The sequence below is a fragment of the Streptomyces sp. NPDC034111 genome, from assembly GCF_055575375.1.
The window spans coordinates 1-57,156 of record NZ_JBVIST010000019.1 but is presented as its reverse complement, the minus strand read 5'-3'; the positions used below and the strand labels follow the sequence as shown (position 1 = coordinate 57,156).

The window sequence follows — 57,156 nt, the reverse complement described above, 5'->3', positions numbered from 1 at the left end:
CAGGCTCACCGGAACACCCCTCCCGCAGCGGGCGGTCCGCTGCTAACTTCGCTACCTAACAAACGCTTGGTGGAAAGGTAGCTGATCTGCTCATGGGTGTCTCCACCTCCGGGCCGGACCACGGCATCGCGGTCGTCACCATGGACTTCCCACCGGTCAACGCCCTTCCCGTACAGGGCTGGTACGCCCTGGCCGATGCGGTACGCACGGCCGGCCGGGACCCCCGCGTCCGCTGTGTGCTGCTCACCGCCGAGGGGCGCGGCTTCAATGCGGGGGTCGACATCAAGGAGGTGCAGCGGGATACCGCCGCCGGCGGGTACGGTGCGCTGATCGGCGCCAACCGCGGCTGCGCCGAGGCGTTTTCGGCGGTGTACGAGTGTGCGGTGCCGGTGGTCGCGGCGGTGCACGGCTTCTGTCTCGGCGGCGGGATCGGGCTGGTGGGGAACGCCGATGCGATCGTGGCGAGCGACGATGCCACCTTCGGCGTCCCGGAGCTGGACCGGGGAGCGCTGGGCGCCGCCACCCACCTCGCCCGGCTGGTCCCCCAGCATCTGATGCGCGCCCTGTACTACACCTCGCGCACCGCCACCGCGGCCGAGCTGCATGCGCACGGATCGGTCTGGCGCGTAGTTCAGCCTACGCAACTTGCCGCCGCTGCACGGGAATTGGCGCAGGAGATCGCGCGGAAGGACGGCGGACTGATCCGGCTGGCCAAGGCCGCGCTCAACGGTATCGACCCGGTCGACGTGCACCGCAGCTACCGCTTCGAGCAGGGCTTCACCTTCGAGGCGAATCTGAGCGGCGCGGCCGACCGGGTACGCGACACCTTCGGCAAGGAGGCCCGGGCATGACCGACAAGACCATGACACCCGAGGACGTCGTCGCCCGCCTCCGCAGCGGCATGACCCTGGGCATCGGCGGCTGGGGGTCACGGCGCAAACCGATGGCTCTGGTGCGTGCGCTGCTGCGGTCCGACGTCACGGATCTGACGGTGATCTCGTACGGCGGCCCGGACGTGGGGCTGCTGGCCGCCGCCGGCCGGATCCGCAAGCTGGTCGCGGCGTTCGCCACGCTCGACTCGATCCCGCTCGAACCGCACTTCCGCGCGGCCCGCCAGCGCGGCGCGTTCACACTGACCGAGGTCGACGAGGCGATGTTCATGTGGGGGCTGCACGCCGCCGCCAACCGGCTGCCGTTCCTTCCCGTACGGGCCGGCCTCGGCTCGGACGTGATGCGGGTCAACCCGGACCTGCGGACCGTCACCTCACCGTACGAGGACGGCGAGAGCCTCGTCGCGATGCCCGCCCTGCGCATGGATGCCGCGCTGGTCCACGTCAACCGCGCCGACCGGCTGGGCAACGGCCAGTACCTGGGCCCCGACCCGTACTTCGACGATCTGTTCTGCGCGGCCGCGGACACGGCGTATGTCTCCTGCGAACGGCTGGTGGCCGGCTTCGCGGACGCCGTACCGCAGCGGCTGCTGATCAGCCGGCATACGGTCACCGGAGTCGTGGCGACGCCGAACGGGGCGCACTTCACCTCGTGCGTCCCCGACTACGGCCGCGATGAGCCGTTCCAGAAGCTGTATGCGACCACCCCGTGGGACGGGTTCGCGGAGCGCTTCCTGTCGGGAGCGGACGAGCAGTCCTACCAGTCGGCGGTCCACGCCTGGCACGAGGAGCAGAAGTGACGACAACCGTACGCCCGGCGACCCGCGCCGAGTACTGCGTGCTCGCCTGTGCCGAGGCCTGGCGCGACAACGGCGAGGTGCTGGCCAGCCCGATGGGGGTGGTTCCGTCCGTCGGCGCCCGGCTCGCCAGGCGCACCTTCTCGCCCGGTCTGCTGCTCACCGACGGCGAGGCGCTGCTCATCGGCCCCGACGGGGAGACCGAGGGCTGGCTGCCGTACCGCCGGCATCTGGCCCTGGTCACCGGCGGCAGGCGGCACGTCATGATGGGCGCCGGCCAGCTCGACCGCTTCGGCAACCAGAACATCTCCTGCATCGGGGACTGGCGGCAGCCCGCCCGCCAGCTCCTCGGCGTCCGCGGTGCGCCCGTGAACACCCTGAACAATCCGGTGAGTTACTGGATCCCCCGGCATGCGAAGCGGGTCTTCGTCGAGAAGGTCGACATGATCAGCGGTGTCGGGTACGACAGCGCGGCCGCTGCCGGGCCGTCCGCGACCCGCTACCACCGCATTCCGCGTGTCGTCTCCAACCTCGGGGTCTTCGACTTCGAGACCCCCGACCGCACCATGCGGCTGGTGTCCGTACACCCCGGTGTGACCGTCGAACAGGTCCAGGACGCCACCGGTTTCGCCCTCGTGGTGCCCGACGAGGTGCCTCGCACCCGGGAGCCCTCGGCCACCGAACTACGGCTGATCCGCGAGGTCATCGACCCGGAGGGGCTGCGCGACCGTGAGGTGCCGGCGGAATGACCGGCGCCCGGATCGAGACGGCGCTGACCGACCTCGTCGGGGTACGGCATCCGCTCGTACAGACCGGCATGGGGTGGGTGGCCGGTCCGCGGCTGGTCTCGGCCGCCGCCAACGCGGGCGCCCTGGGCATCCTCGCTTCCGCCACCATGACCGTCGAGCAGCTGCGGGCGGCGGTCCGCGAGGTCGCCTCCCGTACGGAGGCGCCCTTCGGGGTCAATCTGCGGGCGGATGCGGGCGATGCGGCGGAGCGGGTACGTGTCCTCATCGACGAGGGGGTGCGGGTCGCCTCGTTCGCGCTGGCTCCCTCGCATGAGCTGATCGCCCGGCTCAAGGACGCCGGGGTGATCGTCATCCCCTCCGTCGGCGCCCGCCGCCACGCCGAGAAGGTCGCGGCCTGGGGTGCGGACGCGGTCGTCGTCCAGGGCGGGGAGGGCGGCGGACACACCGGGAGCGTGGCCACGACCGTGCTGCTCCCTCAGGTCGTGGACGCGGTCGGGATCCCGGTGATCGCCGCGGGCGGCTTCTTCGACGGGCGGGGCCTGGTCGCGGCGCTCTCCTACGGCGCGGCGGGCATCGCCATGGGCACCCGCTTTCTGCTGACGTCGGACAGCACCGTGCCGCGGGCCGTCCAGGCCCGCTATCTCCAGGCGGGCGTCCAGGACATCACCGTCACCACGAAGGTGGACGGGCTGCCGCACCGGATGCTGCGCAGCGAGCTGGTCGAGGCGCTGGAGCGGTCCGGGCGCACCGTCGGGCTGCTCAAGGCGGTACGCCGAGCCGCCGCGTTCCGGAAGCTGTCCGGGCTGAGCTGGGCACGGATGGTCCGCGACGGCCTGGCGATGAAACGGGGCAAGGAGCTGTCCTGGAGCCAGGTGCTGCTCGCGGCCAACACCCCGATGCTGCTGCGGGCGTCGATGGTCGAGGGCCGCACCGACCTCGGGGTGATGGCCTCGGGCCAGGTGGCGGGTCTGCTGGAGGATCTGCCGTCCTGCGCGGAGCTCGTCGACCGCATCATGGCCGAGGCGCACGCCACTCTCGCCGGCCTGCCGCGCTGAGCGGGAGCCGTCCCTGACGGTGCGTCAGAGCCGTTCGATGATCGTGACGTTGGCCTGTCCGCCGCCCTCGCACATGGTCTGGAGCCCGAACCGGCCGCCGGTGCGCTCCAGTTCGTGCAGCAGGGTCGTCATCAGCCGGGCGCCGGTCGCACCGAGCGGGTGGCCGAGGGCGATGGCACCGCCGTTGACATTGACCCGTTCCGGGTCGGCACCGGTCTCCTTCAGCCAGGCCAGTACGACCGGGGCGAACGCCTCGTTGATCTCCACCAGGTCGATGTCGTCGAGCGTCAGACCGGTCTTCTTCAGTGCGTACGCCGTCGCGGGGATCGGCGCGGAGAGCATCCGGATCGGGTCCTCACCGCGTACTGACAGATGGTGGATACGGGCCCGCGGGGTCAGACCGTGCTCGGCCACCGCCCGCTCGGAGGCGAGCAGCAGGGCGGCGGCGCCGTCGGAGACCTGGGAGGAGACCGCCGCGGTCAGCCGGCCGCCCTCGACGACCGGCGCCAGTGTGGCCATCTTCTCCAGGGAGGTGTCGCGGCGCGGACCCTCGTCGGCGGTGACCTCCCCGTAAGGGACGGTCTCGCGGTCGAAGCGGCCCTCGTCGAGGGCGCGGACGGCCCGCTGGTGGGAACGGAGCGCGAACTCCTCCATGGCGCGGCGCGAGAGGTGCCATCTGGTGGCGATCAGTTCGGCACCGTGGAACTGGTTGACCGGGGCGTCGCCGTAGCGGGCCCGCCAGCCCGCGGAGCCGGCGAACGGCCCTTCGGTCAGGCCCAGCGGTGCGGCGGCCTGACGGCTGGCGAAGGCGATCGGGACCTGGGACATGTTCTGTACGCCGCCGGCCACCACCAGGTCCTGGGTGCCGGACAGCACACCCTGGGCGGCGAAGTGGATCGCCTGCTGGGAGGAGCCGCACTGGCGGTCGACGGTGACGCCGGGGACCTCTTCGGGCAGTCCGGCGGCCAGCCAGCACGTACGGGCGATGTCTCCGGCCTGCGGCCCCACCGTGTCCAGACATCCGAAGACCACGTCCTCCACGGCGGCCGGGTCGGCGCCGGTGCGTTCCATGAGCGCGGTCAGCACATGGGCGCCCAGGTCGGCGGCGTGGACGGCGGACAGACCGCCGCCCTTCTTGCCGACCGGGGTGCGGACCGCGCCGACGATGAAGGCCTCGGACATGGTGTCTCCTTGGTCAGATTCTGCGGACGTGCCGGCCGGATCCGCAAGGCGCTGCCGTCTCAGCGCGCGCTCAGGGGACCCCTAGGCGTGCTGGGAGCTGACGGACACGGTTTCGCCCGTCATGTACGAGGCGTAGTCGCCGGCCAGGAAGACGATGACATTGGCGACCTCCCAGGGCTCGGCGTACCGGCCGAAGGCCTCCCGCTCGGTGAGTTCGGCCAGCAGTTCGGGGGTGGTGACCTTCACCAGGTGCGGATGCATGGCGAGGCTGGGCGCGACCGCGTTGATCCGTACGCCGTACTCGGCGGCCTCCGGCGCGGCGCAGCGGGTCAGCGCCATCACCCCGGCCTTGGCGGCGGCGTAGTGGGCCTGGCCGCGCTGGGCGCGCCAGCCGACGACGGAGGCGTTGTTGACGATCACGCCGCCGTGGCCGGTGTGCCGCATCCGGCGCAGCGCGGCGCGGGTGCAGCGGAAGGTGCCGTTGAGCGTCACGTCCAGGACTTTGTGCCACTGCTCGTCGGTCATCTCGACGAGGTCGGCGGTGCCGCCCAGCCCGGCGTTGTTGACGAGGATGTCGAGCCGGCCGTGGCGCTCCTCGGCCAGCTCCAGCAGCGCACCGACCTGTGCTTCGTCGGTGACGTCGCAGGGCAGGGCGGCGACCCGGTCGGCGCCGAACTCCGCCGCCAGCGCCGCACCGCTCTCCTTGAGCCGGCGGGCATGGGCGTCGCCGATGACGATCCGGGCGCCTTCCTCCAGGAACCGGCGGGCGGTGGCACCGCCGATGCCGGTACCGGCGGCCGCGGTGATGACGGCGGTGCGGCCGGCGAGCAGTTGGTGGCCGGGCACATAGGCGGGCGGTGTCATGCGCGGGCCTCCTTCGGCGGGTGCTCGGTGCGGGGCTCCGGGCGGGGGCCGGGGCCTCGACGCTGCGGTGGCCGTACGTTAACCTACCAAACAATTGTTAGGGAAGGAGGGGCGGATGCCCGCCACGCCCGATGACGAGCCGGTGCGCTACGAACGCCACGGCCCGCTCGCCACCGTCACCATGAACCGCCCGGACTACCGCAACGCCCAGAATTCCGCGATGACTTACGCCCTCGACCGCGCCTTCTACCGCGCCGCGGACGACAACGAGGTCAAGGTCGTCGTACTGGCCGGGGCGGGCCGGCACTTCTCCGCGGGCCATGACATCGGCACCCCCGGGCGCGATGCCCACCTCCCCTTCGACCGTACGGCCGGGCTGTGGTGGGACCACTCGGACAAGGCGGGCGCGGAGAGCCGGTTCGCCCGCGAGTCGGAGGTCTATCTGGGCATGTGCCGTCGTTGGCGCGAGCTGCCCAAGCCGGTGGTCGCCGCGGTCCAAGGGGCTTGTGTGGCGGGCGGGTTGATGCTCGCCTGGGTCTGCGATCTGATCGTCGCCTCCGATGACGCCTTCTTCGCCGACCCCGTCGTACGGATGGGTATCCCCGGCGTCGAGTACTTCGCCCACCCGTGGGTGATGCCGCCGCGCATCGCCAAGGAGTTCCTCTACACCGGCGACCGGATGACCGCACAGCGGGCGTATCAGGTGGGCATGGTCAACCGGGTCGTACCGAGGTGTGAACTCGCTGACCGCACACGGGAGTTGGCGCTGCGGGTGGCGGAGATGCCCCGGCTCGGGCTGGCACTGACCAAGCGCGCCGTCAACCAGGCCGAGGACCTCCAGGGCCTGCACAGCGGTCTGGACTCGGTGTTCGGCCTGCACCACCTCGCCCATGCGCACAACGCCGAAACCGCCGCGGACCCGCTCGGCGGGGTGGACATCCGCGCGATGCGGCAGCACGCCGCACCACGCCCCCACTCCCCCGGAACGGCAGGGTCCTGATGGATCTCGCCTTCTCCGCCGCGGACGACGCCTTCCGGTCCGAGGTGCGGTCCTGGCTCGCCGCCCAGGTACCCGCCGCCCCGCTGCCGTCACTGGAGACCGCCGAGGGCTTCGCCGCCCACCGGGAGTGGGAGGGCAGGCTCTTCGCGGACCGCTGGTCGGTGGTCTCCTGGCCCGAGGAGTACGGCGGCCGGGGCGCCTCGCTGCTGCAATGGCTGATCTTCGAGGAGGAGTACTACGCCGCGGGCGCCCCCGGCCGGGTCGGCCAGAACGGCATCAGCCTGCTCGCCCCCACGCTCTTCGAGCACGGCACCGCGGAGCAACGCGCCCGCATCCTGGGGCCCATGGCGAGCGGCGAGGTCATCTGGGCCCAGGCCTGGTCGGAGCCGGAGGCGGGCTCGGACCTGGCGTCGCTGCGCTCGACGGCCGTACGGACCGGGGGCGGCTGGCTGCTGAACGGACAGAAGACCTGGTCGTCCCGGGCCACCTTCGCCGACCGCGCCTTCGGCCTGTTCCGCAGCGACCCGGCCACCGCCCGGCCGCACCAGGGGCTGACGTATCTGATGTTCCCGCTGGACGCGCCGGGTGTGACGGTACGCCCCCTCGGCCGGCTCGACGGCAAGCCGGCGTTCGCCGAGATCTTCCTCGACGGGGTGTTCGTGCCCGACGCGGACGTCATCGGCGAGCCGGGCCAGGGCTGGCAGGTGGCGATGAGCACCGCGGGCAATGAGCGCGGTCTGACGCTGCGCAGCCCGGGCCGCTTCACGGCGGCCGCCGAGCGGCTGGCCGCGCTGTGGCGCACGGCCCCCGACAGCGCCGGTCCGGCGCTCGGCGAGCGGGTGGCCGACGCCCTCATCGGTGCCCGCGCCTACCAGCTGTTCGGCTACGCCCAGGCGTCCCGGCTGGCGGAAGGGGAATCCCTCGGCGCCGGGCCGAGCCTGAACAAGGTCTTCTGGTCCGAGCTGGACCTCGCCCTGCACGAGACCGCGCTGGATCTGCTGGGCCCGTACGGCGCGCTCGCCGAGGACGCCGACGAGGCCCCCGCGCACGGGAGTTGGGCGGACGGCTACACCTTCTCGCTGGCCGGGCCGGTCTACGCCGGAACCAACGAGATCCAGCGCGACATCATCGCCGAGCGGCTGCTGGGCCTGCCGAAGGGACGCCGGTGATGCGCTTCCTCCTGACCGGTGAGCAGCGCGCATTCGCCCGTACCCTCGACGGGATGCTGGCGGCCGGCGACACCCCGGCGGCGGTGCGGGCCTGGGCCTCGGGCGAGCACACACCGGGCCGGGCGCTGTGGGCGCGGCTGGCGGAGGCGGGGGTCTTCGGGCTCGCGGTCCCGCAACGGTACGGCGGGCTGGGGCCACTGCCCGTCGACCTGGCCGTGGCCTTCGGCGAGTTGGGGCGTCACGCGGTGCCGGGTCCGGTGGTGGAGACGGTGGCGTCGGCGGCGTTCCTGGCCCGGCTCGGCGAGGACACCGCGGCCGGGGAGTGGCTGCCGCGGATCGCGGCCGGTGGTGCCGTGCTGAGCCTGTGCGCCGGGGTGCCGTACGCGCTGGACGCGGACGCTGCCGACACCGTCCTGGTCGTCCAAGGCGACACGGTGTGCCGCACGGACACCCATGGCCCCGTACAGCCCTCCCTCGATCCGGCCCGGCGGCTGGCCCGCCCGCTCGGCGGCACCCTCCTGGCCCGGGGCCCGGCGGTGACGGAGGCCGCCGCGCACGCCGTCGAGGTCGCCCGGCTCGCCACCGCGGCACAGTCGCTCGGCCTCGGCCGCGCCCTGCTGGCGGCGACCGTCACCCACGTCCGTCGGCGCACCCAGTTCAAGGTGGCCATCGGGTCCTTCCAGGCGGTCAAACACCGGCTGGCGGATGCCCTCATCGGGCTGGAGTTCGCGCAGCCGCTGGTGCATGCGGCAGCGCTGGCCGTGGCGGCGGGCGCCCCCTCGGCGGGCCGGGAGGTGGCGGCGGCGAAGACCGCGGCGGGCGAGGCGGCCTATGCCGCGGCCCGGACGGCGCTCCAGCTGCACGGCGCCCTCGGCTACACGGCGGAGCCCGACCTCTCCCTCTGGATCCGCAAGGCCAGACCGCTGCGCGACGCCTGGGGGACACCGGCCGACTGCCGGGCCCGGGTGCTGGCCGGCTGACCGTCTCATCTCGCTGGCTGACCGCCCCATCTCTCTATATGGAGCGCCCCGCACCGCCCCTGCCAGCCTTTGTATCCTCGGCAGGCGCCCCCGGGCACCGTGGCAGACAGCCCCTGCGAGAGGAATCACCATGACCACCGAGCTGAGCGCCGACACCCTGGCCGGGCTTCTCGACCGGGCTCGGCACGACTACGAGGAGCTGGCGGCACAGGGACTCAAGCTCGACCTCACCCGGGGCAAGCCCGCGCCCGAACAGCTCGACCTCTCCGCGGACCTGCTGAACCTGCCGGGCGGCCGGCCCACCACCACCGCCGACGGCACGGACGTACGCAACTACGGTGGGCTGCAAGGGCTGTTGGAGCTCCGGGAGATATTCGCCGAGGTGCTCCAGGTACCGGCCGGGCAGCTCCTCGCGGCCGGCAACTCCAGCCTGGAGCTGATGCACGACTGCCTGGTCCACGCGCTGCTGAGCGTGCTGCCCGGCGCCGGGTCCCGCTGGGCCGACCAGGACCGGATCGCGTTCCTGTGCCCGGTGCCCGGCTACGACAGGCACTTCGCGCTCTGTGAGCGGTTCGGCATCGAGATGATCCCCGTCCCGATGGGCGCGTCGGGTCCGGACATGGACGTCGTGGAGCGCCTGGTCGCCGAGGACCCGGCCGTCAAGGGCATCTGGTGCGTCCCGAAGTACAGCAACCCGACCGGCGTCAGCTACAGCGACGAGACGGTGGCGCGCCTGGCCCGTATGGAGACCGCCGCCCCGGACTTCCGGATCTTCTGGGACAACGCCTACGCCGCCCACCATCTCACCGAGGAGCCCGTCGAGATCGCCGATCTGCTGTCCGCGTGCGCCGAGAGCGGCAACCCGGACCGGGCGTTCGTCTTCGGCTCCACGTCGAAGATCACCTTCGCGGGTGCGGGCGTCGCCTTCTTCGGCTCCTCGCCCGCCAATGTGAGCTGGCTGACCGCCAACAACGCCAAGCGCTCCATAGGCCCCGACAAGGTCAACCAGCTGCGCCACGTCCTCTTCCTGCGGGACGCGGACGGCGTACGGGCCCACATGGAGCGCCAACGAGCCCTGCTCCAGCCGAAGTTCGCGGCCGTCCAGCGGATCCTGGAGACCGAGCTCGGCGGCACCGGACTCGCCACATGGACCAGCCCCAAGGGCGGATACTTCATCACCCTGGAGGTCCCGGAGGGCTGCGCCAAGGACGTGGTGCGCCGTGCGGCCGAGGCGGGCATCGTGCTGACCCCGGCCGGCGCGACCCACCCGTACGGCGACGACCCGCGCGACGCGACGATCCGCATCGCGCCCAGCTACCCGAGCCCGGCCGAGGTGGAGCAGGCGATGCTCGGCCTGACCGTGTGCGTGCGCCTGGCGGGCTACGAGAAGCTGCTCGCGGCCTGATCCGGTCGCGACGGGGGCGGCCGGGCGGCGTCAGGGCCGCCTGCGCTCGCTCTCGTCCAGGTCGGCCAGCATGGCGTCGGCCAGATCCCGTTCGGAGGCGTAGAACCGCTCCGACCATTTCCGGACGAGTGCGGGGTAGGTCCAGGCCTCTTCGGCCCGGGCGCCCTCGGCTTCCGTCTCGGCGCGCTGCCGCATGGACTCCGCATACGCGCGGTGGCGGCCGAGGACTTCCCGCATCCGGTCGTCCTCCAGCAGGTGCCCGAGCCACAGCCGCAGCATCACGCCGTGCTTGAGCACCGGGGGCTCCACCGGTGCCTCGCGCGCCCAGTGGCGGACCGCCGCCAGGCCCTCGTCGGTGATGACGTAGACGCGCTTGTCGCGGTGGCCGGTGTCCTGGGCGATCAGCCGCGAACGCATACAACCGGCCTTCTCCAGCCGCTTGAGCTCGCCGTAGATCTGGCTGAAGGACGGGCTCCAGTAGAAGAAGCACAGCGACCGGTCCGCCCACTTCTTCAGGTCGTAGCCGGACAGCTCCTCACCGAAGGAGAGCAGCCCCAGGACCGCCCAGCCGGTCGCCGGCAGCGCCGGTCGCTCCGCATCGCCGGCGTGCGCCGCACCGGCCGTCGTCTCCGTCACGGTCGGCAGTCTACGGTCCGCCTCCCGGCCCGCCGGACCTCGCCAACTCCCCTTCGCTGTGTGCCGTTTGCCGGCGGCAGGGAGAGCGGGGGCCTTGGAAAGGGGGCGTGGACGGGGGACGTGGGCAGGTAACCGGGCCGGCGGGCGAAACGGTCCGACGGGGGCGCTGCGCCCGCTGTGCGCGGGCGCCGGCCGGCCCGGTGCGCGGTGCGGACCGGGGGCCGCTGGCCAATAGTGGAGGGGTGAGGCCACAGCAGGAAGCTCCCCCGCGGTACGGGCGGGGGCATCCGCCCGGCGGGCCAGGTGACGCGGTTCTGCACAGACTGCGCTCTCTGCTGGAGCCCGGCAGGCAGGCGCTGCGCGCGCACCGCACGGTGGTCGGCAATGCGCTCCGCGTGACCACCGCCTCCTGCATCGCCTTCTATGTGTGCCGCTACGGGCTCAACCTGACCGTGATGTCCGTCTACGCCACATTCACCGTGGTCTCGCTCGGCGCACTCGCCAGGATCCCGGGGTCGGGGCGCCAGCGCGCCGCCACCACCCTCACCGCGATCCCCGCGGGCCTGGTGCTGCTCACGCTGGGCACCCTGCTCGCCGTACAGACCTGGACGGCCGTCGTCGGGATGCTCGTCATCGGCTTCGCGGTCGCCTACGCGGCCACCACAGGACCGAGGATCGCCGGCGCGGCCCCCGGGATGCAGCTGCTCTACATCCTCCCGTGCTTCCCGCCGTACGCCCCGGAGACCCTCTCCCAGCGGCTCCTCGGGTTTCTGCTGGGGGCCGTACTGCTCGCGCTGGCCCAGCGCTTCCTGATGCCCGAACCGGAGACCCCCTCGTTCCGCCGGCTGCTGGCCGAGGCCTCCGATGCGGCCGCCGCCCTGGCGGACCACCGCGGCGGGCCCGTCCCGGCGGCGGTGCTGACGCGGGCGCGTACGGCCGCCGATGCGCTGCACCCCGCCCATGTACCCCCCGCCGATCTGCCCACCTCCCCCACCCTCGCCCACAAGGCCATGGCACATGCCGCGGAATCGGTGCGCGCGCTGCTGTGCCGGCTCGACTCCCTGCACACCGCGGCCGGGCCGCGGCGTGCCTACCTGCCCGAGACGGCCGCCCTGCTCCGGTGCATCGGCGCCGCCGCCCGCGGGACGGCCGGGGCGCTGCGGCGCGGCAAGCGGCTGCGGCCCGGCGAGGGCCCCTCCCCCGTGCCCCTTCAGGAGGAGCTGGGCCCCGTCCGTACCCACCGGGCCCTGGACACCCTGGAGCGGCTGAGCGCCGACGACCGGCTGGTCTATCTGCGCCGCCGGTCCCTGGTCGTCCAGGCCGCCGACGCCGCCGTCCTCCTGGTGCTGGCCACCCGGCTGCTGCTCGGCGACCGCAGCGTCGACCGCAACCCCGCAGGGCACGCCTTCAGCTACGCACGGGCGCACGCCCCCGAGCTGTGGTGGCGGCGGCTGACCTGCCACCTGACGCCGCGCTCGGTGATCTTCCAGAACGCCTGCCGGTTCGCGCTCGGCCTGGCCGCGGCCCGGGCCGTCGCCGGGCTCCTCGACCTTCAGCACGGCTTCTGGGTGCTGCTGGCGACGCTGACGCTGACCCGTACGACGAGCCTGGAGACCCGCTCGGCGGTCCGGCAGGCCCTCGTCGGCACGCTGATCGGTGCGGTGCTGGCCGGCGGGATGCTGGCGCTGGTGCACGACCGCGAGACGGTGTACGCGGTGCTGCTGCCGCTGGTGATGCTGGTGGCGTTCACCGCGGGGCCGCTGCGCGGACTGGCCTGGGCGCAGGGCGGATTCACCCTGGTCGTGGCGGTGCTGTTCGCCCAGGTATCGCCCACCACCTGGCAGCTCGCCCCGGTCCGGCTGGAGGACGTGCTGGCCGGCAGCCTGATCGGTCTGTTCTGCGGGCTGGTGGCCTGGCCGCGGGGTGCGGGGCCCGAGGTGCGCCGGAACATGGCGGCGCTGTGTACGGCCATCGCCGACGCGATCGGGCGGACCACCGCCCGGCTCGTCGAGCGCACCGGGACGGCCGGCGCCGCCGCGGCCGACAGCGCCGCCGACATCCTCGCGATCAACCGGGCGCTGATGCTCGCGCAGGAGTGCCTGGCGCAGTACCAGAGCGAGCCGAGGGAGCGGACCGAGCGGCAACCGGACTGGCCCGCCGTGCTGGCCGCCGGGGCGGACGCCCGGCGCGGCGAACGGCAGCTGCCCGGCCGCCCGGGCCGGATCGCCCCGAACGAGGTCGGCACCTGGCTACGGCAGGCGGCGGGCACCACGGCGGCCGACTACCGGGCGCTGGCCGAACGCCTCTGCGCGGACCGCGGCCCGCTGCACGAACTCCCCCGTCCCCTCGACATCCGCGGCCTGCTCGCCGTCGCCCCGCCCGTCCCGCAGGACGGCCCGGACCGGGAGGCTCGTGCGGTCTCCGCCGCGCTGCTCGTCGACTCGGTCATCTGGCTCGATGCGCTGAGCTCCGATCTGGCCCTCATCCAGCGGGAGTTGTGACGACGGGGCCACGCGCCGGGGCACCCGGGATCAGCCGTCCCGCTCCGGCTCGACGAGGACCCGGACCGTGTCGAGGCGGGTGTCGGTGGCGTCGGGGAGGTTCATCCCCGCCTCGATGCCGGAGCGCAGATACCTCAGCACGGGTTCGGTGAGCCGTTCACCGGGCAGCACGGCCGGGATGCCGGGCGGATAGGGGGTGATCATCTCGGCGGCGATCCGGCCGGCCGCCCGCGCGACCGGGACGTTCTCGGTGCGGCCGAAGAACGCGTCACGCGGCAGGACGCACTGCTGCATCCGCAGCTCTTCCGGTGCGGGCACCGCGACCGTGGGCGCCGGCCGCAGCTCCGGTGCCGCGCGGACCAGGTCCTTCAGCGCGCTCAGCAGGGCACCCGTGGTCTCCGCGTCATCGGCGTGGGTGAGCTGGGCACTGATCCTGCGGTGATCGGCCAGGTGCACATCGGTACGGCGGTGCGCACGCAGCCAGTCGGCCGCACGGTAGCCCGTCGTACCGAGGGCGCTGACGTCGATGACGACGGGGAGCGGATCGAAGTCGTCGCCCAGGCCCGGCCCGCAGAAGTCCGCCCGGTCGTTGACGTGCAGCCCGTCGATCGCCTCGATCGCCGACCGCACCTCGCCCGCCAGGGCCAGCGCCCGGTCCATCAGTTCCCGGCCGTGCAGCGCCATCTGGCGTCGCCAGCCGTCGAGACCCGCGTAGATCAGCACGGACGGGCTGGTGGTGCCCAGCAGGTCCGCGCGGATCTTGAGGTCCGCGGGGGCGATCAGATCGCCCTGAAGATGGAAGACCGACCCCTGTTCCAGGCCGCTGCCCATCTTGTGGATGCTGGTCACGCAGACATCGGCCCCGGCGTCCATGGCCCAGGTGGGCAGGTCGGGGTGGAAGGGCAGATGGGCGCCCCATGCCTCGTCGACGATCAGCGGCCGGGAGCGGCGGTGGCAGACCTCGGCGACGGCGCGGAGGTCGGCGCAGCTCCCATAGGGGGTGGGGCTGGTGACCAGCGCTCCTTTGGCGTCGGGGTGCGCGGCAAAGGCCCGTTCGAAGGCCTCCGCCGACGGCGCGTGCGCCAGATGCCGGTCCGGGTCCCACTGCGGCTCGACCCAGACCGGGCGGATCCCGGAGAGGATCAGTCCGGAGACCACGGACTTGTGCGCGTCCCGTCCGATCAGCAGTTCCTCGTGCGGCCCGGCGACGGTGAGCATCGCGGCCTTCACCGAGAGGGAACTGCCGCAGGTGGTGAAGAAGGTGTGGTCGGCGTGCACGGCGTCGGCCATCAGGCGCTCGGCGCGCTCCAGCACCTCGCCCCCGGTCCGCCGGTCGTCCAGCCCGCCGGAGGCCAGTACGTCGCCGTGGAAGACGGCATCGCCGAGCACCTCCCGGGCCTGCGGATCGGCGCCCCGGGCCTGTTTGTGCCCGGGCGGACTGAACGGCACCCGGCCTGTCGCGTGGTAGTCGGCGAGTGCCTGGAGTACGGGTGCCTGGGTGTGATCCATGGACATCGAGTTCCCTTCCGCCCGGCCGCCAGTCGTCATTCCAGGACCCGGGCCACCGCCCGCAGGTCGGAGACCAGACCGGCGTAGGACTCGGCGCGGTCGTCGGAGCGCAGCACGGCCGACGGGTGGATGGTGGCCACCACCAGCCCGTGGTTGCTCTCGACCGGTGTGCCCCGCTCCTTGGTCACCCGGAACGAGGAGCCGAGGAGCGACTTGGCGGCGGTGGCGCCCAGCACCACGATCACCTCCGGGCCGACCAGGTTCAGTTCGGCGTGCAGCCAGGGCCGGCAGGCGGTCATCTCGCGCAGGCTCGGCGCCTTGTGGATGCGGCGCTTGCCGCGGGCCGCCACGGTGAACTTGAAGTGCTTGACGGCATTGGTGAAGTACGCCTCCTGCTCGTCGAGCCCGGCCTCGCCCATCGCCTTGCGCAACAGCCGTCCGGCCGGCCCCACGAAGGGCTCTCCCTGGCGGTCCTCCTGGTCGCCGGGCTGCTCCCCGACGAACATGGTCCGCGCCGAGGAGCTGCCCGTCCCGAAGACCGTCTGGGTCGCTTCGCGGAAGAGCGGGCAGCCGTGGCAGTCCGCCGCTGCCCGCCGGTACGCCGGCAGCCCGCCCCGCGCGGGCAGGTACGGGGTGGCGTCGTACTGCTGCCCGGCGTCCTCGGGATCACTCCCGGCCGTCCCGGTGTGCGTGCTCGGCATGTGCGGTGGCCTCCGTCGTGAACACAGCCGCCCCTGGCTGTCCACCGCAACCGGTTCCCCGAGGCCGGCCCGGTTAACGCCGCGCGGGGGCGTATTGCGCCGGACGCGCGGTGTCCATGCTGGCCCGTCCGGGTGCGGATGGCTGTGCGGGAGCTGATCCTGAAGCAGTGGAGTGGCGTGTGACGCCTCGTCTCTCGGGCATCCGCCAGGCAGGAGTACAAGGGCACCACAAGGCACCCGACAAGGCAGCATGTCGCGGTACCGCCGTGACAGCGGAACGGACACACATGAGCAATGGATTCATGGGTCCGGAGGGTTACGGCCCGGACCCGTTCGGTGAATTCCTCGCGCGCTTCTTCGGTGGGGCCACGAAGTCCGGCAGTGGCGAAACGGGGCCGTCGGCGGCCCGCCAGGCGGACATCGCGCGCCTGATGAGCGGTCCCGCCCGGGACCTGGTGACCTCCGCTGCCGCCTACGCCGCCGAGCACGGCAGTCCCGAGCTCGGCACCGAGCACCTGCTGCGGGCGGCGCTCGCCGCCGAGCCGACCCGCACCCTGCTCAGGCAGTCGGGGGCGGACCCCGACGCGCTGGCGGCCGAGATCGACCGCAGCGCGGGCAGCGGTCCCAAGCAGAGCAGCGTGGCGGTGACCCCTGCGGTCAAGCGGGCCCTGCTGGGCGCGCACGAGCTGGCGCGGGACAACGGGGCGTCGTACATCGGCCCCGAGCATGTGCTCGACGCGCTGGCGGCCAACCCGGACTCGGCGGCAGGACGCATCCTGAACCTCGCCCACTTCGATCCGCAGGCCGCGCCGCAGGGCAGCCACGGGCCCCAGCACTCGGGCGGCGAGCACGGCGCCGCGCCCAAGCACGACACCCCGACCCTGGACAAGTTCAGCCGTGATCTGACCGATCTCGCCCGTGCGGGCCGGATCGACCCGGTCATCGGCCGCGCGGAGCAGATCGAGCAGACCATCGAGGTGCTCTCCCGGCGGGGGAAGAACAATCCGGTGCTGGTCGGCGACGCGGGCGTCGGCAAGACGGCGATCGTGGAGGGGCTGGCCCAGCGGCTGGCCGACGGGGATGTGCCCGACACCCTCGCCGGACGCCGGGTGGTCGCGCTGGATCTGACCGCCGTGGTCGCCGGCACCCGCTACCGCGGTGACTTCGAGGAGCGGATGAACGGGATCATGGAGGAGGTACGGGCGCACCCGAACTCGCTGATCGTCTTCATCGACGAGCTGCACACGGTCGTCGGAGCCGGCGGGGGCAGCGGCGACGGCGGTTCGCTGGAGGCGAGCAATATGCTCAAACCCGCCCTGGCGCGCGGGGAGATGCACGTCATCGGTGCGACCACACTGGAGGAGTACCGGCGGCACATCGAGAAGGACGCCGCGCTCGCCCGCCGCTTCCAGCCCATTCTGGTGCCCGAGCCGACCGTCGCCGACACCGTGGAGATCCTGCGCGGCCTTCAGGACCGTTACGAGGCGCACCACCAGGTCCGCTACACGAACGAGGCGTTGCAGGCGGCCGTCGAACTCTCCGACCGCTACATCGCCCACCGCTTCCTGCCCGACAAGGCCATCGACCTGATCGACCAGGCGGGCGCCCGGGTCCGGCTGCGTTCGGGCACCAAGACCACCGACGTCCGCGCCCTGGAGCGCGAGGTGGAGCAACTGGCCGTGGACAAGGACCAGGCGGTCGCCGCGGAGCAGTACGAACGGGCCACCGAGCTGCGGGACCGGATCGCCGCACTCACCGCGCGGATCGAGGCCGCCCGGGGCGAGAAGCCGACCGGCGACGGACAGATCGTGATGGTCACCCCGGAGGACATCGCCGAGATCGTCTCGCGGCAGACCGGCGTACCGCTCAGCAGTCTCACCCAGGAGGAGAAGGAGCGGCTGCTCGGGCTGGAGGACCGGCTGCACTCCCGGGTGATCGGCCAGGACGATGCGGTCACGGCGGTCTCCGAGGCGATTCTGCGCTCGCGGGCCGGCCTCTCCGACCCGGAGCGCCCGATCGGCAGCTTCCTCTTCCTGGGGCCCACCGGTGTGGGCAAGACCGAACTGGCCCGGGCGCTCGCCGAGGCGCTGTTCGGCAGCGAGGACCGCATGGTGCGGCTGGACATGAGCGAGTATCAGGAGCGGCACACCGTCAGCCGGCTGGTGGGTGCGCCGCCGGGATACGTCGGCCATGAGGACGCCGGGCAGCTGACCGAGGCGGTGCGCCACCATCCGTACTCGCTGCTGCTGCTCGACGAGGTGGAGAAGGCCCACCCGGATGTCTTCAACATGCTGCTCCAGGTGCTCGACGACGGGCATCTGACCGACTCCCAGGGCCGGACCGTCGACTTCAAGAACACCGTCATCGTGATGACCAGCAACCTCGGTTCCGAGGCGCTCAGCGGTGGTCGCGGGGTGCTGGGCTTCGGCACGGAGATATCCGGGGCGGAGGGCGGCGACGGGGCGCGCGAGCGGGCGCTGGCGAGCCTGCGCGAGCACTTCCGTCCGGAGTTCCTCAACCGGCTCGACGAGATCATCGTCTTCCGCCGGCTCACCGACGACCAGTTGCGGCAGATCACCGGTCTGCTGCTGGAGGGGACCGGCCGCCGGCTGCACGCCCAGGACATCGCCGTGGAGTTCAGCCCCGAGGCCGTGGACTGGCTCACCCACCGCGGCCATCAGCCCGAGTACGGGGCCCGGCCGCTGCGCCGCACGATCCAGCGCGAGGTCGACAATGCGCTCTCGCGGCTGCTGCTGGACGGGGCGCTGACGTCCGGTGACGAGGTGAGGGTGGAGGTCAAGGACGACGAGCTGGCCTTCCGCACCCGCGAGAAGTCCTAGCCAGGGAGGCCCCGGTGAAGCTGGGTCCGCATCAGACGTCCGACGGGCGCAATGAGACACCGGAGGAGCGTGCCGACCGGCGGTGGCTGGAACTGCTCCAGGAGGTACGGGTCATCCAGACCGGGGTGCAGATCCTCTTCGGGTTCCTGCTCACCGTGGTGTTCATGCCGCGGTTCCTCACGCTCCCTCCCACCGACAAGGTCATCTACGTGGTGACGGTGCTGCTGGGCGCGGCCACCACAGGGGCGCTGATCGGCACCGTCACCTTCCACCGGCTGGTGACCGGCCACCGGATCAAGCCCGAGACGGTGGTGTGGGCCTCGCGTCTGGCCCTCGGGGGGACCGTGCTGCTGCTGGCGACGGTCACCTCGGCACTGCTGCTGATCCTGCGCATCGCGACGTCCCACTCCCCCGTCGTCCCTTATCTCGTCGTGGCACTCATCGTCTGGTTCCTCCTCTGCTGGTTCGGGCTGCCCGCCTGGGCGCTGCGGCATTACTCGTCCAAGGACTGACGCCCCCTCGGGGCGCCCCGTTTGCCCCACCAGAGGCATGATTGTCCCTGGGAGGGGCACACGCCGTTCCGGAGGTGGAACACCATGGTTCCGTTGCTTCTCGTCCTGCTCATCGCGCTCATTCTCTTCGGCGCGGGCTTCGCGTTGAAGGCACTGTGGATCGTCGCCCTGGTGGTGCTGGCGATCTGGCTGCTCGGCTTCTTCGTCCGCTCGGTGGGCGACGGCGGCCGGCGCGGCCGCTGGTACCGCTGGTAGGCCGCCGTCCGGCCCGCTCAGCATCCCGGGAGGTTTCCGTGACGGACAGCATCTGGGGTTACCACGACACGGTGGGATACCAGGCCGGGACCGACCTGACCGGCTTCACGGTCGAGGCGATCGACGGCACCGTCGGTACGGTCGACGCGCACTCCGACGAGGCCGGCGCCGCCTCTCTGGTGGTGGACACGAGGGTGTGGGTCTTCGGCCGGCACATCCTGGTGCCGGCCGGGGTCATCTCCTCGATCGACTTCGACCGCAGCACGATCTATCTCGCCCGGACGAAGAAGGAGATCGAGCACGCCCCGGAGTTCGACCGGGAGAAACACATCGGGGACGACGAGTACCACCGGCTGCTCGCCGGGTATTACGGCGCCCCGCACACCTGAGGCCCTTCCGCGGGCACGACGACGGGCGCGGGCCGGAAACCCCGTTCAGGGTCCCGGCCCGCGCCCGTAATGCCGTGTGTCCGTCGGCCGCTCACACTCCCGCCGGCGCCGGACCTACCCGGTGCGGACGGCTGAGCAGCGCCGCACCCGCGAGCCCGGCACTGACGATGGCCAGTCCCACCGCCAGCAGTTCGGGCCACATCGCGGTCTCGCCGAGCCCGCCGCCCAGCGGGGTGAGGACCCCGGCGCGGGACAGTGCGTGCAGGGCGATGATGACCATGGCCGCGGCGGCGCTGACCGTCCAGACCAGGGCGGTGTCGCGCATCGCCAGCAGGCCCGCCAGCAGCAGGTAGATCACGACGATGGCCATCGCGAGCCCGACGGCCGCCTGGGCCCCCTGCACATGGGACGTGTTCACCGGCAGATGGCTCAGCCCGCACAGCGCCAGGGCCACGGCCGCCGGCCAGCGCAGCACCGAGCGCAGCACGCCGTGGACGGCGTAGCCGGGCTGCTGATCCTCCTCGTGCCCTCTGGACCAGGCCTGGCCACCGTGCGGCGGGCTGCCGGCCGGCCGCTGGGCCCAGGGGGTGCGGTTGGGCGGCTGCTGCGGTGCGTTCTCGCGGTATCCGCCGGCGGCCGCCTGACCGGCGTTGCCCAAGGGGCGTACGTCGGGGTCGAGGACGTGCATGGTCGAGGTCTGCTCCGGCTCACCGAAGCCGCCGGAGCCACCGGACCCGCCGGAGCCGCCCGGGCCGGGCGGGTACTGGTCGGGCACACCGTAGGAATCGGCGCCGCCGTATGCGCCCGCGCCGCCGCCCTTCGCGTGGTCGAACAGCTCGATCAGCTGCGCGACCTCCTCGACGGACCGGTCCACGGCCGCCGTACGCAGTGCGTCAAAGCTCGATTCCACGGTGTGCGGGGTGGCCTGGAGCATCTCGAAGAGCGCGGCGACGTCGCTCACCGGACGGGAAAGGACCGCCACTCGCAGGGCTTCGTCGCCGGGGTTGGGAATGTCACCGCTGCGCTTGAGCAGTTCCACCAGGGCGGCGACTTCCTCCAGGGGCCGGTGGGTGACTGCTTCCCACAGAAGGGTGCGGGCCGAGTTCTTCTCAGGGGTGTTGGGCGGATAGTGCTCGCCGTGTTCTGTCGATGACAGTTCGGCGTCGCCCCCACAAAGTGCTGGTTCGGATGACATGGAGGGACTCCACTGAACGAGGGGAGCGTCAAACACCAGAAGCGCTGACACTCAGCGGACGTTGGGCTTCTGTGCCTCAGCCAACGTCCCTTTTGGCCGCCCTCGCCATTCAGGAAGGCCATCCGGTGGAGACACGCCGCAATACCCGGGCGTGCCGCGGTCGGCGGGCCTCTACGATCGCGCTTCGTTGCCGCTTGCGCTTTTCTCGTCCCGGCGAGTGACCTTTCGACGTGCCGACCGCGGCCCGGCCTGATTCGCTGGTATATGCAGCTCCCCCAATACCGCGCGAGAACGGAAACACGAGGACAGATCATGAGTGCATCAGGAGAAGCACGCGCACGAATCCAGCAGATGCGCGACAAGGCCCAGGAATTGAAGGCGGCCGCGGAACGCACCAGCGACCCGGACGAGCGGAAGCGGCTCGAGGAGAAGGCCCGCAGGCTACAGTCCCAGAGTGAGCAGGAAAGCATGATGCGGGGCGGAGACATCTACCCCACGGAGTGAGTGCGCACCCTCTGACGGGACGCGGTCCTCGGACCGCGTCCCGTCTGCGTATGCCGTTCCAGACCTCCAGCAGAGTTCCGGTGAATTTGCCGTTGGCATCCCCGTCGGAGGCCAGCGCCAGGATGCGGACGCCCCGGGCGAAGCGGCCGAATTCGCGGTGCAGCTCGTCGTCGAGGAATTCCCGGTCGTAGAACATCAGGGTCTCGTCGAATTCATCGGTCTCGGTGTCGTCGAACCCGGCTCCGCGGGCCAGCCGCGCCTGAACGGGCCCCTCCCCACGGGGTACCGGGGATGCGCGCGGCTGTTCGAGTGGCTTCGCGGTGGGCACCGGTGGGCGGTCCGCACCACCGGGAACCGGTTATCGCATGATCCCACCAGATTCCCCGTGGGCGGGCGGGGCGACGGCCGGCGCCGGGCCCCGGGACGCCCTGGCCGGCCGGACGGGTTATGACGAGCGCTTCCTCGGCGTTCCGGTGCCGCTGCCGAAGCCGAAGCGGGCCGATGTGGAGACCGTGGTCCTGCCGTACACCCACTTCACCGTCGTGCTCCGCCCGGACCGGCGGATGGCCGCTGCCACCGCCGTGTGCATCGACGGCCGGCGGCTGCTGGAGCATGTGCCGCGCGAGAGCAGCTGGCGGTTCGATCCGCGGCTGCCCGAGAACCGGCAGGCCGGGGACGCCGTCTACCACGACAACTCCCTGGACAAGGGGCATCTGGTGCGCCGGCTCGACCCGGTGTGGGGCGAGGCCGCGGAGGCCAACCAGGCCAATGCGGACACCTTCCACTACACCAACGCCGCCCCGCAGGCCGATGTGTTCAACCAGGGCAAGGAGCTCTGGCAGGGGCTGGAGAACCATCTGCTCGCCCACGCCGCCGACTTCGACCGGAAGCTGGCCGTGCTCACCGGGCCGGTGCTGCACGACTCGGACCCGCCGTACCGGGGTATCCAGGTGCCGTTGCGCTTCTGGAAGGTGGCCGCGTTCCTCCAGGACGGTGCGCTCGCGGCGACGGCGTACGTCCTCGACCAGAGCCCGGACCTGACCCGCGACGCCGAACGGGCGCTGGCCGGGGCGACGCCGGGGGCACCGCCGCCGCTCGGCGCCTTCCGGACGTTCCAGGTGCCGGTGTCGGACGTCGTCGAGCTGACCTCGCTGGACCTGGGCCCGCTGTCGGCCGTCGATCTGATGCCGGTGGGCCGCGCCCCCAGGGAGCGCTGGCAGCGGCTCAGCTCTCACGACGACATCGTGCTGCGGCGCAGCTGAACAACGGGAGGAAACGCATGCCGCCCACGGTGGTCTACGTCCACGGCAACGGGAACAAGGTCCGTGCGGAACTGCTGAAGTCCCGTTGGGACACCGCGCTGTTCGGCCGGGACATGGGCGAGGCGTCACGGATGGCGTACTGGGCCCCGCTGCGGTATGCGAAGCCGCTGCCCGACTTCGGGCCGGACCCGCTGGACGGTGGGCCGGAGCTGACGGAGGAACGGGCGGCCGGGGCCACGGGGGCCGCGCCCGAGCCGCCCGAGAACTTCGTGGCACGGACGCTCGACGCGGCGCGGCAGGAGGCCGGTGACGCCGGACCCGAGGAGCGGGTGGGCCCCGATGAGCGCGCACTGACCGGCTGGCTGCGGGACATGACCTACCTCGCGGACACGCTGGCCCGGGCCGGTGAGCCCGAGGAGCCCTCCGCCGAACTACCGCTGGAGGCGCTGCCGCTGCCCCACGCGGGCCGTACGGCGCTGTTCCGGATGCTGGTCAAGCACGCCTTCAAGGACGTGTACGCGTACTTCTTCGGCGAGGCGGGGCCTGCGATGCGCGCGGTGGTCAAGGAGGCCCTGGACGGTCCAGGGGACGGCCCGCTCGTGGTGGTCGGGCACAGCCTGGGCGCCCTCGTCGCCTACGAGGTGCTGAGGGAGCAGCGGCACGAGGTGGAACTTCTGGTCACCGTCGGCTCCCCGCTGGCGATCACCGAGGTGCAGGACCGGCTGGCGCGGCCGCCGGCCGTTCCGGCGGGCGTGGCGGCCTGGCGCAACGCCTCGGACCTGCGGGACCTGGTGGCGCTGGACCACACCCTGCGGCCCGAGTACGCCCCGCAGGAGCGGATCACCGATCTGCTGGTCACCAACGACAGCCGGAACCACCACGGCATCACGGAGTATCTGACCCAGCATCAGGTCAGGGAGCCGGTGCAGCGACTCTTCGACGGAACTGCCGACGCTGCCGACCGGGCCGGGTAGGTGCGGGATGCCGTTGACCGAAACGGAGTGGGATCTGGTCACCACGTGGGCGCAGAACTATCTGCTCGACACCACCGACCCGCACACCCAGCTCGCCCAGTACGGCTTCCCCCCGGACTTCATCAGCGCGCTGCCGCTGACCCACATCAGCTCGGAGAACGCCCGCGCCCTTGTGCACACCTCGCGCAGTGACATCGAGGGGCAGCTGCGGCTGGTCGAGGCGCTCACCATGGTCGACCGGCTCGCGGTGCTCCCGGACATCGAGAAGGCCCAGGACTTCCTGGAGCGGCTGCGCGAGGACCGCCGTGCGCACGCCGCGCGGGACAACTTCCGTACCTGTGTCCTCAAGAACGGCACCGAGGCCTTCATCGGCCGGCAGGAGCTGCGCGAGACGCTGCGCCGGTTCACGGCGGACCCGGACAAGTTCATCCTGCTCGTCGACGGCGAACCGGCGAGCGGCCGGTCGTACACCTACAACTTCCTGCGCCACATCGGTCAGCACAGCGGCTTCCGCCCGGTGCGGGTCACCCTGTCACGCACCTCCACCGCCGCCAAGGTCGTACGGCGGCTGGCCGACTTCGTCGCCGATCCGCGCGCGGGCGTCTCCCCCGTGAACCCCACCGAACTCAACGACCCGCTCCCGTCGGTCGACGAGGCGGCGCACTGGGTGGCGGGCCGGGCCACCGCCGTCGAGGAGCGCCTGTGGCTGGTCCTCGACGAGTGCGACAAGCTCGACCCCAGCTCCGATGTGTGGGACTTCATCGGGCAGTTGGCCCTGGCCATCTACGAGCACGCCGCCGTACGGGGCGATCAGGCGCCCCGGCTGGTGCTGCTGGGGTACGGCCGCTCCACCCGTCAACTCCCCTACGACCTGCGGGGGAACCTCTGCTGGGACACCGCGCGGGTCGCCGGCCCCGACGAGCTGCGCGCCTTCTTCGACCAGGTCTTCCACGAAGCGCCACCGGACGTCCTCAAGGCGGACGGACCCCAGGAGGCCGCCATCGACGAACTCGTCGACGTCGCGGTGGAAGAGGTCCTGCGAGCCATCGAGACGGAGAGCGGGAGCGGCGAGTGCTATATGCGCCGGGTCTGTACGGCGGCGGAGGGAGCCATCCGTGTCTACCAATCCCTCTGAACGCGCACCCGCGGCCCCGCCCGGTCTGCGGGAGGAGTTCGCCGCCCGGCTGCGCGAGGCGCTGCACACGGACGGGGACCGGGCCCACGACGTCCCGGCCCGCCGCCGCGCCTACCGGGAGGCGGCCTGTCTGCTGGCCCGGTTCGATCCGCGGCTGCTGCGGCTGCCGGACGAGGACCGCGCCACCGGCGGCGCGGTCCTGGAGCTGGTCGACGACTGTACGACCCTGGGGATGCAGGACCGGCCCGAGTGGGCCCTGAACGCCGATGTCCGGGAGCGGACGCTGCGCGGTCTGGACGGCCCCGAGGCCGCCCGGCGCCTCCTTGCCTGCAACATCGGTCAGCTCCCGGCCGGCCCGGGGCCGGAGCGTTTCGCGCTGGCCCAGCTGTCCGGCGACCCGTCGGCGACGGACCGGCTGACCGCCGACGAACTGGCCGACGCCCTTCAGGCGGTGCTGTGGCTGTCCCAGGTCCCGGGGGTGACCGGGCTGCCGGACGTCACCGGGCTCCAGCACGCCCTGGAGCGGGCCCGGCTGCTGGAGCCCCTGGAACGCCTGGTACGGCGGCCGTTCCAGGGGCGTACCCGCGAACTCGCCGAGCTGCGGCGGTACATCGGACTGCCGGGCGGGTCCGCGGAACCCGGCCGGCCGCCGGAGGACGGGGCGGCCGGCGGTTCTCCGGCGCCGGTGCCCCCGCTGGTCATCCACGGTCCCGGCGGGATGGGCAAGAGCACGCTGCTCGCCAAGTTCGTGCTCGACGGCGCCCGGGATCCGGCCGGCGGCTTCCCGTTCGCCTATATCGACTTCGAGCGGCCCACCCTCTCCATCCAGGAGCCGGTCACCCTGATCGCCGAGGCCGCCCGGCAGCTCGGTATCCAGTACCCCGCGCACCGCGCCGAGCTGGACGCGCTGGCGGACGAGTGCCAGCAGGCCGCCCGCAGCCAGCGTGAAGGGCTCGACCGGGTGACCGAACTGCACGAACTCGCCACGACACGGGCCGTGTTGGGGCGGCGCTTCTCACAGGAGTTCCAGTTGCTCGCCATCGGGCGGGAGACCGGTCTGATCCGGCGGGTCGCCGATGTGCTGGTACGGGCGGTGGCGGACGGCAAACCCTCCGCGGACCAGCCGGACCCGCCGTTCGTGATGGTCATCGACTCGTTCGAAGCGGCGCAGTACCGCGGATCGCCGGTGCTGGGCCGGATGTGGGCGATCTATCTGACGTTCCTCAGCGTCTATCCGCAGCTGCGGTTCCTGGTCGCCGGGCGGGCACCGGTCGAGGTCGAGCATCCGGCGAGGACCACGACACCGTTCGACATCGAACTCGGCGAACTCGACACCGAGGCGGCCATCGGCGTACTGGAGTCCTGCGGGGTCAAGGACCCTGAGGTGGCGGGGGCGCTGGCCGACCGGGTCGGGGGCCATCCGCTCAGTCTGCAACTGGCCGCCCGGGCCGCCGTCCTGACCGGGCCGGCGGCCGAGCGCACCGGTGAGCTGATCCGCAGCCTGCCCGAGCGCCGCCGTGAGGTCTTCCGCCGCGTCGACCAGCTGCTGGTGCAGGGCATCCTCTACGACCGGATCCTCAGCCATATCGCCGATGAGGACGTACGCCGGCTCGCCCACCCGGGCCTGGTGCTGCGGGTGATCACCCCGGAGATCATCAAGGACGTGCTCGCCGGGCCCTGCGGGCTGCGGGTGGCGACCCTGGACCGGGCCCGGGCGCTCTTCGACGAGCTGAGCCGTCTCGACATGGTCGAGCCCGCCCGCCCGGACGCGGTGCGCTACCGCGGCGATGTCCGCGCCATCATGCTGCGGCTGCCGGGCGGCGACCGTACGGCCGTCATGCGCGACATCGAGCGGCGGGCGGTCGACCACTACGCCGCGCGCGAGGGGGTGGAGGCGCGGGCCGAGGAGATCTACCACCGGCTGCGGCTGGACGAGAACCCGCGCTCGGTGGAGGAGCGCTGGCTGCCGGGCGTCGAACGCTTCCTGGCCGGGGCGCAGCAGGACATGGCGCCCCGGGCCGCGGGGCTGCTCACCGCCCGGCTCGGCGGGGGCGCTCCCGACCAGGTGGCGGCGGGCGCCGACCAGGAGGACTGGGAGCGGATCACCGCCCGCGAGGTCGAGGATCTGCTGGCGCAGGGCTTCACGGAGGCGGCCTTCGAACGGCTGGGCAGACGCCGGCCCTGGACACCGGGCAGCCCGTTGCACGCCCTGTACGCCGAGACCCTGAACCGGCTCGGGCGGCTGGAGGAGGCCCGTAAGGCCGTGGCGGACGCCCTCGGCCCGGCGGAGCGCGCCGGGTGCGGGGAGCGCCGGCTGGAGCTGCTGCTGCTCTCCGCCCGGCTCGCGCAGGAGGCCGGCGATCTGGCGAGCGCCGATCGCGAGCTGCGGGTCGCGGAGGATGTCGCGGTCGGACTGGGGCAGGACCTGGAGGCGATGGGCGCGCTGCTGGCCCGGACCCAGCTGACCGCCGGCCGGGACGGCGCCGAGCTGGAGGCCGGCCATCAACTCGCCGACCGCTTGCAGAAGTTGCCCGATGCCGTGCTCGCGCACCAGCCCGTACTGGTGCGGGCGGTGGCCTCGCAGATCTACGACCAGGCCCCGGGGGCGCTCGACCATGCGCTTCAGGTGGTGGGGCTGCCGGCCGACGACGAGACGCTGGACGAGCTGGGCGCGGCGATGCTGCGGGCGACCCGGCGTCAGCCCGCGCTGCTGGGCCGGGTGATGGAGATCCTGCACGACGCCGCGGGGCCGGCCCGGCCGCAGGGAGGCGGCGCACCCACCAGCATCACGGGGATCCTGCGGCTGGCCCGTGACCGCGGCACCCTCGACGCGCTGGCCCGGCGGCTGCTGACCGTGCCCGACCGGAGCGGCGAGATCGTCGCCGGTGTGGCCGCCGCGATGAGGGTGGGCAGTGGTGGCCGTACCGCGACCGTGGCCGGGGAGACGGGCCGCACCCCGCAGGATGCGGGCGGTGCCACGGGGCGGAGCGGCCGATGAGCGGCTACCTCTCCCCCGACGAGATCCGTCAGCTGCTGGACGCCGCCGTGGATACCGGGCTCGCCGACCCCGCGGTACGGCCGCTGCTGCTGGACGGGATCATGCCCCGCTACCGCAGCACGCTGCCGCTCAACCCCGCGCCCGGCCGCCAGGTGCACTCGGACCTCAACGAGATGAACCGGGTGGAGCGGCTGGTGGACGGCTCGGTGCCGCTGGAGATCTGGCTGCGCAACGCCGTCGCGGAGACCACCGAGGCCGAACCGCTCACCGTCTTCCAGCGGGCCCTGGACGATGTCGCGCGCAAGGCGGGCGGTGAGCCGGACGTGCTGGCCGGGCTGCCCGGCCCCGCCGCCGAGATCAAGGAGGAGATCGTCCACCGGGACGACACCGTGCCGATCGGGTTCCTGCGCGGCGGTGAGCTGGCCGGCGGGGCGGTGGCCCGGATCAAGGTCCCGCCCTACCAAGGCGGCGCTCCGCTCCGGCCGAACGGCTTTCCGCACTCCGGCACGGGGTGGCTGATCGCGCCGGACCTGCTGATCACCAACCACCATGTGGTCAACGCCAGGGCGGGGACCGGGGCCGGGCGCACGGTGGCCGACGAGGAGGATCTGCACCTTCAGGCCCGGCACACCACGGCCCGGTTCGACTTCGACACCGATGACGTGGAGACCGAGGAGGCCACCGTCAGCGAGCTGGTGGCCGCGGACGCCGCACTGGACTACGCGGTGCTGCGGCTGGCCGCCGCGCCCGCCCGACCGGCGCTGCGGCTGGCGGAGCAGCCGCTGGTGGTCACCCGCGGCGACTATGTGGCCGTCAACATCATCCAGCACCCGGGCGGCCAGCCGAAGCGGGTCGCGCTGCGCAACAACCTCGTCTACGAGGCGGACGAGCGGGACGTCCGCTACTTCACCGACACCCGCGGCGGTTCGTCGGGCTCGCCCGTCCTCACCGACGACTGGAAGGTCGTGGCGCTCCACCGGGGCACCCGGCGGGTGGAGAACGTGCAGTTCCACGGCAGGACCACGGCCTTCGTCAATGTCGGCACCCAGATCCGCAGCGTGCTGCGCCATCTGGAGACCAGCAGTCCCGGTGTGCATGCCGAGATCGTCACGGCGCAGGCCGCGCCGTAGCAGCGACCCACAGCGTCCGAGGAGGGCGAGATGAACAGAGCGAGCAGATCACCGGTGGCGGCCGGTCCCGAGCAGGTCTTCTCGGACCTGCGGGAGGTCGCGGCGCGGGTGCGCGACGGGCTGTCCTGGGAGATCCCCGAGACCCTGGAGGAGCTGCCGGCCGACCAGCTGCCCGCCGGGCAGATCGCGCAGTTCGCGCAGCAGGAGCGCACCCGGGTGCTGTCGGCGGGCGTCAGCGGTCTGGAGAAGCTGGCCGAGGGGCGCGCGGACGAGATCAACGACGACGAGTCCTTCGGCATGGAAGCCATCGTGCTGCTGGAGGGCCGGCCGGCGATCCTCGTCCAGAACCATGACTTCGCGCCGCAGCAGGGCGACTGGGCGGTCCTCGACGGGCACCGGGCGGCGATCCGGGAGTCCTTCGCACGGGTCGGCCGGGTGGAGCTCACCGGGCACCTCAGTCTGGACTGGCTCGGCACGGCGTTCCTGGTCGGCCCTGACGTGGTGCTGACGAACCGTCATGTGGCGGCGGAGTTCGCCCGCGGCGACGGCGGTGGCTGGACGTTCCAGCAGGGCATCCGCGCCAATGTCGACATGGGTGAGGAGTACGGCGACGCCGTTCCCGGCGGCGGCCCCTCCTTCGACGTCGTCGAGGTGCTGGGCATCCATGAGGACGTCGATCTGGCCCTGCTTCGGGTCGCTCCGCCGGACGGCGGCGGTGCGCTGCCCACTCCCCTGACGGTGGCCGCGGACGCCCCGGCCGATCTGCCCGGGCGTCCGGTGTACTGCGTCGGCTATCCGGCGTACGACGGCCGGCGCAACGAGCCGGAGTCGATGCGCCGGATCTTCATGGACATCTACAACGTCAAACGGCTCCAGCCCGGCACCACCACGGAGCTGGTGCCGGACCAGAACGTCATCAAGCACGACTGCTCCACGCTGGGCGGCAACAGCGGCTCGCCAGTCATCGACCTCACCGACCACCGGGTGCTGGGCCTGCACTTCGGCGGCCGCTACGGCACCGGCAACTTCGCCGTACCGCTGTGGCAGCTGGTGGACGATCCGCTGCTGGCCCGGGCGGAGATCAACTTCGTCTGACCCGGGCCACGCACCGCCCGCGGGGTCAGCCCTGCTTCTTGACGAATTCCGTGGTGTAGGTCTTCTTCAGATCCACCGTGGCGTTCTTGAGGTTGGGGTTGAAGGACTTCAGCACCCGCTCGACGGTCGCCGGTCCGTCGGCCGGCATCACCCCGTCCTTGGTGAACATCGGCAGGGTGTCCTTGATCGCCTGGGCGTAGAGCTCCTTGCCGCCCTGGGCGTAGTCGGACGGCATCTTGGCGGCGATCTGCTCGGCGGTGTGCGTGGACATCCACTTGAGGGTCTTCACAAAGGCGTTGGCCAGCTTCTGCACGGTGTCCTTGTGGCTGTTCACCCAGTCGGTGTTCATGTAGAGGCTGGAGGAGGGGTACGGGCCGCCGAGTGCCTTCTTGGAGCCCTCCGGTGTCCGCATGTCGATGAGGACCTTGCCGAGCTTCTTGTCCACGATCTGCGCGACCGTCGGGTCGGTCGTCATCCCGCCCTCGATCGAGCCCTGCTGGAGGGCGGAGATGAAGGTCTGGCCGGCGCCGACCGCGACCGGGGTGAACTCGTTGGTCTGCACCCCGTTCTTGACCGCGAGGTACTTGGTGAGGAAGTCGGTGGACGAGCCGAGGCCGGTGACGCCGAGCTTCTTGCCCTTGAAGTCCTCGGCCGAGGTGAGCTCACCGGCGGCCTTGTTGGAGACCACCTCGACCTCGCCGGGTGCGTGGGCGAACTGCACCACCGATTCCACCTGCTTGCCCTTGACCTGGAGGTCGAGGGTGTGGTCGTAGAAGCCGACGACGCCCTGGACGTCGCCGGAGACCAGCGAGGTGGTGGCCTGCACACCGGCGGGCTCGGTGAGCAGGGTGACGTTGACTCCTTCGTCCTTGAAGTAGCCGAGTTGCTGGGTGAGTCTGGCGGGCAGGTAGATGACCTTGTCGAGGCCGCCCACCATGATCTTGACCTTGCCGTCCTTGTCGTCGGAGGCGGAGGCGGCGGAACCGCCGCCGCAGGCGGTGAGGGTGGTCAGGGAGAGCAGGGTGGCGGCCGCGGCTGCCGTGAGCTTGATGCGGGTGCGCATGGTGACGTCCTTGTCGGGTCGACGGGCGGAGAGGGGGAAGGGGAAGGGGTGGGGGACGGAGTGGGGCAGGGGTGGGTCGGGTTCAGCGGTCGGCGGAGGCGTCGGCCGGCTTCCAGCGGAAGAGCCGCTTCTCCAGGAAGGCCAGCAGGCCTTCGGCGAGCAGGGCGACGACGGCGAGGATCACCATGGCGGCGTAGACACCGGCCGCGTTGAAGGTGCCCTGGGAGGCCGCGACCAGCAGGCCGAGGCCCTTGGTCGCGCCGATGTACTCGCCGACGATCGCGCCGATCAGCGCGAAGCCGAAGCTGACATGCAGGCTGGTGAAGATCCACGAGGTGGCGGAGGGGATGACGACCTGGAGGGTGACCTGGCGGTTGCTCGCGCCGAGGATCCGGGAGTTGGCGACCAGGTTGCGGTCCACCTCCCGGGCGCCCTGGAAGGCGTTGAAGAAGACCGGGAAGAAGACCAGGACGACGGCGGAGGCGACCTTGGAGGCCGGTCCGAGGCCGAACCAGATCAGGAAGATCGGGGCGAGCACGATCCTGGGCAGGGCGTTGAGCACCTTGATGTACGGGCCGAGCACATCGGCGAGGAAGCGGATCCGGCCGAGCGCGATACCCAGCACCACACCGCCGATGACGCCGATGACCCAGCCGAGCAGCGCTTCGTAGAGCGTGTACCAGATCTGCTCCCAGAGGGGGCCCTGCGGGGTGCCCTCAAGCGTCCACTGGGTCATCTGGGCCCAGATCTTCGAGGGCATCGAGAAGTTGAAGGGGTCGATGAGGGCGGCCCGGGCCAGCCACTCCCACAGTCCGATCAGGCCGACGAGCAGCAGTACCCGGGTGCCGTGAACGAGGAGTTTGTGGTTGCGCGCGGCACGCGCCCGTTCCTGTGAACGGCCGGTTCCCGTACCGGACTTGACCATCTCGACGGGGACGGAAGCGGTCTCAGGCGACATGGGCGACACCCCTCTCACGGGTGATCCGGACCTCTTCGCCGAGCGAGGACCAGATCTCCCGGTAGATCTCGATGAACCGCGGCTCCAGCCGGACCGATTCGACCCGGCGGGGCCGCGGCAGGTCGATCCGGAAGACCTCCTTGACGGTCGCCGGTCCTGCGGTCATGACCACGACCTTGTCGGCGAGGGCGATCGACTCCTCCAGGTCGTGGGTGACGAAGACGACCGAGGCGCCGGTCCCGGACCACAGCTCCAGGAGTTCGTCCGACATCAGCGCCCGGGTCTGTACGTCGAGGGCGGAGAACGGCTCGTCCATCAGCAGGATCTTGGGGTCGTTGACGAAGGTCGCGGCGAGCGCGACCCGCTTGCGCTGGCCGCCGGAGAGCTGGTGCGGATAGCGGTCCTCGAAGGACGCCAGCCCGACCCGGGCGAGCCATTCGCGGGCTTGCTCCCTGGCCTCGGACTTGGGTACGCCGCGGAAGCGGGGGCCGGCCATCACGTTCGACAGCACGGTGCGCCAGGGGAACACCGCGTCCTGCTGGAAGACGAACCCGATCTTGTCGCCGATGCCGCGGACCGGCTCACCGGCCACCAGCACCTCGCCCTCGGTGGGCTCCTCCAGCCCGCTGATCAGGGTCAGGGTCGTGGACTTGCCGCATCCGGTGGGCCCGACCACCGCGACGAACTCACCGCGTTCGACGACCAGATCGAGATCGCGTACCGCGGTGTGCAGGCCCCCCGACGGGGTCCGGAATGTCTTGCTCGTTCCCCGTAGTTCGATCGCGGGGCTCGTATTGCTGTTCATGGGCCGGGAGGCTAGGAGTGACCCGGGCCACAGCGGCAGCCTTGTGGGCGCAAGCTGCCTTTCTGCGCGCAAACCCTGTTGTGCTCGTTTTGCTCACGCTAGAACAGCTTCGAGATCACCAGGGGGTGCCCAGTTGATCACGGAGGGCTTACCGTGCGGGCATCGCCGTACAACAAACGTGTCGGTTCCACGCTCCGGCGGAGGGCCAAGGAAGGGAGGTCCCATGCGCATCCACTGGCCCCGACGCGTTTTTGCGCAAGTTCTGACAGCGCAGGTGGCGCTGACCACCGGTGTGCTGGCGCTCGCCACCAGCCTGTTCCTCGCCCCGCTCAGCTCCCAGTTCGACGACCAGGCGATGCGGCGGGCGCTGTCCATCGCGCAGACCGCCGCCGCCGATCCGGACCTCGCCCGGGAGCTGGTCGCCACCGAGCCGGACCCCCGCGGCCCGGTGCAGGCCGACGCGGAGCGGATCCGGCGGGCGACCGGGGCGCTGTACATCGTGGTGATGGACACCCACGGGGTCCGCTGGTCGCACACCAACACCGCCGAGATCGGCCGGCATGTCTCCACCGACCCCAGCCGCACCCTCGCCGGACAGGAGGTACGGCAGATCGACACCGGGACCCTGGGGCGTTCGGCCCGCGCCAAGGTGCCGCTGCGCGACGACCGCGGCCGGATCATCGGCGCGGTCTCGGTGGGCATCGCCTACGACAGCGTCCGCGGGCGGCTGCTGGGCACCATCCCCACCGTGCTGCGGTACGCGGCCGCGGCGCTGGCCGTCGGGGTGCTGGCCGCGATCGCGCTCTCCCGCCGGCTGCGCCGCCGTACGCACGGGGTCGCGTTCGCGGACATCTCCGCACTGCTCGACGAGCGCGAGGCGATGCTGCACAGCATCCGCGAGGGCGTGGTGGCCTTCGACCGCGCGGGCAGAGTCCGGCTGGTCAACGACGAGGCGGGGCGGCTGCTCGGGCTCGGACCGGACGCCGCGGGACGGGGGCTGGACGAGGTGCTGCCGCCGGGCCGGACGACCGATGTGCTGGCCGGCCGGGTGGCCGGGGCGGATCTGCTGGCGGTCTGCGGCGGCCGGGTGCTGATCGCCAACCGGGTGCCGACCCGGGACGGCGGGGCGGTGGTGACGCTGCGGGACCGTACCGAACTGGAGCTGCTGGGCCGTGAACTCGACAGCACCCAGGGCCTGTTGGACGCCCTACGGGCCCAGGACCACGAGCACGCCAACCAGTTGCACACCCTGCGCGGGCTGCTGGAGCTGGGGCGGCACACCACGGCCGTGGAGTTCGTCACCGAGGTGACCAGCGCCCACCGGGCGTCCGCGGAGCAGATCGCCGAGCGGGTGCACGATCCGCTGCTGTCCGCGCTGCTGGTCGGCAAGGCGGCGATCGCCGCCGAGCGCGGGGTGGCACTGCGGGTCTCCCCCTCGACGATGCTGCCCGACGCGGTGGTCGACCCGCGCGACCTGGTGACCGTACTGGGCAATCTCCTCGACAACGCGCTGGACGCCACGGCGGGGCACCGCCGCGACGCCCCGTTCGTCGAGGTGGAGCTGCGGGCCGAGCGCGGTACGGCCGTACTGCGGGTGTCGGACACCGGGCCGGGGGTGCCGCCCGAGCTGCGCGAGCGGATCTTCGCCGAGGGCTTTTCCACCAAGGGCGCGCTGCCCGGAGCCGGCGGGCGCTCCCCCGTACGCGGCCGGGGCATCGGCCTGGCGCTGGTGCGGCGGCTCGCCGAGCGCTACGGCGGTATGGCCCGGGTGACCGCCCGCGCGGGCGGCGGCGCGGTGTTCACCGTCGTCCTGCCCGAGGCACTGGACCTGGACGACGACGCTCAGGGCCCGGCGCCCGGCGCCCGGCCCACGGCCGCGGTCCCTGCGGGGCGGCCGCGGAGCCATGAGGAGCGAAGACCCACGGTGATCGGAGAGCCACGATGATCGATGTCCTGGTCGTGGACGACGACTTCCATGTCGCCGAGATCAACGCCGCCTATGTCTCCCAGGTGCCCGGCTTCCGGGTCACCGGCCGCGCCCATACCGCCGCCCAGGCGCTGGCCACGCTGGAGCGCACCCCTGTCGATCTGGTGCTGCTCGACCACTACCTCCCGGACGAGACCGGGCTGACCCTGGTGCGCCGGCTGCGGCAGCTCGGCCACCGTACCGACGTGATCATGGTGACGGCGGCCCGTGATGTGGCCACGATCCAGGATGCGATGCGCTCCGGTGCGCTCCAGTACCTCGTCAAGCCCTTCGGCTTCTCCGGACTGCGCGCCAAGCTCGAGGGCTACGCCGCGCTGCGCCGCACCGTCGAGGGCGTCGGTGGCCGGGGCGCGGCCGGCCAGGAGCAGGTCGACCGGATCTTCGGTGCCTTCCGGACCGCCGAGTCCCCGCACACCGAGCTCCCCAAGGGCCACTCCGCGGCCACCGTCGACCTCATCCGCCATGTCCTGGGCGCGGCCGGCCGCCCGCTGTCCGCCCATGAGGTCGCCGAACGCTCCGGCGTCAGCCGCTCCACCGCCCAGCGCTACCTCAAGCACCTGGAACGCAGCGGCCACATCACCCTCACCCTCAAATACGGCGACACCGGCCGCCCCGAACACCGCTACCGCTGGGCTGACGTGCGCTGACGGGGGCTGCTGGTGGCCGGCCGCCGAGGCCGCCGACCGCGGATTGTGCCGATCCCCGGCGCGGGGCAGCGACCGGGCCCTACCCTGACGATCATGAATGCCCCGATGCCCCGCGGCGGAGACACCGGGCCCGCCCTCCTCGACGCCGCCCAGCTGACCGCCGACCCCGGACTGGCGGCGGGATTCGCCGGGGCGGCGCACCGGATTCTGGCGGATCTGGTGCGCGCGGGGGCGCCTCTGGGGTGGGACGACCCGCCGGGGGCCGAGGAAGTCGCGGAGCTCGTCGAGCGGGTCCTGCGGGCGGCGCGGAACGGTGACGGTGCGCTGCGCGCCGCCTACCTGGGGTGTCGGCTGGTCGGGCTGGGCTACTGGCTGCGCTACGCGCGTCCGACCAATCGGCAGCACGCCGATCTGGAGAAGATCGCGGTGGCCGCCGAGGCCCACGGCCAGGGCGTCGGCAGGTCGCTGACCAGCGCATTGGTCGCCGATGCCCGGGCGGCGAAGATCGAAGTCCTCACCCTGGACGCCCGCGCCGACAACACCAGGGCGTTGCGTCTGTACCGCTCCCTCGGCTTCCGTGAGTACGGGCGGCTGCCCGACTTCGTGGCGATGGGCGGCCGCCGCTACGACAAGGTCTTCTACATGCTCGATTTCCGCGGTGCGCGTCACACCCCTTGACAGCGCGCCCCGCCGGAACCGACGATCCCCGGGTGAACCTGTCAGACAGCCAGACAGCTGGCGATATGCCTCGGCGGATCAGCGCGATGGAAGCGGTTCTGAGCCATCTGCGTGGCGCCATCGAGCGGGGCGAATACGCGGTCGGCGACAAGCTCCCCTCTGAGGCGGAGCTCTGCCGTCGTCTGGAAGTCAGCAGACCCGTGCTCCGGGAGGCACTGCGGGCGCTCCAGACGATGGGGCTCACGGTCTCGCGTACCGGCAAGGGCACCTTCGTCATCTCCGACGGCGCGGTCGCGGACCCCACCTTCGGCGATTACGCGGCGAGCGACCTGCTCGAAGTGCGTCGCCATGTGGAGATCCCGGTCGCCGGGTACGCCGCGCTGCGCCGTACACCGGAGGATCTCGATCACCTGACCCATCTGCTGGAGCGGATGGAGCAGGAGACCGACACCACGGCGTGGGTGGCGATGGACTCCCTCTTCCACCTCGCCGTGGCCCAGGCGGCCCGTAACCCGGTCTTCCGCCGGGTCATCGAGGAGATCCGCGACGCACTGGCCCGCCAGTCGGCGTTCCTCAATGAGCTCGGCGGACGGCGCGAGCAGTCGAACCGCGAGCACCGGGCGATCGTCGAGGCGCTGGTCGACAGTTCCGAACAGGACGCCGTGGAAGCCATGGCGCACCACCTCGCACGCGTCGAGACGACGCTGACCACCATCGTGCGGCCCACCCACCGCACGCCCCCCTCCACGGAAGACGAGGACCACGCGTGAGCGAGCCATCCCTCCAGCAGGCGGAGCGTCATCAAGATCAGGAAGGTCAGCAGAACGGGCAGCGGCACGGCGGGCATGTCGACGCGGGGGACGCCGGGTACAGCAAGTCCCTGAAGTCCCGGCACGTCAACATGATCGCGATCGGCGGGGCCATCGGCACCGGGCTGTTCCTCGGCGCGGGCGGCCGGCTCGCCGGCGCCGGCCCGTCGCTGGCGGTGGCGTACGCGGTCTGCGGCATCTTCGCCTTTCTCGTGGTGCGCGCCCTGGGCGAGCTGGTGCTGCACCGGCCGTCCTCCGGGGCGTTCGTGTCCTACGCCCGCGAATTCCTGGGTGAGAAGGGCGCGTTCGTCGCCGGCTGGATGTACTTCCTGAACTGGGCCACCACCGGAATCGCGGACATCACGGCGGTGGCGACCTACACCCACTACTGGGGCATGTTCTCCGACATCCCCCAGTGGGTGATCGCGCTGATCGCGCTCGCGGTCGTGCTGTCCGTGAACCTGATATCCGTGCGGATCTTCGGCGAGATGGAATTCTGGTTCGCGATCGTCAAGGTCGGTGCGCTGGTCGTCTTCATGCTGATCGGCATCTTCCTGCTGGTCACCCAGCACCCGGTCGCCGGCCACTCCCCCGGCCCCTCGCTGATCACCGACAACGGCGGGGTCTTCCCGACCGGCACGCTGGCGATGCTGCTGGTCATCCAGGGCGTGGTCTTCGCCTACGCCTCGGTCGAGCTGGTCGGTGTCACCGCAGGTGAGACCGCGGAGCCGGAGAAGATCATGCCCAAGGCGATCAACTCCATCATGTGGCGGGTGGCCGTCTTCTACGTCGGCTCGGTGGTCCTGCTGGCGATGCTGCTGCCCTGGAACGAGTACTCGGCCGACCAGTCGCCCTTCGTGACCGTGCTGTCCAACGTCGGGGTGCCCGCGGCCGGCGGCGTGATGAACCTGGTGGTCCTGACCGCCGCGATGTCCAGCCTCAACTCCGGCCTCTACTCCACCGGTCGCATCCTGCGTTCGATGGCGATGTCCGGGTCCGCGCCGCGCTTCACCGGCGTGATGAGCCGCAGCCAGGTCCCGTACGGCGGCATCCTGCTCACCTCGGGCGTCTGTGTACTGGGCGTCGGCCTCAACTACGTAGTGCCGAGCGAGGCGTTCGAGATCGTGCTGAACTTCGCGGCGATCGGCATCCTCAGCACCTGGGGCATGATCATGCTCTGTCACCTGCTCTTCTGGCGGAAGGCACGGGCCGGAGAGCTGGTCCGCCCGAGCTACCGGCTCCCCGGCTCACCGTGGACGGAAATCGTCACGCTGGCCTTCCTCACCTCGGTCCTGGTCCTGATGTGGGCCGACGGCGGCGCCGGCCGGACGACCGTCCTGTCACTGCCCGCGATCGTGGCGGCCCTGGTCGGCGGCTGGTTCCTGGTACGGCGCCGGGTCGGGACCGTGCGGGACGCGGCGGCGCGGGAGCGCGCCGGGGAGAGCGGCCCCACCGCCGGTAATCCGTAGACCGAACACACCAAGAAACAGCGAAAGCACCGAGAACTGATAATGAATCAGAGCACCACCCTGCCGCGCCGCGCACCGAAGGCACCCCCCGAGGTGCGCGTGCCGGCCCACGTTCCCGTCGCCCATGTGGTGCGCGGAGGCATTGTCGAAGGCGTCCACCACGGCTCGGTCGTGGTGCTGGCGGCCGACGGGAGCGTGGAGTTCCAGGCGGGCGACATCGAGGCCGCCTTCTACCCGCGCTCGGCGCTCAAGCCGGTCCAGGCGGTCGGCCTGCTGCGCGCGGGGCTGCCGCCCCTGGACGACGAGGCGCTGGCCCTGGTCGCGGCCAGCCACTCCGGTGAGGAGCGCCACCTGGCCACCGCCCGGCGGATACTCGCCACCGGCGAACTGACCGAGGACCAGCTGCGCAACGTCCCCGACCTCCCGTACGGGGCCACCGAACGGGACGCCTGGATCGGGCGCGGACTGGGCCCCTCCCGGCTCGCCCAGAACTGCTCGGGCAAGCACGCCGCGATGCTGCTGACGGCCCTGACCCGGGGCTGGCAGCTGGACAACTACCTCGATCCGGGGCACCCGTTGCAGTGGGAGATCGCCGCAACGGTGGAGGACCTGACCGGTCAGGGCATCGCCCGGGTCACCGTCGACGGCTGCGGCGCGCCGCTGTTCGCCGTCTCCCTGCACGGTCTGACCCGGGCGGCCGCCCGGCTCGCCACCGCGGCCCCCGACAGCGACGAGGGCCGGATCGCGCACGCCATGCGGGAGCACCCGGAGATGGTCTCCGGCAGCGGGCGGGACACCGCCCGGCTGGTGCGGGCCGTGCCGGGGCTGCTCGCCAAGGACGGCTTCGAGGGCGTACAGATCGCGGCGCTGCCGGACGGGCGAGCGGTCGGCGTGAAGATCGCCGACGGGGCCGACCGCGCCCGGATGCCGGTGACGGCAGCGGCGCTGGCGCGCTGCGGGGTCGACCCCGAGATCCTTGCGCCCTTCGCCGCCACCCCGGTCATCGGGGGCGGCGCACCGGTCGGCGCCCTCCGGGCCGCAGGAGCACTCGCCCTCCCCGCCACCGGCGCCTGACCGACCGTCAACTCCCCCTGAATCACACCCCGGTACCCCTCGGGGCCCCTCCCCACCTCACGAAGGACCACCCGCACCATGACTGCCGCCGCCCACCGCCGCGAACACGATCTGCTCGGCGATCGCGACATACCCGCCGACGCGTACTGGGGCGTGCACACCCTGCGCGCCGTGGAGAACTTCCCCATCACCGGTACGCCGATCTCCGCCTACCCGCATCTGATCAATGCGCTCGCCGCCGTCAAGGAAGCCGCCGCCCGGGCCAACCAGGACCTCGGGCTGCTCGACCGGGAGCGGGCCGATGCCATCGCCGCCGCCTGCCGGGAGATCCGCGCGGACGGCCGGCTGCACGACCAGTTCATCGTCGATGTCATCCAGGGCGGTGCCGGCACCTCGACGAACATGAACGCCAACGAGGTGATCGCCAACCGCGCGCTGGAGCTGCTGGGCCACGCCAAGGGCGACTACCGCCATCTGCACCCCAACGAGCACGTCAACCTCAGCCAGTCGACGAACGACGTCTACCCGACGGCCGTCAACGTCGCCACGATAATCGCCGTACGGGAACTGCTCGACGCGATGGGCGTGCTGCGCGAGGCGTTCGCCGCCAAGGCCGAGGAGTTCCGCGACGTCCTCAAGATGGGGCGCACCCAGCTCCAGGACGCGGTGCCGATGACGCTGGGCCAGGAGTTCTCCGCGTACGCGGTGATGCTGGAGGAGGACCAGAGCCGGCTGGCCGAGGCGGTCCTGCTGATCCACGAGATCAACCTCGGTGCGACCGCCATCGGTACCGGCCTCAACGCCCCCAAGGGCTACGCCGGGGCGGCGCGCGACCACCTGGCCGCCCTGACCGGCCTGCCGCTGGTGACCGCCGCCAACCTCGTCGAGGCCACCCAGGACTGCGGGGCCTTCGTCCACCTCTCCGGTGTCCTCAAGCGGATCGCCGTCAAGCTCTCCAAGAGCTGCAACGATCTGCGGCTGCTGTCCTCCGGTCCGCGCGCGGGCCTGGCGGAGATCAATCTGCCGCCGGTACAGGCCGGTTCGAGCATCATGCCGGGCAAGGTCAACCCGGTGATCCCGGAGGTCGTCAACCAGGTCGCCTTCGAGGTGATCGGCAACGACGTCACGATCACCATGGCCGCCGAGGCGGGCCAGCTCCAGCTCAACGCCTTCGAGCCGGTCATCCTGCACTCGCTCTCGGAGAGCATCACCCACCTCGGGGCCGCCTGCCGCACCCTGGCCGAGCGCTGTGTCAAGGGCATCACCGCCAACACCGAGACGCTGCGCGCCAGCGTGGAGAACTCCATCGGACTGGTCACCGCCCTCAACCCGCACATCGGATACACCGCCGCGACCGCGATCGCCAAGGAGGCCCTCGCCACCGGGCGCGGGGTCGCCGAACTGGTCCTGGAGCAGGGGCTGCTCCCGGCCGAACGGCTCGCCGCCCTGCTGCGGCCGGAGGAAATCGCGGGCACCGGCGGGGACCTGGCCACCGCCTGAGCCGGGCGCCCAAAAGGGGCGCACCATGCAGTCGGAGCAGGCACAGCAGCAGTCCCCTCGCCGGACAGCCCGTTGACGGTCTCTGCGCACAGCCTGGCCCGCCTCCCGCGGGCCAGGCTGTCGCTTTGTGCGTATCGGGACGAGAATCGGCACGACGGAAGCACGAGGGAAGAGAGATCGCATGCGTATCGCGCTGTGCCAGATGACGGCCTCGACCGACCCGAAGGAGAATCTCGCCGACGTACAGGACCAGGTGCGCCGCGCGGCGCACGAGGGGGCGCGGCTGGCGGTCTTTCCCGAGGCGTCGATGGTGCGGTTCGGGGTGCCGCTCGGGCCGGTGGCCGAGCCGCTGGACGGGCCGTGGGCCGAGGGCGTGCGCTCCGTCGCCCAGGAGACGGGGGTGACGGTGGTGGCGGGCATGTTCACCCCGGCGCCCGGCGGGAAGGTGGCCAACACCCTGCTGGCCACCGGGCCCGACGTCGAGGAGTCCTACGACAAGATCCACCTCTATGACGCGTTCGGCTTCAAGGAGTCCGACACGGTCGCGGCGGGCACACGGGTGGTGACCTTCGACCTCGACGGGGTCCGGGTGGGCCTGGCGACCTGTTACGACCTGCGGTTCCCCGAGCTGTTCCGGGCGCATGCGGACGCCGGCGCCGTGCTGTCCGTACTGCCGGCCGCCTGGGGCGCGGGACCGGGCAAGCGGGCCCAGTGGGATCTGCTGGTGCGGGCCCGCGCCCTGGACGCGACGGTCTGGCTGGCGGCGGTCGGTCAGTCCGCGCCGGATCCGCAGGCCGATCCGGAGGCGCCCACGAAGGCGCCGACCGGCGTCGGGCACAGCGCGCTGATCGGTCCCGACGGCACCGTGCGCGCCCAACTGGGCAGCGCACCGGAGCTGTTGGTGGCCGAGGCGGACATCGAGGAGACCGAGCGGGTACGGCGGGCGGTGGCGGTGCTGGACAACCGCCGACTGTAAGGGCGGAGCGACCGGCGCGGGGTCAGGCCGCCAGGAGGATGCGCTGGGTCGCCCGGAGGTGGTTGTCGATGGCCGCACAGGCGGCCGCGGCGTCTCCGGCGGCCAGCCCGTCGAGGATCTGCCGGTGCTCGGCAACCACCTCGTCCTGCCGCTTGCCGGGACGGTGCAGCGTGACCATCCCGGCCCTGCTCTGGCGGCTGCGCAGCGCCTCGTACTGCCTGTTCATCAGCGAGTTGCCGACGGCGGCGACGAGGGTGGCGTGGAAGCGGTGGTCGGCGGCGAGGAATTCCTTGGTGCGGTCCGCGCCGCGCAGACCGTCCTGGTGGGCGAGGACGGCGGCCATCTCGTCGACCGGGGCGGTGCCCGCGGCCGTCGTGTGCGTCGCGGCGAAGCGCTCGATCAGCCGGCGCATCTCCATCAGCTCGCCGATCTCCCGGCCGGACAGCGGGGCGATATGCGCCCCGCGCTTGGGCACCAGGCGCACCAGGTCCTCGGCGGCGAGCAGCAGCAGGGCCTCGCGGATCGGGGTGCGGGAGACGCCGATCCGGTCGGCGATCTCCTGCTCGGACAGGAAGCGGTCCTGCATCTCCGGGTCGGTCAGCACGCTGTCCTTGAGATACGCGTAGGCCTTCTCGCGCCCCGACTGCATCGCCCGCTCCCCCACTCGTGAAGATCCCTCGCCGCACCCGGCACTGCATACCGGATGCATGCGAAGGCTACACGGTGACTGGCCGTCAGCCGTCCGCCGCACCCGCCTTCCCTGATGGGGTGTCATGCAGGCCCAGCCGCAGGTGCTCGACATGGAAGAGCGCCTGGTCAAGGAGCTCGGCGACATGGTGGTCGTAGAGCGCGTAGATGATGGAGCGGCCGTTGCGCTCGCCGATGACCAGGCCGAGATTGCGCAGCAGCCGGAGCTGATGGGAGCAGGCGGACTGCTCCATGCCGACGGCGGCGGCGAGGTCGCCCACCGCACAGGGCCCCTCCTGGAGTCTGGCGAGGATCCGTAGCCGGGAGGGGGTGGACAGGGCCTGGAGGGTCGCGGCGACATCGGCGGCGCCCACCGTGTCCAGGCGCTCGCGAGTGGTGATGCGGTCATCCATTCCGTGGCCCATGCGGCCATTCTAGCGACGACAGATGAATACCCATTCATGCGTTCCTGTACGGTGGCGGGGTTGTCGATTGCCCGCCCGTGGAGGGTAGTTCTGCGATGCCCCTGCCGTGCTCCGGCGAGCAGACGACCGGTGCCGGCGGCTCCGGCACCCCGGGCTCAGCCGCCGGCCCCGGCCACGTCGAGGAGGATCCGCGCCAGCTCGCGCGGCCGGGAGAACATCGGCCAGTGGCCGGTGTCCATCTCGACCAGCCGCCAGCGCTGGCCGGTCAGCAGCGCGGCCACATCGGGGCTCGGCTCGGCACCGTCGAGCAGGCACTTGAGGTACGTAGCCGGAAGCTCACCCAGCGGCCGGGCCAGCACGGCCGGTTCGGTGAGCGTGGCACCCGGGTGCGGGGTCGCGCCGTCCACGAGGCGCGCGATCTGCCCGTCGCTGAGACCCTGGCCTGCACAGTCTTCCGCGGTCAGGGGCGCCCAGAAGCCACCGTTGTTGGCTATCGATGCCTCCACCATCGCCCGGCCGTCCGGCCAGCCGGACACGAACGACTCTCCGTCCGCGGGAACGTTGGAGTCGACGAAGACCACCCGGGCCAGCCGGTCACCGATCCGCTCGGCGGCCTGGCCGACCGGGATGCCCGAGTAGCTGTGCCCGACCAGGACGACCTCGCGCAGATCGTGGCGTTCGACCGCGTCGACGATGTCCTGGACGTGGGTCTGCTGCCCGGCCGGCCGGCCCTGCTTCTCGGCGAGGCCGGACAGCGTCACGGGATGGCTGCCGTGGCCGGCCGCCCGCAGCTCCGGCACCACCTCGTCCCACGCCCACGCTCCCAGCCACGCCCCTGCAACCAGTACGAATTCCGTCATGACCACAACGTAGCGCCGGGGTCTGACAATTCGGCCCGCTCAACGGTTCAGCCGGCGTCCTCCCGGAGCATGTCGGCGCACTTCTCGCCGATCATCATCGTGGTGATGCACGGATTGACGGTGACCAGCTCCGGCATCACCGAGCCGTCCGCGACGCGCAGGCCGGTGATCCCCTTGACCCGCAGCCGGGCGTCCAGCGGCGCCATGGCGTCGTCGGCGGCGCCCATCTTCACCGTCGAGGAGGGGTGGTAGACGGTGTTGTGGGTGGTGCGGAGGTAGTCGAACAGCTCGTCATCGGTGCGCACGTCCGGGCCCGGCGCGAGTTCCGCACCGGCCCAGTCGGCCATGGCGGGCCGGGAGATGATCTCGCGGGCCAGGCGCAGGCCGTACGTCATCACCCGTACGTCGTGTTCATGGGTGAAGTAGCGCGGGTCGACCTTGGGTTTGTCGCGGAAGTCGCGGGTGCGCAGGCGGACCGTGCCGCGGGAGCGGGCGTGGGTGACGTTGGGGGTGAGGCAGAAGGCGTTCTCGGAGGTCGGATAGCCGTGCCGGGCGGTGTTCATGTCGAAGGGCACGGAGCCGTAGTGGAACATCAGGTCCGGGCGGTCCAGGCCGGGCTCGGTGTCGGCGAAGATGCCGATCTCCCACCACTGGTTGGAGGTGGTCACCATGGGCTGCTTCGCCTCCCACATGATGACGCCCTCGGGGTGGTCCTGAAGGTTCTCGCCGACGCCCGGCGCATCGACGAGGACGTCCACGCCCACCTCGCGCAGATGCTCCGCCGGGCCGATACCGGAGAGCATCAGCAGCTTGGGGGTGTCGAGGGAGCCGCAGGAGACGATGGTCTCGCGGCGGGCCCGCACGGTCCGGGTGTGGATCAGGTCGGGGTCGAGGTACTCGGCTCCGGTGCAGCGGCGGTCCGCGTCGATCAGCAGGCGTTTGGCGCGTACGCCGGTACGGACCGTGAGGTTGGGGCGCTTGCCCATGACCGGGTGGAGGTAGGCGACGGAGGAGGACTGGCGGGTGTTGTTCTCGTCCGAGTTGATCTGGAACCAATGAGCGCCGCGGAGGACGGTGGTGCCGGTGTTGAACGGAGTGGTGGGGATGCCGTGTTCGGCGCAGGCGGCCAGGAGGGCGGTGCCGCAGGGGTCCGCGCCGTTGATGGTGCGCAGGGTGACCGGGCCGGTGCGGCCGTGGTGGTCGCCGGGTGCGTCATTGCTCTCCAGCCGCTGATAGAGCGGGAAGCAGTCGGCCGCGCTCCAGCCCGTACAGCCGCGCGCGGCCCATTCGTCGAGGTCCTCGGCGGGGGCCCAGAAAGCGATACAGGAGTTGTGCGAGGAGCAGCCGCCGAGGACCTTGGCCCGGGCATGCCGCATAAAGCTGTTGCCGTTCTCCTGGGGCTCGACGGGGTAGTCCCAGTCGTAGCCGGACTCCAGCAGCGCCATCCAGCGGTCCAGCCGCAGGACGTTGTCGTCACCGACGTCGGAGGGGCCGGCCTCCAGGACGCAGACGGTGACGCCCGGGTCCTCGCTGAGCCGGGCCGCCACGACGTTGCCAGCCGTACCGCCACCGACGATGACATAGTCGAACTCTTCTGTGGGCATGGGGAGTTGACCTCCTTGCGGATCGGGCTCCGGATGCGGGTCAGTCGTGCGCCGGGACGGAGTGCGGGGAGGCGGTGCCGGTGCCGTGCTCGGCGGCCGGCCGCGGTGCGGCGGCGTGCTCGGCGAGTACGCCGGTACGGTGGCGCTGGACGCACCAGTAGTAGGCGAAGCCGCCGAGTGCGACAGCGCCGACGAAGAGGACCGCGCCCCAGCGCAGATACCAGTGGTGCGGCGGTGTGGCGTTGTAGACCGCGTCCCGTGGCCAGGCGAGGTTGACGATCATGCCGGCGCCCCAGAGGACCGCGACGATGTTGACCGGCAGGCCCCAGCGCCCCAGGCTGAAGCGGCCGCCGCCGGCCGGTACCCATCTGCCCCGCAGCCTGGCCACCAGCATCGGGGCGGTGACCAGCAGATACGCCAGGTAGATCATGATGATGCCGATGCTGGTCACCACGGAGAAGATCTGCGGCTGGCGGATGTTGAGCAGCAGCACGGCCAGGGAGAGCACCCCGACGACGACCGCGGGCAGTACCGGTGTCTGGAAGCGCGGGCTGACCTTGGCCATCAGCGAGGCGGCGGGCAGGTTGTTGTCCCGGGACATCGCGAACGCCAGGCGGATGGCGGCGGTGTGCACGGCCAGCGCGCAGACCGTGACCGCGATCAGTACGCACCACAGCATCGCCTTGCCGACGGTGTCGCCGAGCACGTCCAGGACGACGTACTGGAGGCCGTCGGTGGTCAGGCCCTTTCCGTTCAGGCTGCCCACGCTCATCATGGCGAGCAGCAGGATCAGCCCGCCGAGCACGAACGAGGCGATCAGCGCCCGGAGGATGGCGCGCGGTGCGTTGCGCGAGGGGTCCAGGGACTCCTCGCCGAGCGAGGCCGCGGTGTCGAAGCCGTACATGACATAGGCGGAGGCCAGCGAGGCGGTGAGGAAGGCGCCCAGGTAGCCGAGGGACTGGCCGTCGCCGGTGTGGTGCGTCTCCATGACCACGTCCGGGCCGCGCACGATGTGGACGGCGAACAGCACGATCAGCACCACGGTGGCGATCAGCTCGATGAAGACGCCCGCGGTGTTGATCCGGGCCATGAGCTTGACGCCGAAGGCGTTGACCAGGGTGGTGAACAGAATCAGCACCGCCGCCAGCAGCACGCCGTTGGTGGCGGTGTCGTACGTACCGGTGCCGTCGCCGATGAACTGGAAGGCGGCGGAGATCTTCGGCAGGGTCAGCTGGTAGGCGAGCGCCACCGCCGAGAGCGAGACGATCGAGGCGACCAGCATCATCCAGCCGGCCAGCCAGCCGATATGCGCATTGCCCAGCTTCTTGGCCCAGTTGTAGACCGAGCCGGCGACGGGGTGGCGGGCGGCCAGCTCGGCGAAGGAGAGGGCGATCATCAGCTGGCCGGCGAAGACCATCGGCCAGGACCACCAGTAGGCGGGGCCGCCGATGCCATAGCCGAAGTAGAAGAGCTGGAAGGTGCCGGTGAGGATGGAGATATAGCTGATGCCGGCCGCGAAGGTGTGGAAATTGCCGAGGGTGCGCTTGAGTTCGGGGCGGTAACCGAATTCGGCGAGCTCGGTGTCGTCGTGCGTGGGGTGCGTGTCGTTCCGCGTGTCACCTCTTGGTGACACCGCGTCGGGTGAGTTCAAGAGCGTTCCTCCTCAGTCGAACCAGTGCAGCGGCGCGGGCGCGGTGTTGCGCCAGATGTGTTTGGTCTCCCGGTACTCCGCCAGGCCGCTGGGTCCGAGTTCCCGGCCGGTTCCGGACTGTTTGAAGCCTCCCCACTCCGCCTGCGGGAGATAGGGGTGGTAGTCGTTGATCCATACGGTGCCCAGGCGCAGCGCGGAGCTGACCCGGTCGGCCCTGGCCTGGTCGCCGGTCCATACGGCGCCGGCGAGCCCGTAGACGGTGTCGTTGGCGAGCTGTACGGCCTCGTCCTCGTCGGTGAAGCGCTCGACGGTCAGGACCGGTCCGAAGGACTCCTCGCGCACCACGGACATGGCGGCGTGGCATCCGTCGAGGACGGTGGGCAAGTAGTAGTAGCCGTCGGCGAGTCGGGGATCGTCGGGGCGGGCGCCACCGCAGCGCAGTACGGCGCCCTCGGCGAGCCCGGCGGCCACATACGCCTCGACCTTGGCGCGGTGCGCGGCCGAGATCAGCGGTCCGGTACGGGCGTCCTCGTCGAACGGCCCGCCCAGCCGGATGAGCTGGGCGCGGCGCACGATCTCGTCGACGAAGCGGTCGTGCAGCGCGTCCTCGACCAGCAGCCGGGCGCCGGCCGAGCAGACCTGGCCGGAGTGCAGGAAGACGGCGGTCAGGGCGTGGTCGACGGCGGTGTCGAAGTCGGCGTCGGCGAAGACGATGTTGGGGTTCTTGCCGCCGAGTTCGAGGGCAACGCGTTTGACGGTGCCGGCAGCGGCCGCCATGATCCGCCGCCCGGTGAGCAGCCCCCCGGTGAAGGAGACCATGTCGACGTCCGGATGGTCGGTGAGCGGGGCGCCGGCCTCGGGGCCGGTGCCCAGGACCAGGTTGGCGACGCCGTCCGGCAGCCCGGCCTCCTGGAGCAGCCGGATCAGGGCGAGCGCGGTGTGCGGGGTGAGTTCGCTGGGCTTGAGCACGAAGGTGTTGCCGGCGGCGAGGGCCGGGGCGACCTTCCACGCGGTTTGCAGCAACGGGTAGTTCCAGGGGGTGATCAGGGCACAGACCCCGATCGGTTCATGGACGATCCGGCTGTCGACGCCAGGGGTGCCCGGGTCGACCACCCGGCCGTCCTCGGTGCCGGCGAGGCGGCCGAAGTAGCGGAAGCAGGCGGCGATGTCGTCGATGTCGGCTTCGCTCTCGACCAGGCGTTTGCCGGTGTCGAGGGATTCGGCGCGGGCCAGCGCCGGTTTGTCGCGGAGCAGCAGTCCGGCGACGCGCAGCAGCAGATCGCCGCGTTCGGCGGCCGGGGTGTGCGGCCAGGGTCCCTCGTCGAAGGCGCGCCGGGCGGCGGCGACCGCCTCCAGGGCGTCCTTGCCGCCGGCCTCGTCGACGACGGCGACCAGGCTGCCGTCGGCGGGGCAGCGGATCTCACGGGTCCGCTCGGTGAGCGCGGCGCGCCAGCGGCCGTCGATGAAGAGATCAGCCACGGGTGCCCTCCAGGCGCTCGGTGACCCAGCGGTGGAAGGCGCCGATGTGGTGCTCGCTGGGTACGAGCACCCCGCCGTCGCGGTAGGCGCGGGAGTGCATGGCGGGCTGGGTGCGCTCGCAGGCCTCGAAGTCCTGGGTGTTGACCCGGTGGAAGAGCTCGACGGACCTGGAGACGTCGGCGCCGGAGTCGATGACCTCGGGCAGATACAGCCAGTCGCATTCGACGACGGTGCGGTCGGCGGCCATCGGGAACATCCGGTGGACGATGACGTGGTCGGGGACGAGGTTGACGAACACCTGGGGGCGGACCGTGATCGCGTAGTAGCGGCGGTCCTGGGTGTCCTCGATGTCCGGCAGCCGGCCGAAGCCCGCGCTGCCGTCCACGGTGAATCCGGCGGCCTCCTCGGCGAACTCGGCGCCGTGGCCGACGTAGTACTGCGCGGCGAAGCCGTCGGCGAACTCCGGGAGGACGTCGGTGAGTTCGGGGTGGATGGTGGCGCAGTGGTAGCACTCCATGAAGTTCTCGATGATGAGCTTCCAGTTGGCCCGCACGTCGTAGGTGAGGCGTTTGCCGATGGCCAGTCCTTCGGTGCGGTAGCGGTCGATGGCGGCCGGGTCGCCCAGTCGCTCGACGGCCGCGCCGATGACGGTGTCCTCGAAGGACGGCGGTTCGTCGGCCAGACACACCCAGGTGTAGCCCAGCCATTCGCGCAGCGGGACGGTGACCAGGCCGCGTTCGGTACGGTCGATGTCCGGCATCTTCTGGAGGTTGGGGGCGGCCACCAGGCGCCCGTCGAGGTCGTAGGTCCAGGCGTGGTAGGGGCACTGGAGTGTGCGGCGGACCTCGCCGGACTCCGCGGTGCACAGCTGCGCGCCGCGGTGCCGGCAGATGTTGAGGAAGGCACGCAGTTCACCGGCGCGGTTACGGGTGATCAGTACGCTCTCCCGGCCGACCCGTACCGTGCGGAAGGCGCCGGGCCTGGCCAGGTCGGCGCTGCGGACGGCGCAGAACCACAGCCGCTCGAAGATCTTCTCCTGTTCCTGGCGGAAGATCTCGGGGTCGGTGTAGTAGTGGCCGGCGAGGGTGGCGATCAGGCTGGGTGAGAGCGGGGTCGTCGTCACGTGCGTACTCCTCAGGCGGGCGCGGTGGCGAGGCGGCGGGGGTCGAAGAGACCGATGGGGTGCGCGGTGCTGCCGGTCAGGGCCAGATCGGCGACGATCTCGCCGACCACGGGCACGAACTTGAAGCCGTGGCCGGAGAATCCGCAGGCGACCGTGACCGACTCCGGGTGTGCGGGGTGACGGGCGATGACGAAGTGTTCATCGGGGGTGTTGGAGTACATACAGGTGGCGGCCTTGAGGAAGGTGCCTGGCAGGTCGGGGATGCAGCGGGAGATCTGGTCCGCCATGGCCCGCACCTCGTGGTCGTGCACGGTGCGGTCGATGGTCTCCGGTGTGCACACCACGCCCTTGCGGAAGAAGGCGACCTTGGCCCCGAGCTCCGGTCCGTCGATGGACGGGAAGCCGTAGACCTGGATCCCGGCCCCGTCCTCCCAGATGTAGATGGGGTGGTTCTCGGGGAGGAAGGGGCGGACTCCGCCCTTGGGCTGGAACCAGTACATGATCTGCCGCTCGATGGTGAACGGCACCCCGAGGTCGGTGAGCAGCTGTGGCGCCCAGGCGCCCGGGCAGATCACCAACTGGCCCGCGGTGTAGGTGTTTTCGGCGGTATGGACGCGTACGCCGTCCCGGTACGGCTCCCAGCGCGTCATCGGCTCTTCGAAGTGGAGCTCGGCGCCCTGCCGGGTGGCGAGCTGGAGGTGGGCGGCGACGGTGTTCTCCGGGCGGACCAGGCCCGCCCGGGCCTCGTAGAGCGCCACCTCGTCGTCGTCGGGCGTCAGGGTCGGGAAGCGGCGGCGGATCTCCTTCGCGTCCAGCATCTCGTGGGGCAGGTCCCACTGCTGGGCGGAGCGCAGCGAACCCGAGACGGTCCGCGAGTCGGGGCGACCGAGCATCACACCACCGCACAGGGTGGCGACGTCACGGCCGGTCGCCCGCTCCAGCTCCTCGTAGAGCTCGTAGGAGCGCAGCAGCAGCGGAACGTACGCCGGGTCCTCGAAGTAGGACTGCCGGGTGATCCGGGAACCGCCGTGGCTGGAGCCGCGGGTGTGCACCGGTCCGAACTTCTCCAGTCCGAGCACCCGGGCGCCGCGCGCGGACAGCTGGTGCGCGGCGGCGCTGCCCATACCGCCCAGCCCGATGACGATCACGTCGTAAGTGGGGGACACAGTGGCCTCCTTGGTGCGTCGCAGCGTGCGTCTCAGCGTGCTTCTCAGCGCCGGATGCGGGTCATCTTCGGGTCGAAGAGCGGCTCGTCGGCGACGGTCGCCGGGACCTTCTCGCCGAAGTACTCGATGTGCACGCCGGTGCCGGTGGCGAGCGTCGGCAGCCAGGCGTAGGCGATGCAGCGGCCGAGCGTGTAGCCGTACGCGGCGCTGGTGACGTATCCGGCGGGCGCCCCGTCGACGAACACCGGCTCCTTGCCGAGGACGACGGCGGCGGGGTCGTCGAGGAGCAGGGGGGTGAGTCTGCGTACCGGTTCCGGGCGGCCGTGCAGCGCCGCCTGTCCGGTGAAGCCGTCCTTGTCCATCCGGACCGCGAAGCCGACCCCCGCCTCGTACGGGTCGTGCTCGTCGGTCATGTCGACGCCCCAGGCGCGGTAACCCTTCTCCAGGCGGAGGGAGTTGAAGGCCGAGCGCCCGGCCGCGATCACGCCGTGTGCGCGGCCCGCCTCCCACAGCGTGTCCCAGAGCCGCAGCCCCAGATCCGCGGTGGTGTACAGCTCCCAGCCCAGCTCACCGACGTAACTCAGCCGCATCGCCGTCACCGGGACATGGCCGAGGTAGGTCTGCTTGGCACGGAAGTAGCCGAACCCCTCGTGCGAGAAGTCGTCCCGGGTCAGTGGCTGGACAAGGTCGCGGGCGAGCGGTCCCCAGACGCCGATGCAGCAGGTCCCCGAGGTGATGTCCCGGATGTGCACCCCCTCACCGGGTGCGTGGCGCTGCAACCAGTCCAGGTCTGCCGGGGAGTTGGCGCCGACCTGGAAGCGCTCGGGCCCCAGGCGCGCGACGGTGAGGTCGGAGCGCACCCCGCCGGTCTCGTCGAGGAGCAGGGTGTAGGTGACCGCACCGGGCTTCTTGCGGAGGTTGTTGGTGGTCATCCGGTGGAGGAAGTCGAGGGCGCCCGGTCCTGTGACCTCCAGCCGGCGCAGCGGCGTCATGTCGTACAGGGCGACCCGCTCGCGGGTGGCCTTCGCCTCGGCGGCGGCGATCGGCGACCAGTAGCGTGCCGACCAGGCGTCCCGCTCGGGGAGTTGGAGCCCTTCGGCGAGCGGGGCGTTGGCCTCGTACCAGTGCGGACGCTCCCAGCCGCCGCCCTCCAGGAAGTACGCGCCGAGCTCCTGCTGGCGTGGGTGGAAGGGGCTGGTGCGCAGCGGCCGGGGCTGCTCCATGGGCTGGAGCGGGTGGATGACGTCATAGACCTCGATGAAGTTCTGGGCGCCGCGGTCGGCGATGTACGCGGGCGAGCGCTGGGCATCCTCGAAGCGGGCGAGGTCGCACTCGTGGATGTCGACGGCGGGCCGGCCGTCCGTCATCCATTCGGCGACGGCCTTGGCGACGCCCGCGGAATGGGTGACCCAGACCGCCTCGGCGAGCCAGAATCCGCGCAGGTCACGGGATTCGCCGAGGACCGGCATACCGTCGGGGGTGAAGGAGAAGACACCGTTGAACCCCTCGGCCACCTCGGACCCGGCCAGTGCGGGCAGCAGCTCGACGCTGTCCTGCCAGCTGGGCGCGAAGTCGTCCTCGGTGAAGGGCAGTGAGGACGGCATGACGGGAGCGTCGTCGAAGGCGGGGACGGTGAACGGGTCGACGGGCATCGGGCGGTGGGCGTAGGAGCCGATGCCGAGGCGGTCGTGGTGCTCGCGGAAGTACAGGTCGCGGTCCTGGAAGCGCAGGATCGGCTTACCGGCTTCCTCACGAGGGTCGTTGACGCCGGCGAGCTCGGGCAGCGGCGCGGTCTTGGCGTACTGGTGGGCGAGCGGCAGCAACGGTACGTCCACCCCGGCCATCGCGCCGATCACCGGGCCCCAGAAGCCGGCGGCCGAGACGACATGGTCGGCGGGGAAGGTGCCCCTGTCGGTGACGACACCGGTGACCTGGCCGTCCGCCCGCTCGATGCCGGTGACGGTGTGCCGCTCCAGGAAGCGGGCGCCGCGGGAGGCGGCCCGCTCCATCTGGGCGCGGCAGGCGAGCAGGGCGCGGGCCAGCCCGTCGTCGGGGGTGTGGAACCCGCCGTACAGCCTGCTCTCGTCCAGCATCGGCCACAGTTGCCTGCACTGTTCGGGGGTGAGCAGTGCGCCGCGTACGCCCCAGGAGGCGGCGAGTCCGGCCTTGCGGTGCAGATCGACCCAGCGGGCCTCGGTGGTGGCGACCTCCAGGCCGCCGACGGGGTGGAAGCAGGGCAGTCCGTCGACTTCGAGGGAGCCGAACTTCTGCACGGTGTAGGCGGCGAACTCGGTCATCGTCTTGGAGGGGCTGGTCTGGAAGACCAGGCCCGGGGCGTGCGAGGTGGAGCCGCCGGGGGCCGGCAGTGGGCCCTGTTCGAGGACGGTGACGTCGGTCCAGCCGCGGGCGGTCAGTTCGTCGGCGAGCGAGCAGCCGACGATGCCGGCGCCGATGACAACCACACGGGAACTGTGTGCGGGCGTACGGGACATGCCCCTCCTCCTGCTGGTCGGGGTGGTCGACGGGGGTAACGCCGTGACAGGGTCGAGCGGGTGGCGCGGGACGCGGTTGCCGGATCACATGGGGTCGGTGGCACCGCTACAGGACTACGACGGAGCGCAGTACCTGGCCGTCGCGCATCTTGTCGAAGGCGGACTCGACCTCGTCCAGGCCGATCGTCTCGGTGACAAAGCCGTCGAGGTCGAGCCGTCCGCTGAGGTGGCGGTCGATGAGGACGGGGAAGTCGCGGCTGGGCAGGCAGTCGCCGTACCAGGAGGACTTCAGCGCGCCGCCGCGGGAGAAGAGGTCGATCAGCGGCAGCTCGATGCGCATCTCGGGGTCGGGGACGCCGACCTGGACCAGGGTCCCGGCCAGATCGCGCATGTAGAAGCCCTGCCGGTAGGTCTCGGGGCGGCCGACCGCGTCGATGACAACATCCGCGCCGTGCCCGCCGGTGAGTTGCCGGACCGCCTCGACCGGGTCGGTACCACGGGAGTTGACGGTGTGGGTGGCGCCGAAGCGGGTGGCGCCGTCCAGCTTCCGTTCGTCGATGTCGACGGCGATGACCCGGCGCGCCCCGGCGATCGAGGCACCGGCGATCGCCGCATTGCCGACCCCGCCGCAGCCGATGACGGCGACGGTGTCACCGCTGCCCACTCCCCCGGTGTGCACGGCGGCGCCGTAACCGGCCATCACCCCGCAGCCGATGAGGCCGGCCGCCTCGGGGCGGGCCGCGGGGTCGACCTTCACCGCCTGCCCGGCGGCGACCAGGGTCTTCTCGGCGAAGGCCCCGATGCCGAGGGCGGGGGCGAGCGGGGTGCCGTCGAGCAGGGTCATCGGCTGTGCGGCGTTACGGGAGTCGAAGCAGTACCAGGGCCGGCCGCGGCGACAGGAGCGGCAGCTGCCACAGGGCGCCCGCCAGGCGAGTACGACGTAGTCACCGGGGGCAAGATCGGTGACGCCGGGGCCCACCGACTCGACGGTGCCGGCCGCCTCATGGCCCAGCAGGAAGGGGAATTCATCGTTGATCGCACCGTCCCGGTAGTGCAGATCGGTGTGGCAGACCCCGCAGGCCTGCACGGCGACAAGCACTTCTCCCGGGCCGGGATCCGGCACCAGGATCGTCTGCAACTCGACCGGTGCGCCTTGCTTCGCCGCGACGACGGCATGGACTTCGTGTGGCATGCCCTACCCCTCAGTGTTGCGCACTGCACGACTGGTTGCGCGATGAGAGACATAGTGGGAACGCCGAATCGGCACCGTCAAGGGGTGCGGACCAGCTGTTCGTAAAAGGCTCGTTACCCGGCCGGACACGGCGGCGGGGCCGGAACTTCCGCTCCGGCCCCGCCGCCGCACCTGCGCACCTCAGCCGTTCAACAGGCGTACCCCATCCGCCGGGAAAGCTCCTCAGCTGCGGAAACGGTGCCCTTGACGACCTCCGGCAGCCGCTCCTCGTCCAGCCGGTAGGCGGGCACCGACACACTGATCGCGCCGATCACCGAGCCGTCGTGCGCCCGCACCGGCGCCGCGACCGCCCGCAGTCCGAGCTCCAGCTCCTCGACCGCCATCGCGAAGCCCCGCTCGACGACCTCCCTCAGCTCACGGCGCAGGGCCTCGGCCGAGGTGACCGTCCGCTCGGTGAGCCGCGGCAACTTCCGCGCCAGCACGGCGTCCTGGACCGGCGCGGGCTGATAGGCGAGCAGCGCCTTGCCGCTGGAGGTGGCGTGCAGCGGCGTCCGGCGGCCGAGCCAGTTCTGCGCGGTGACCGACGCCGGGCCGCGCGCCTGCATGATGTTGACCGCGGCGTCGCTCTCCAGCACCGCGATGTTGACCGTCTCCCCCAGCTCGTCGGCCAGCCGCTTGCAGATCGCCGCGCCTTCCTGGGAGATGTCCAGCCGTACGGCCGCCGCGCCGGCCAGCCGCAGTACCCCGGCGCCGAGGTAGTACTTGCCGCGCTCCTGCTCCTGCCCGACCAGCCCGCGGCTCTCCAACACACCCAGCAGCCGGAACGCGGTGGACTTGTGCACGCCCAGCTCGTCGGCGACCTCGGTCACCCCGGCCTCGCCGAGCCGCGCAAGGATCTCCAGAACGGTCACCGCCCGGTCCACCGACTGCACGGCGCTCGCGGGCGCCTTCGACGGTTTGCCCTCCGCCTGCTCCTCCACGATGTCCGTCATGTCTTGGATCTCACCACCTGGGAACCCGCTCGCGGGTCCGAATTCGAACGGCCGGCATTTCCTGGGATCGCTTGACGCGCGCGCTCCCCGACTGGATTCTGTTGCGCATAGCGCTCCATCGTGCGCAGCGCGAAACTCCTCGATGATACCGAACAGTAACAGGGGGGTCCTGTGATTCCTGTTTGCCATCTGGCCGACCTGCCCGCAGGCGAGTCCGTACGCATCGACACCGCTCCTCCGATCGCCGTCTTCAACGCCGACGGGCAGCTGTACGCCATCGACGACACCTGCACCCACCAGGACGCCTCGCTCGCGGACGGCTGGCTGGAGGGGTGTCTGGTCGAATGCCCGCTTCACGCCGCTTCATTCGATCTCCGCACCGGAGCGCCCACCTGCCTGCCCGCGCGCCGGGCCGTGCGCACCCACCCCGTGACCGTCGAGGACGGCATGATCTACGTCCACCACGCCGCCGAGGAGGGCACCGCCGCATGAAGTCGGTCGCTGTCATCGGGGCCTCACTGGCGGGGCTGTACACCGCCCGGGCCCTGCGCGCCCAGGGGTACGAAGGCCGCCTGGTGATCGTCGGGGACGAGCGGCACCGCCCCTACGACCGCCCGCCGCTGTCCAAGGACTTCCTCACCGGCACCACCGGCCAGGACCAACTGGCCCTCGCCGACGCCGAGGAGATCGCCGAACTCGACGCCGAATGGCTGCTCGGCACCCGGGCCACCGGCCTCGACACCGGCGCCGGCGCGGTGCTCCTCGAAGGCGACCGGTCCCTGACCACCGACGGCGTGGTCATCGCCACCGGCGCCGGCCCCCGCCACCTCCCCGGCGAGGCCCCCGCCGGAGCGCACACCCTGCGCACCCTCGACGACGCCCAGGCACTCCGCGCGGACCTGGTACGCGGCCCCGCCAGGGTCGTGGTGATCGGTGCCGGCTTCATCGGCGCCGAGGTCGCCTCCTCCTGCGCCGCCCTCGGCCATGACGTCACCGTCGTCGAAGCCGCTCCGCTCCCCCTCGTCCCCCAGCTCGGCGAGGAAATGGCCCGGATCTGCGCGGCCCTCCACACCGACCACCGCGTCACCCTCCTCACCGGCACCGGCGTGGCACGGCTGCACAGCGCGAGCACCGACGGCCGTGTCACCGGGGTGGAACTCGCCGACGGCCGCCTGCTCCCCGCCGAGATCGTGGTCGTGGGCATCGGCATCCGCCCGCACACCGCCTGGCTCGAGGCCTCCGGTCTCCCGCTCGACGACGGAGTCCGCTGCAACGCCGGCTGCGTCACCCCGCTCCCCAACATCGTGGCCGTCGGCGACGTCGCCAGGGCCGACGGCATCCGCGCCGAACACTGGACCAGCGCGACCGAACAGGCCACCGTGGCCGCCCGCAACCTCCTCGCCGGCAGTACGGTCACCACCCACCAGGCCCTGCCCTACTTCTGGTCCGACCAGTACGGCGTACGGATCCAGTTCGCCGGCCGGCGCGGCCCCACCGACACCCCGCGCATCGTCGAGGGCTCCCCCGACGACCGCAGCTTCCTCGCCTGTTACGAACGCGACGGCCGCACCACCGCCGTGCTCGCCCTCAACCGCCCCCGCCCCTTCATGCGGCAACGCCGCGAACTCGCCCGCGCCGTCCAGCCGGCCACCACCTGACCTCCCGCCCAGGAAGGCGCCGCCCCATGCCGCTCCTCGACAGCTCCCTCCATGAGCTCGACCCCGACGTCGCCGCCGCCGTCGATGCCGAGCTGCACCGCCAGCAGTCCACCCTCGAAATGATCGCCTCGGAG

Annotated in this window: 51 protein-coding genes (1 of these 51 only partly in view); 30 read left to right on the top strand and 21 right to left on the bottom strand. The window is 71.6% G+C overall.

Going from position 1 to position 57,156, the window contains the following annotated elements; all coding sequences use genetic code 11:
* Positions 1-9, bottom strand: partial view of an SDR family oxidoreductase gene (locus ACZ55A_RS30485; protein WP_468846777.1) — the beginning only. 783 nt of this gene lie to the left of the window's left edge; 9 of the gene's 792 nt are visible here — the first part of the coding sequence; the start codon lies at positions 7-9; the stop codon falls past the left edge of the window.
* An 83-nt stretch (positions 10-92) separates the two neighbouring features.
* Between ACZ55A_RS30485 and ACZ55A_RS30480 the strand changes: the two genes are divergently transcribed.
* From ACZ55A_RS30480 to ACZ55A_RS30465, 4 genes are read left to right on the top strand one after another with little or no spacing between them, the layout of a single operon-like run.
* Positions 93-851 carry an enoyl-CoA hydratase family protein gene (locus ACZ55A_RS30480; protein ID WP_468846775.1) on the top strand — a complete coding sequence of 253 codons (759 nt, stop codon included), beginning with the start codon at positions 93-95 and terminating at the stop codon, positions 849-851.
* Entirely contained in the window at positions 848-1,690 is an 843-nt protein-coding gene (locus ACZ55A_RS30475) for a CoA transferase subunit A (RefSeq protein ID WP_468846772.1), read from the top strand. The genes ACZ55A_RS30480 and ACZ55A_RS30475 overlap by 4 nt, the downstream gene beginning before the upstream one ends.
* A complete protein-coding gene (locus ACZ55A_RS30470) occupies positions 1,687-2,436 on the top strand; it encodes a CoA-transferase subunit beta (RefSeq protein ID WP_468846769.1) in 750 nt (249 codons plus the stop codon). The genes ACZ55A_RS30475 and ACZ55A_RS30470 overlap by 4 nt, the downstream gene beginning before the upstream one ends.
* Positions 2,437-2,447: 11 nt before the next feature.
* Positions 2,448-3,491, top strand: a complete 1,044-nt coding sequence (locus tag ACZ55A_RS30465) for an NAD(P)H-dependent flavin oxidoreductase (RefSeq protein WP_468847031.1) — start codon at positions 2,448-2,450, stop codon at positions 3,489-3,491.
* A 24-nt stretch (positions 3,492-3,515) separates the two neighbouring features.
* Here ACZ55A_RS30465 and ACZ55A_RS30460 read toward each other — a convergent pair whose 3' ends face one another.
* A complete protein-coding gene (locus ACZ55A_RS30460) occupies positions 3,516-4,673 on the bottom strand; it encodes an acetyl-CoA C-acetyltransferase (RefSeq protein ID WP_468846767.1) in 1,158 nt (385 codons plus the stop codon).
* An 81-nt stretch (positions 4,674-4,754) separates the two neighbouring features.
* Positions 4,755-5,537 carry an SDR family oxidoreductase gene (locus tag ACZ55A_RS30455; protein WP_468846764.1) on the bottom strand — a complete coding sequence of 261 codons (783 nt, stop codon included), beginning with the start codon at positions 5,535-5,537 and terminating at the stop codon, positions 4,755-4,757.
* Positions 5,538-5,652: 115 nt separating this feature from the next.
* On the opposite strand from ACZ55A_RS30455, the gene ACZ55A_RS30450 reads away from it, so the two are divergent.
* From ACZ55A_RS30450 to ACZ55A_RS30435, 4 genes are all read left to right on the top strand, one after another.
* The gene (locus ACZ55A_RS30450; protein WP_468846761.1) at positions 5,653-6,537 is read left to right on the top strand and encodes an enoyl-CoA hydratase; all 885 of its coding nucleotides are present in this window, start codon (positions 5,653-5,655) and stop codon (positions 6,535-6,537) included.
* On the top strand, positions 6,537-7,706 hold the full coding sequence (locus tag ACZ55A_RS30445; protein WP_468846759.1) for an acyl-CoA dehydrogenase family protein: 1,170 nt from the start codon (positions 6,537-6,539) through the stop codon (positions 7,704-7,706). The genes ACZ55A_RS30450 and ACZ55A_RS30445 overlap by 1 nt, the downstream gene beginning before the upstream one ends.
* Complete coding sequence (locus ACZ55A_RS30440; protein ID WP_468846757.1) at positions 7,706-8,686, top strand: acyl-CoA dehydrogenase family protein; 981 nt, start codon at positions 7,706-7,708, stop codon at positions 8,684-8,686. The genes ACZ55A_RS30445 and ACZ55A_RS30440 overlap by 1 nt, the downstream gene beginning before the upstream one ends.
* Before the next feature lie 130 nt (positions 8,687-8,816).
* Entirely contained in the window at positions 8,817-10,091 is a 1,275-nt protein-coding gene (locus ACZ55A_RS30435) for an aspartate aminotransferase type Ic (RefSeq protein WP_468846755.1), read from the top strand.
* A 30-nt stretch (positions 10,092-10,121) separates the two neighbouring features.
* Here ACZ55A_RS30435 and ACZ55A_RS30430 read toward each other — a convergent pair whose 3' ends face one another.
* Complete coding sequence (locus ACZ55A_RS30430) at positions 10,122-10,727, bottom strand: PadR family transcriptional regulator (protein ID WP_468846753.1); 606 nt, start codon at positions 10,725-10,727, stop codon at positions 10,122-10,124.
* A gap of 242 nt (positions 10,728-10,969) precedes the next feature.
* Between ACZ55A_RS30430 and ACZ55A_RS30425 the strand changes: the two genes are divergently transcribed.
* Positions 10,970-13,228 (top strand): FUSC family protein, encoded by a 2,259-nt coding sequence (locus ACZ55A_RS30425; RefSeq protein ID WP_468846750.1) that lies wholly within the window; start codon positions 10,970-10,972, stop codon positions 13,226-13,228.
* Between the two features lie 30 nt (positions 13,229-13,258).
* Here the strand turns inward: ACZ55A_RS30425 and ACZ55A_RS30420 are convergent, their stop codons facing one another.
* Positions 13,259-14,743 (bottom strand): aminotransferase class I/II-fold pyridoxal phosphate-dependent enzyme, encoded by a 1,485-nt coding sequence (locus ACZ55A_RS30420; RefSeq protein ID WP_468846747.1) that lies wholly within the window; start codon positions 14,741-14,743, stop codon positions 13,259-13,261.
* A 29-nt stretch (positions 14,744-14,772) separates the two neighbouring features.
* Entirely contained in the window at positions 14,773-15,438 is a 666-nt protein-coding gene (locus ACZ55A_RS30415; RefSeq protein ID WP_468846744.1) for a UdgX family uracil-DNA binding protein, read from the bottom strand.
* A gap of 287 nt (positions 15,439-15,725) precedes the next feature.
* On the opposite strand from ACZ55A_RS30415, the gene ACZ55A_RS30410 reads away from it, so the two are divergent.
* The 4 genes from ACZ55A_RS30410 to ACZ55A_RS30395 all read left to right on the top strand — a co-directional run bounded on the left by ACZ55A_RS30410 (position 15,726) and on the right by ACZ55A_RS30395 (position 19,434).
* The gene (locus tag ACZ55A_RS30410) at positions 15,726-18,278 is read left to right on the top strand and encodes an ATP-dependent Clp protease ATP-binding subunit (RefSeq protein ID WP_468846741.1); all 2,553 of its coding nucleotides are present in this window, start codon (positions 15,726-15,728) and stop codon (positions 18,276-18,278) included.
* A 14-nt stretch (positions 18,279-18,292) separates the two neighbouring features.
* On the top strand, positions 18,293-18,790 hold the full coding sequence (locus ACZ55A_RS30405) for a DUF6328 family protein (RefSeq protein WP_468846738.1): 498 nt from the start codon (positions 18,293-18,295) through the stop codon (positions 18,788-18,790).
* 84 nt (positions 18,791-18,874) lie between these two features.
* A complete protein-coding gene (locus tag ACZ55A_RS30400; RefSeq protein ID WP_468846735.1) occupies positions 18,875-19,045 on the top strand; it encodes a hydrophobic protein in 171 nt (56 codons plus the stop codon).
* A gap of 38 nt (positions 19,046-19,083) precedes the next feature.
* On the top strand, positions 19,084-19,434 hold the full coding sequence (locus tag ACZ55A_RS30395; protein WP_468846732.1) for a PRC-barrel domain containing protein: 351 nt from the start codon (positions 19,084-19,086) through the stop codon (positions 19,432-19,434).
* Positions 19,435-19,525: 91 nt separating this feature from the next.
* On the opposite strand, the gene ACZ55A_RS30390 is transcribed toward ACZ55A_RS30395, so the two are convergent.
* Complete coding sequence (locus ACZ55A_RS30390; protein WP_468846729.1) at positions 19,526-20,629, bottom strand: hypothetical protein; 1,104 nt, start codon at positions 20,627-20,629, stop codon at positions 19,526-19,528.
* A 312-nt stretch (positions 20,630-20,941) separates the two neighbouring features.
* On the opposite strand from ACZ55A_RS30390, the gene ACZ55A_RS30385 reads away from it, so the two are divergent.
* The 7 genes from ACZ55A_RS30385 to ACZ55A_RS30355 all read left to right on the top strand — a co-directional run bounded on the left by ACZ55A_RS30385 (position 20,942) and on the right by ACZ55A_RS30355 (position 29,727).
* Positions 20,942-21,133, top strand: coding sequence for a DUF6381 family protein (locus tag ACZ55A_RS30385; protein ID WP_468846727.1), 192 nt, complete (start codon positions 20,942-20,944; stop codon positions 21,131-21,133).
* Positions 21,134-21,498: 365 nt separating this feature from the next.
* Positions 21,499-22,395, top strand: a complete 897-nt coding sequence (locus ACZ55A_RS30380; RefSeq protein WP_468846724.1) for a DNA/RNA non-specific endonuclease — start codon at positions 21,499-21,501, stop codon at positions 22,393-22,395.
* 17 nt (positions 22,396-22,412) lie between these two features.
* The gene (locus tag ACZ55A_RS30375) at positions 22,413-23,369 is read left to right on the top strand and encodes a thioesterase domain-containing protein (protein WP_468846721.1); all 957 of its coding nucleotides are present in this window, start codon (positions 22,413-22,415) and stop codon (positions 23,367-23,369) included.
* 7 nt (positions 23,370-23,376) lie between these two features.
* Positions 23,377-24,504 carry a hypothetical protein gene (locus tag ACZ55A_RS30370; protein WP_468846718.1) on the top strand — a complete coding sequence of 376 codons (1,128 nt, stop codon included), beginning with the start codon at positions 23,377-23,379 and terminating at the stop codon, positions 24,502-24,504.
* Positions 24,485-27,502, top strand: coding sequence for an ATP-binding protein (locus ACZ55A_RS30365; RefSeq protein WP_468846715.1), 3,018 nt, complete (start codon positions 24,485-24,487; stop codon positions 27,500-27,502). The genes ACZ55A_RS30370 and ACZ55A_RS30365 overlap by 20 nt, the downstream gene beginning before the upstream one ends.
* The gene (locus ACZ55A_RS30360) at positions 27,499-28,632 is read left to right on the top strand and encodes a trypsin-like peptidase domain-containing protein (RefSeq protein ID WP_468846712.1); all 1,134 of its coding nucleotides are present in this window, start codon (positions 27,499-27,501) and stop codon (positions 28,630-28,632) included. The genes ACZ55A_RS30365 and ACZ55A_RS30360 overlap by 4 nt, the downstream gene beginning before the upstream one ends.
* A 30-nt stretch (positions 28,633-28,662) precedes the next feature.
* Positions 28,663-29,727, top strand: a complete 1,065-nt coding sequence (locus tag ACZ55A_RS30355) for a trypsin-like serine peptidase (protein ID WP_468846709.1) — start codon at positions 28,663-28,665, stop codon at positions 29,725-29,727.
* Positions 29,728-29,752: 25 nt separating this feature from the next.
* Here ACZ55A_RS30355 and ACZ55A_RS30350 read toward each other — a convergent pair whose 3' ends face one another.
* From ACZ55A_RS30350 to ACZ55A_RS30340, 3 genes are all read right to left on the bottom strand, one after another.
* Complete coding sequence (locus ACZ55A_RS30350; RefSeq protein WP_468846707.1) at positions 29,753-30,790, bottom strand: ABC transporter substrate-binding protein; 1,038 nt, start codon at positions 30,788-30,790, stop codon at positions 29,753-29,755.
* An 82-nt stretch (positions 30,791-30,872) separates the two neighbouring features.
* A complete protein-coding gene (locus ACZ55A_RS30345; protein WP_468846704.1) occupies positions 30,873-31,748 on the bottom strand; it encodes an ABC transporter permease in 876 nt (291 codons plus the stop codon).
* Positions 31,738-32,553, bottom strand: a complete 816-nt coding sequence (locus tag ACZ55A_RS30340) for an ABC transporter ATP-binding protein (protein ID WP_468846701.1) — start codon at positions 32,551-32,553, stop codon at positions 31,738-31,740. The genes ACZ55A_RS30345 and ACZ55A_RS30340 overlap by 11 nt, the downstream gene beginning before the upstream one ends.
* A 223-nt stretch (positions 32,554-32,776) precedes the next feature.
* Between ACZ55A_RS30340 and ACZ55A_RS30335 the strand changes: the two genes are divergently transcribed.
* The 8 genes from ACZ55A_RS30335 to ACZ55A_RS30300 all read left to right on the top strand — a co-directional run bounded on the left by ACZ55A_RS30335 (position 32,777) and on the right by ACZ55A_RS30300 (position 41,693).
* Positions 32,777-34,498, top strand: coding sequence for a sensor histidine kinase (locus ACZ55A_RS30335; protein WP_468846698.1), 1,722 nt, complete (start codon positions 32,777-32,779; stop codon positions 34,496-34,498).
* Complete coding sequence (locus ACZ55A_RS30330; RefSeq protein ID WP_468846696.1) at positions 34,495-35,187, top strand: response regulator; 693 nt, start codon at positions 34,495-34,497, stop codon at positions 35,185-35,187. Before ACZ55A_RS30335 ends, ACZ55A_RS30330 begins: the two co-directional genes overlap by 4 nt.
* A 93-nt stretch (positions 35,188-35,280) precedes the next feature.
* Positions 35,281-35,865 carry a GNAT family N-acetyltransferase gene (locus ACZ55A_RS30325; protein WP_468846693.1) on the top strand — a complete coding sequence of 195 codons (585 nt, stop codon included), beginning with the start codon at positions 35,281-35,283 and terminating at the stop codon, positions 35,863-35,865.
* 32 nt (positions 35,866-35,897) lie between these two features.
* On the top strand, positions 35,898-36,635 hold the full coding sequence (locus tag ACZ55A_RS30320) for a FadR/GntR family transcriptional regulator (protein ID WP_468846690.1): 738 nt from the start codon (positions 35,898-35,900) through the stop codon (positions 36,633-36,635).
* Positions 36,636-36,766: 131 nt separating this feature from the next.
* Positions 36,767-38,143 (top strand): amino acid permease, encoded by a 1,377-nt coding sequence (locus ACZ55A_RS30315; RefSeq protein ID WP_468847028.1) that lies wholly within the window; start codon positions 36,767-36,769, stop codon positions 38,141-38,143.
* Positions 38,144-38,185: 42 nt separating this feature from the next.
* Entirely contained in the window at positions 38,186-39,217 is a 1,032-nt protein-coding gene (locus ACZ55A_RS30310) for an asparaginase (protein WP_468846688.1), read from the top strand.
* 78 nt (positions 39,218-39,295) lie between these two features.
* On the top strand, positions 39,296-40,717 hold the full coding sequence (aspA, locus tag ACZ55A_RS30305; RefSeq protein ID WP_468846685.1) for an aspartate ammonia-lyase: 1,422 nt from the start codon (positions 39,296-39,298) through the stop codon (positions 40,715-40,717).
* Between the two features lie 181 nt (positions 40,718-40,898).
* Positions 40,899-41,693, top strand: a complete 795-nt coding sequence (locus tag ACZ55A_RS30300; protein WP_468846683.1) for a carbon-nitrogen hydrolase family protein — start codon at positions 40,899-40,901, stop codon at positions 41,691-41,693.
* 22 nt (positions 41,694-41,715) lie between these two features.
* Here ACZ55A_RS30300 and ACZ55A_RS30295 read toward each other — a convergent pair whose 3' ends face one another.
* From ACZ55A_RS30295 to ACZ55A_RS30245, 11 genes are all read right to left on the bottom strand, one after another.
* On the bottom strand, positions 41,716-42,342 hold the full coding sequence (locus ACZ55A_RS30295) for a GntR family transcriptional regulator (RefSeq protein WP_468846680.1): 627 nt from the start codon (positions 42,340-42,342) through the stop codon (positions 41,716-41,718).
* Between the two features lie 85 nt (positions 42,343-42,427).
* The gene (locus ACZ55A_RS30290; RefSeq protein WP_468846677.1) at positions 42,428-42,805 is read right to left on the bottom strand and encodes an ArsR/SmtB family transcription factor; all 378 of its coding nucleotides are present in this window, start codon (positions 42,803-42,805) and stop codon (positions 42,428-42,430) included.
* A 155-nt stretch (positions 42,806-42,960) separates the two neighbouring features.
* Complete coding sequence (locus tag ACZ55A_RS30285; RefSeq protein ID WP_468846674.1) at positions 42,961-43,665, bottom strand: alpha/beta fold hydrolase; 705 nt, start codon at positions 43,663-43,665, stop codon at positions 42,961-42,963.
* Between the two features lie 47 nt (positions 43,666-43,712).
* Entirely contained in the window at positions 43,713-45,269 is a 1,557-nt protein-coding gene (locus ACZ55A_RS30280) for a GMC family oxidoreductase (RefSeq protein ID WP_468846671.1), read from the bottom strand.
* A gap of 40 nt (positions 45,270-45,309) precedes the next feature.
* Positions 45,310-46,902: an APC family permease gene (locus ACZ55A_RS30275; RefSeq protein WP_468847026.1), complete on the bottom strand. Its 1,593-nt coding sequence runs from the start codon at positions 46,900-46,902 to the stop codon at positions 45,310-45,312.
* 30 nt (positions 46,903-46,932) lie between these two features.
* Positions 46,933-48,399: an aldehyde dehydrogenase family protein gene (locus tag ACZ55A_RS30270; protein ID WP_468846669.1), complete on the bottom strand. Its 1,467-nt coding sequence runs from the start codon at positions 48,397-48,399 to the stop codon at positions 46,933-46,935.
* Positions 48,392-49,522, bottom strand: a complete 1,131-nt coding sequence (locus tag ACZ55A_RS30265; RefSeq protein WP_468846667.1) for an aromatic ring-hydroxylating oxygenase subunit alpha — start codon at positions 49,520-49,522, stop codon at positions 48,392-48,394. The genes ACZ55A_RS30270 and ACZ55A_RS30265 overlap by 8 nt, the downstream gene beginning before the upstream one ends.
* An 11-nt stretch (positions 49,523-49,533) precedes the next feature.
* A complete protein-coding gene (solA, locus tag ACZ55A_RS30260) occupies positions 49,534-50,688 on the bottom strand; it encodes an N-methyl-L-tryptophan oxidase (protein ID WP_468846664.1) in 1,155 nt (384 codons plus the stop codon).
* Between the two features lie 44 nt (positions 50,689-50,732).
* On the bottom strand, positions 50,733-53,180 hold the full coding sequence (locus ACZ55A_RS30255) for a GcvT family protein (protein ID WP_468846662.1): 2,448 nt from the start codon (positions 53,178-53,180) through the stop codon (positions 50,733-50,735).
* A 106-nt stretch (positions 53,181-53,286) separates the two neighbouring features.
* Positions 53,287-54,372 (bottom strand): S-(hydroxymethyl)mycothiol dehydrogenase, encoded by a 1,086-nt coding sequence (locus ACZ55A_RS30250; protein ID WP_468846659.1) that lies wholly within the window; start codon positions 54,370-54,372, stop codon positions 53,287-53,289.
* A gap of 188 nt (positions 54,373-54,560) precedes the next feature.
* Positions 54,561-55,364, bottom strand: coding sequence for an IclR family transcriptional regulator (locus ACZ55A_RS30245; RefSeq protein WP_468846657.1), 804 nt, complete (start codon positions 55,362-55,364; stop codon positions 54,561-54,563).
* A 171-nt stretch (positions 55,365-55,535) separates the two neighbouring features.
* Between ACZ55A_RS30245 and ACZ55A_RS30240 the strand changes: the two genes are divergently transcribed.
* Both ACZ55A_RS30240 and ACZ55A_RS30235 read left to right on the top strand, forming a co-directional pair.
* Positions 55,536-55,856, top strand: coding sequence for a bifunctional 3-phenylpropionate/cinnamic acid dioxygenase ferredoxin subunit (locus ACZ55A_RS30240; protein WP_468846654.1), 321 nt, complete (start codon positions 55,536-55,538; stop codon positions 55,854-55,856).
* Positions 55,853-57,022, top strand: coding sequence for an NAD(P)/FAD-dependent oxidoreductase (locus ACZ55A_RS30235; RefSeq protein WP_468846651.1), 1,170 nt, complete (start codon positions 55,853-55,855; stop codon positions 57,020-57,022). The genes ACZ55A_RS30240 and ACZ55A_RS30235 overlap by 4 nt, the downstream gene beginning before the upstream one ends.
* Positions 57,023-57,156: the final 134 nt, after the last annotated feature.

Coding starts and splice junctions, on each gene's coding strand:
- ACZ55A_RS30480 (WP_468846775.1), top strand. CDS start 93: ATGGGTGTCTCCACCTCCGGGCCGGACCACGGCATCGCGGTCGTCACC.
- ACZ55A_RS30475 (WP_468846772.1), top strand. CDS start 848: ATGACCGACAAGACCATGACACCCGAGGACGTCGTCGCCCGCCTCCGC.
- ACZ55A_RS30460 (WP_468846767.1), bottom strand. CDS start 4,673: ATGTCCGAGGCCTTCATCGTCGGCGCGGTCCGCACCCCGGTCGGCAAG.
- ACZ55A_RS30455 (WP_468846764.1), bottom strand. CDS start 5,537: ATGACACCGCCCGCCTATGTGCCCGGCCACCAACTGCTCGCCGGCCGC.
- ACZ55A_RS30450 (WP_468846761.1), top strand. CDS start 5,653: ATGCCCGCCACGCCCGATGACGAGCCGGTGCGCTACGAACGCCACGGC.
- ACZ55A_RS30445 (WP_468846759.1), top strand. CDS start 6,537: ATGGATCTCGCCTTCTCCGCCGCGGACGACGCCTTCCGGTCCGAGGTG.
- ACZ55A_RS30440 (WP_468846757.1), top strand. CDS start 7,706: ATGCGCTTCCTCCTGACCGGTGAGCAGCGCGCATTCGCCCGTACCCTC.
- ACZ55A_RS30435 (WP_468846755.1), top strand. CDS start 8,817: ATGACCACCGAGCTGAGCGCCGACACCCTGGCCGGGCTTCTCGACCGG.
- ACZ55A_RS30420 (WP_468846747.1), bottom strand. CDS start 14,743: ATGTCCATGGATCACACCCAGGCACCCGTACTCCAGGCACTCGCCGAC.
- ACZ55A_RS30415 (WP_468846744.1), bottom strand. CDS start 15,438: ATGCCGAGCACGCACACCGGGACGGCCGGGAGTGATCCCGAGGACGCC.
- ACZ55A_RS30410 (WP_468846741.1), top strand. CDS start 15,726: ATGAGCAATGGATTCATGGGTCCGGAGGGTTACGGCCCGGACCCGTTC.
- ACZ55A_RS30400 (WP_468846735.1), top strand. CDS start 18,875: ATGGTTCCGTTGCTTCTCGTCCTGCTCATCGCGCTCATTCTCTTCGGC.
- ACZ55A_RS30390 (WP_468846729.1), bottom strand. CDS start 20,629: ATGTCATCCGAACCAGCACTTTGTGGGGGCGACGCCGAACTGTCATCG.
- ACZ55A_RS30385 (WP_468846727.1), top strand. CDS start 20,942: ATGAGTGCATCAGGAGAAGCACGCGCACGAATCCAGCAGATGCGCGAC.
- ACZ55A_RS30380 (WP_468846724.1), top strand. CDS start 21,499: ATGATCCCACCAGATTCCCCGTGGGCGGGCGGGGCGACGGCCGGCGCC.
- ACZ55A_RS30375 (WP_468846721.1), top strand. CDS start 22,413: ATGCCGCCCACGGTGGTCTACGTCCACGGCAACGGGAACAAGGTCCGT.
- ACZ55A_RS30370 (WP_468846718.1), top strand. CDS start 23,377: ATGCCGTTGACCGAAACGGAGTGGGATCTGGTCACCACGTGGGCGCAG.
- ACZ55A_RS30360 (WP_468846712.1), top strand. CDS start 27,499: ATGAGCGGCTACCTCTCCCCCGACGAGATCCGTCAGCTGCTGGACGCC.
- ACZ55A_RS30355 (WP_468846709.1), top strand. CDS start 28,663: ATGAACAGAGCGAGCAGATCACCGGTGGCGGCCGGTCCCGAGCAGGTC.
- ACZ55A_RS30350 (WP_468846707.1), bottom strand. CDS start 30,790: ATGCGCACCCGCATCAAGCTCACGGCAGCCGCGGCCGCCACCCTGCTC.
- ACZ55A_RS30345 (WP_468846704.1), bottom strand. CDS start 31,748: ATGTCGCCTGAGACCGCTTCCGTCCCCGTCGAGATGGTCAAGTCCGGT.
- ACZ55A_RS30340 (WP_468846701.1), bottom strand. CDS start 32,553: ATGAACAGCAATACGAGCCCCGCGATCGAACTACGGGGAACGAGCAAG.
- ACZ55A_RS30335 (WP_468846698.1), top strand. CDS start 32,777: ATGCGCATCCACTGGCCCCGACGCGTTTTTGCGCAAGTTCTGACAGCG.
- ACZ55A_RS30330 (WP_468846696.1), top strand. CDS start 34,495: ATGATCGATGTCCTGGTCGTGGACGACGACTTCCATGTCGCCGAGATC.
- ACZ55A_RS30325 (WP_468846693.1), top strand. CDS start 35,281: ATGAATGCCCCGATGCCCCGCGGCGGAGACACCGGGCCCGCCCTCCTC.
- ACZ55A_RS30315 (WP_468847028.1), top strand. CDS start 36,767: ATGATCGCGATCGGCGGGGCCATCGGCACCGGGCTGTTCCTCGGCGCG.
- ACZ55A_RS30310 (WP_468846688.1), top strand. CDS start 38,186: ATGAATCAGAGCACCACCCTGCCGCGCCGCGCACCGAAGGCACCCCCC.
- aspA (WP_468846685.1), top strand. CDS start 39,296: ATGACTGCCGCCGCCCACCGCCGCGAACACGATCTGCTCGGCGATCGC.
- ACZ55A_RS30300 (WP_468846683.1), top strand. CDS start 40,899: ATGCGTATCGCGCTGTGCCAGATGACGGCCTCGACCGACCCGAAGGAG.
- ACZ55A_RS30295 (WP_468846680.1), bottom strand. CDS start 42,342: ATGCAGTCGGGGCGCGAGAAGGCCTACGCGTATCTCAAGGACAGCGTG.
- ACZ55A_RS30290 (WP_468846677.1), bottom strand. CDS start 42,805: ATGGGCCACGGAATGGATGACCGCATCACCACTCGCGAGCGCCTGGAC.
- ACZ55A_RS30285 (WP_468846674.1), bottom strand. CDS start 43,665: ATGACGGAATTCGTACTGGTTGCAGGGGCGTGGCTGGGAGCGTGGGCG.
- ACZ55A_RS30280 (WP_468846671.1), bottom strand. CDS start 45,269: ATGCCCACAGAAGAGTTCGACTATGTCATCGTCGGTGGCGGTACGGCT.
- ACZ55A_RS30255 (WP_468846662.1), bottom strand. CDS start 53,180: ATGTCCCGTACGCCCGCACACAGTTCCCGTGTGGTTGTCATCGGCGCC.
- ACZ55A_RS30250 (WP_468846659.1), bottom strand. CDS start 54,372: ATGCCACACGAAGTCCATGCCGTCGTCGCGGCGAAGCAAGGCGCACCG.
- ACZ55A_RS30245 (WP_468846657.1), bottom strand. CDS start 55,364: ATGACGGACATCGTGGAGGAGCAGGCGGAGGGCAAACCGTCGAAGGCG.
- ACZ55A_RS30235 (WP_468846651.1), top strand. CDS start 55,853: ATGAAGTCGGTCGCTGTCATCGGGGCCTCACTGGCGGGGCTGTACACC.